Annotated in this window: 43 protein-coding genes and 1 pseudogene; 29 read left to right on the forward strand and 15 right to left on the reverse strand. The window is 67.6% G+C overall.

All coding sequences use genetic code 11. The features are described 5' to 3' along the window. Positions 1-209 (reverse strand): annotated as a pseudogene (locus G401_RS50920) (hypothetical protein); the annotation flags it as partial. Then, the gene (locus tag G401_RS0136500) at positions 206-2476 is read right to left on the reverse strand and encodes a P-loop domain-containing protein (RefSeq protein WP_169734292.1); all 2271 of its coding nucleotides are present in this window, start codon (positions 2474-2476) and stop codon (positions 206-208) included. The pseudogene G401_RS50920 and the gene G401_RS0136500, both read right to left, overlap by 4 nt. Positions 2477-2536: 60 nt before the next feature. On the opposite strand from G401_RS0136500, the gene G401_RS56925 reads away from it, so the two are divergent. The 3 genes from G401_RS56925 (at position 2537) to G401_RS0136510 (ending at position 5367) form a co-directional block, all read left to right on the forward strand. Next, complete coding sequence (locus G401_RS56925) at positions 2537-2695, forward strand: hypothetical protein (protein WP_169734293.1); 159 nt, start codon at positions 2537-2539, stop codon at positions 2693-2695. A gap of 422 nt (positions 2696-3117) precedes the next feature. Continuing rightward, positions 3118-3675 (forward strand): HNH endonuclease, encoded by a 558-nt coding sequence (locus G401_RS53795; RefSeq protein ID WP_051367748.1) that lies wholly within the window; start codon positions 3118-3120, stop codon positions 3673-3675. Positions 3676-3747: 72 nt separating this feature from the next. Next, on the forward strand, positions 3748-5367 hold the full coding sequence (locus tag G401_RS0136510; protein ID WP_027346379.1) for a hypothetical protein: 1620 nt from the start codon (positions 3748-3750) through the stop codon (positions 5365-5367). Between the two features lie 218 nt (positions 5368-5585). Here G401_RS0136510 and G401_RS56930 read toward each other — a convergent pair whose 3' ends face one another. Further along, positions 5586-7049 (reverse strand): ApeA N-terminal domain 1-containing protein, encoded by a 1464-nt coding sequence (locus tag G401_RS56930; RefSeq protein WP_169734294.1) that lies wholly within the window; start codon positions 7047-7049, stop codon positions 5586-5588. 215 nt (positions 7050-7264) lie between these two features. Between G401_RS56930 and G401_RS56430 the strand changes: the two genes are divergently transcribed. The 3 genes from G401_RS56430 to G401_RS0136525 all read left to right on the forward strand — a co-directional run bounded on the left by G401_RS56430 (position 7265) and on the right by G401_RS0136525 (position 11155). Continuing rightward, positions 7265-7420 (forward strand): hypothetical protein, encoded by a 156-nt coding sequence (locus tag G401_RS56430; protein ID WP_157546727.1) that lies wholly within the window; start codon positions 7265-7267, stop codon positions 7418-7420. Positions 7421-7723: 303 nt separating this feature from the next. Beyond that, entirely contained in the window at positions 7724-10297 is a 2574-nt protein-coding gene (locus G401_RS0136520; RefSeq protein ID WP_027346380.1) for a DEAD/DEAH box helicase, read from the forward strand. Between the two features lie 141 nt (positions 10298-10438). Next, positions 10439-11155 (forward strand): SOS response-associated peptidase, encoded by a 717-nt coding sequence (locus G401_RS0136525; RefSeq protein WP_027346381.1) that lies wholly within the window; start codon positions 10439-10441, stop codon positions 11153-11155. 196 nt (positions 11156-11351) lie between these two features. On the opposite strand, the gene G401_RS0136530 is transcribed toward G401_RS0136525, so the two are convergent. Beyond that, positions 11352-12689: an IS701 family transposase gene (locus G401_RS0136530; protein WP_034594205.1), complete on the reverse strand. Its 1338-nt coding sequence runs from the start codon at positions 12687-12689 to the stop codon at positions 11352-11354. 1061 nt (positions 12690-13750) lie between these two features. Between G401_RS0136530 and G401_RS56435 the strand changes: the two genes are divergently transcribed. From G401_RS56435 to G401_RS50935, 5 genes are all read left to right on the forward strand, one after another. Further along, a complete protein-coding gene (locus G401_RS56435; protein WP_157546728.1) occupies positions 13751-14533 on the forward strand; it encodes an ATP-binding cassette domain-containing protein in 783 nt (260 codons plus the stop codon). 314 nt (positions 14534-14847) lie between these two features. Then, entirely contained in the window at positions 14848-15666 is an 819-nt protein-coding gene (locus G401_RS50930) for a hypothetical protein (RefSeq protein ID WP_157546729.1), read from the forward strand. 9 nt (positions 15667-15675) lie between these two features. Next, positions 15676-19002, forward strand: coding sequence for an error-prone DNA polymerase (locus G401_RS0136540; protein ID WP_027346383.1), 3327 nt, complete (start codon positions 15676-15678; stop codon positions 19000-19002). 124 nt (positions 19003-19126) lie between these two features. Beyond that, entirely contained in the window at positions 19127-19351 is a 225-nt protein-coding gene (locus G401_RS0136545) for a hypothetical protein (RefSeq protein ID WP_027346384.1), read from the forward strand. Between the two features lie 61 nt (positions 19352-19412). Then, complete coding sequence (locus G401_RS50935; protein WP_027346385.1) at positions 19413-19811, forward strand: hypothetical protein; 399 nt, start codon at positions 19413-19415, stop codon at positions 19809-19811. Positions 19812-19962: 151 nt separating this feature from the next. Here the strand turns inward: G401_RS50935 and G401_RS0136555 are convergent, their stop codons facing one another. The 8 genes from G401_RS0136555 to G401_RS55315 all read right to left on the reverse strand — a co-directional run bounded on the left by G401_RS0136555 (position 19963) and on the right by G401_RS55315 (position 30285). Next, on the reverse strand, positions 19963-21087 hold the full coding sequence (locus tag G401_RS0136555; RefSeq protein ID WP_027346386.1) for a hypothetical protein: 1125 nt from the start codon (positions 21085-21087) through the stop codon (positions 19963-19965). Positions 21088-21089: 2 nt separating this feature from the next. After that, positions 21090-22046, reverse strand: coding sequence for a thiopeptide-type bacteriocin biosynthesis protein (locus tag G401_RS0136560; protein ID WP_027346387.1), 957 nt, complete (start codon positions 22044-22046; stop codon positions 21090-21092). Beyond that, positions 22028-23203, reverse strand: coding sequence for a lanthionine synthetase C family protein (locus tag G401_RS0136565; protein WP_051367751.1), 1176 nt, complete (start codon positions 23201-23203; stop codon positions 22028-22030). Before G401_RS0136565 ends, G401_RS0136560 begins: the two co-directional genes overlap by 19 nt. Beyond that, positions 23200-26280 carry a lantibiotic dehydratase gene (locus tag G401_RS0136570; protein WP_027346389.1) on the reverse strand — a complete coding sequence of 1027 codons (3081 nt, stop codon included), beginning with the start codon at positions 26278-26280 and terminating at the stop codon, positions 23200-23202. Before G401_RS0136570 ends, G401_RS0136565 begins: the two co-directional genes overlap by 4 nt. Before the next feature lie 108 nt (positions 26281-26388). Next, positions 26389-26670, reverse strand: a complete 282-nt coding sequence (locus G401_RS58070) for an FxLD family lanthipeptide (protein WP_084558019.1) — start codon at positions 26668-26670, stop codon at positions 26389-26391. A gap of 56 nt (positions 26671-26726) precedes the next feature. Continuing rightward, positions 26727-27995, reverse strand: coding sequence for a methyltransferase, FxLD system (gene fxlM, locus G401_RS0136580; protein WP_245602035.1), 1269 nt, complete (start codon positions 27993-27995; stop codon positions 26727-26729). A 383-nt stretch (positions 27996-28378) separates the two neighbouring features. Further along, the gene (locus G401_RS0136585; RefSeq protein WP_027346392.1) at positions 28379-29101 is read right to left on the reverse strand and encodes a creatininase family protein; all 723 of its coding nucleotides are present in this window, start codon (positions 29099-29101) and stop codon (positions 28379-28381) included. Positions 29102-29106: 5 nt separating this feature from the next. Further along, on the reverse strand, positions 29107-30285 hold the full coding sequence (locus G401_RS55315; protein ID WP_084558021.1) for a helix-turn-helix domain-containing protein: 1179 nt from the start codon (positions 30283-30285) through the stop codon (positions 29107-29109). Between the two features lie 539 nt (positions 30286-30824). Between G401_RS55315 and G401_RS50940 the strand changes: the two genes are divergently transcribed. The 17 genes from G401_RS50940 to G401_RS0136690 all read left to right on the forward strand — a co-directional run bounded on the left by G401_RS50940 (position 30825) and on the right by G401_RS0136690 (position 45575). Beyond that, positions 30825-32204 carry an APC family permease gene (locus tag G401_RS50940; RefSeq protein ID WP_169734295.1) on the forward strand — a complete coding sequence of 460 codons (1380 nt, stop codon included), beginning with the start codon at positions 30825-30827 and terminating at the stop codon, positions 32202-32204. Continuing rightward, positions 32204-33058: a hypothetical protein gene (locus tag G401_RS0136605; protein ID WP_027346394.1), complete on the forward strand. Its 855-nt coding sequence runs from the start codon at positions 32204-32206 to the stop codon at positions 33056-33058. Before G401_RS50940 ends, G401_RS0136605 begins: the two co-directional genes overlap by 1 nt. Next, the gene (locus G401_RS50945) at positions 33055-34266 is read left to right on the forward strand and encodes a pyridoxal-dependent decarboxylase (protein ID WP_084558023.1); all 1212 of its coding nucleotides are present in this window, start codon (positions 33055-33057) and stop codon (positions 34264-34266) included. Before G401_RS0136605 ends, G401_RS50945 begins: the two co-directional genes overlap by 4 nt. 226 nt (positions 34267-34492) lie before the next feature. Then, positions 34493-34858 carry a hypothetical protein gene (locus tag G401_RS0136615; protein WP_027346395.1) on the forward strand — a complete coding sequence of 122 codons (366 nt, stop codon included), beginning with the start codon at positions 34493-34495 and terminating at the stop codon, positions 34856-34858. Next, entirely contained in the window at positions 34855-35013 is a 159-nt protein-coding gene (locus G401_RS56445) for a hypothetical protein (protein ID WP_157546730.1), read from the forward strand. The genes G401_RS0136615 and G401_RS56445 overlap by 4 nt, the downstream gene beginning before the upstream one ends. Next, a complete protein-coding gene (locus tag G401_RS50950) occupies positions 35010-35738 on the forward strand; it encodes an ATP-binding cassette domain-containing protein (RefSeq protein WP_051367759.1) in 729 nt (242 codons plus the stop codon). Before G401_RS56445 ends, G401_RS50950 begins: the two co-directional genes overlap by 4 nt. After that, complete coding sequence (locus G401_RS56450; protein WP_157546731.1) at positions 35735-35902, forward strand: hypothetical protein; 168 nt, start codon at positions 35735-35737, stop codon at positions 35900-35902. The genes G401_RS50950 and G401_RS56450 overlap by 4 nt, the downstream gene beginning before the upstream one ends. After that, the gene (locus G401_RS0136635; protein ID WP_027346396.1) at positions 35899-36963 is read left to right on the forward strand and encodes a hypothetical protein; all 1065 of its coding nucleotides are present in this window, start codon (positions 35899-35901) and stop codon (positions 36961-36963) included. Before G401_RS56450 ends, G401_RS0136635 begins: the two co-directional genes overlap by 4 nt. 22 nt (positions 36964-36985) lie before the next feature. Further along, positions 36986-38590 carry a hypothetical protein gene (locus tag G401_RS0136640; protein WP_027346397.1) on the forward strand — a complete coding sequence of 535 codons (1605 nt, stop codon included), beginning with the start codon at positions 36986-36988 and terminating at the stop codon, positions 38588-38590. Next, a complete protein-coding gene (locus G401_RS53800) occupies positions 38587-39612 on the forward strand; it encodes a hypothetical protein (RefSeq protein WP_051367762.1) in 1026 nt (341 codons plus the stop codon). The genes G401_RS0136640 and G401_RS53800 overlap by 4 nt, the downstream gene beginning before the upstream one ends. Next, positions 39609-40574: a hypothetical protein gene (locus G401_RS0136650; protein WP_027346398.1), complete on the forward strand. Its 966-nt coding sequence runs from the start codon at positions 39609-39611 to the stop codon at positions 40572-40574. Before G401_RS53800 ends, G401_RS0136650 begins: the two co-directional genes overlap by 4 nt. Next, positions 40571-41014: a hypothetical protein gene (locus tag G401_RS0136655; RefSeq protein WP_027346399.1), complete on the forward strand. Its 444-nt coding sequence runs from the start codon at positions 40571-40573 to the stop codon at positions 41012-41014. Before G401_RS0136650 ends, G401_RS0136655 begins: the two co-directional genes overlap by 4 nt. Beyond that, on the forward strand, positions 41014-41868 hold the full coding sequence (locus tag G401_RS0136660) for a hypothetical protein (RefSeq protein ID WP_027346400.1): 855 nt from the start codon (positions 41014-41016) through the stop codon (positions 41866-41868). Before G401_RS0136655 ends, G401_RS0136660 begins: the two co-directional genes overlap by 1 nt. A 71-nt stretch (positions 41869-41939) precedes the next feature. Then, positions 41940-42206, forward strand: a complete 267-nt coding sequence (locus G401_RS0136665; protein ID WP_157546732.1) for a hypothetical protein — start codon at positions 41940-41942, stop codon at positions 42204-42206. A 164-nt stretch (positions 42207-42370) separates the two neighbouring features. Further along, the gene (locus G401_RS56935; protein WP_027346402.1) at positions 42371-43234 is read left to right on the forward strand and encodes a hypothetical protein; all 864 of its coding nucleotides are present in this window, start codon (positions 42371-42373) and stop codon (positions 43232-43234) included. A 245-nt stretch (positions 43235-43479) separates the two neighbouring features. After that, on the forward strand, positions 43480-44373 hold the full coding sequence (locus G401_RS56940) for an alpha/beta fold hydrolase (RefSeq protein ID WP_051367763.1): 894 nt from the start codon (positions 43480-43482) through the stop codon (positions 44371-44373). A 650-nt stretch (positions 44374-45023) separates the two neighbouring features. Beyond that, entirely contained in the window at positions 45024-45575 is a 552-nt protein-coding gene (locus tag G401_RS0136690; protein ID WP_157546733.1) for a hypothetical protein, read from the forward strand. 450 nt (positions 45576-46025) lie between these two features. Here the strand turns inward: G401_RS0136690 and G401_RS0136695 are convergent, their stop codons facing one another. Genes G401_RS0136695 through G401_RS50965 form a run of 3 tightly spaced genes read right to left on the reverse strand, consistent with a single transcriptional unit; the run spans position 46026 to position 49641 of the window. Beyond that, on the reverse strand, positions 46026-47183 hold the full coding sequence (locus G401_RS0136695; protein ID WP_027346404.1) for a zinc ribbon domain-containing protein: 1158 nt from the start codon (positions 47181-47183) through the stop codon (positions 46026-46028). Then, positions 47180-48622 (reverse strand): type IV secretory system conjugative DNA transfer family protein, encoded by a 1443-nt coding sequence (locus tag G401_RS0136700; protein WP_064741946.1) that lies wholly within the window; start codon positions 48620-48622, stop codon positions 47180-47182. The genes G401_RS0136695 and G401_RS0136700 overlap by 4 nt, the downstream gene beginning before the upstream one ends. Beyond that, positions 48619-49641 (reverse strand): M48 family metalloprotease, encoded by a 1023-nt coding sequence (locus G401_RS50965; RefSeq protein WP_169734296.1) that lies wholly within the window; start codon positions 49639-49641, stop codon positions 48619-48621. The genes G401_RS0136700 and G401_RS50965 overlap by 4 nt, the downstream gene beginning before the upstream one ends. Positions 49642-50235: 594 nt before the next feature. Between G401_RS50965 and G401_RS0136710 the strand changes: the two genes are divergently transcribed. Further along, positions 50236-50910, forward strand: a complete 675-nt coding sequence (locus G401_RS0136710) for a hypothetical protein (RefSeq protein WP_027346406.1) — start codon at positions 50236-50238, stop codon at positions 50908-50910. The last annotated feature ends 91 nt before the right edge of the window (positions 50911-51001 follow it).

Here is a 51001-nt window from a genome sequence, read left to right on the forward strand (position 1 = left end):
TCGGTGTGGCCGGTCAGCGGTGTGCCGATGGGCTGTCCGGTGGCCAGGTCCCAGAGCCGCACCGTGCGGTCCCAGCTGCCGATAACGACGATCGGCCGGCCTCCGAGAGTGGTGCAGGCGACCGCGTTCACGGCGTAGATGTGGCCGGTGAGGGTCGCGCGTAGGGCTGAAGTGAGCTGACTGCCGGTCGCCCAGATGGGTTCGATCATGGTCGTGGCTCGGCCGGTGAGACACGCGTTGCCGCGCCGCTCGTGTAGCGCAGGTAGGTGAGGTGGATCAGGCGACGACGTTGCTCCGGGTCGGCTTTGAGGAGGTGGTACGCGGAGCGGTAGACGGCGGCACCCAGACGGGCCTTGTCGCTACGGGCCAAATCCAGGAACTGGAGCAGCGGGTTCGTGTGGGCGAAGGTGAGGTACTCGTAGTCTTCGAGCAGAGGATCGGCGAGATCGGCGTCTGCGGCGTGTTCGATCGCGTGGCGGTGCAGGTACGGCGGGGCATGTTGCCAACTACGGCGGCCATCTCCGCGATCTCGTGTGGCGAGCAGGGCGGTGGTGACCGGTGCAGTGAGGTCATGCTCCTCGTCCGCGGTGATGGGATGTTCGCGTAGATAGTCGGCGAGCCCTTGGTGGTAGAGGCGCAGCAAGCTGACGCCGGAGTCTTCGCTGGCTGCTCGTATGTAGAGCCGTAGGTCGTCGCTGGTGAACAGGTCAGGGTCGGCGGGGCCGACGGCCGGGGTGATCGCACGCAGGAGTTCGACCGGCATGCCAGTGCCCTTGGCGTAGGCCAATGCGGTCAGCGCCGCACGGAGGTGGTGTGGCCGGGGGTGTTCGGCGAGCTCCATCTCCAGGATCTGCGGCAACGTTACCGGCACTTGCCCGATCAGTCGCTCGACGTCGCCGTTGTCGGCTGGCGGGTTGTCCAGGACGTACGTGGCGTAGCGGGCCGCGACCAGGAAATGACCCCACTTCTTCGCAGCGGGGTCGCCCCGATGCTCTTCGTGGTGGTCGGCCAAGACCGTGGCGATGCCGTTGGCCAGCCGCTCACCCGCCGGCATCTGATGAAACTGATCGAGCAGGAACCGCCGCAAGTCCCGATACAACTCCGGACGCGTCGTCTGATCGAGATCGCTCAACCGTCCGCTCTGGGTGGCCCGATCGAGCAGTAGGTGGAACTCCGGCCAGGGCCGGGTTCCGACCAGCAGCCGCACGGCCGACCGGTCGTCGCTGCGGCGGGCGACAGCCAGCGGCATCAGCAGCACCGCCTGCACGGCGGCCGCTTGCGGGCATTCATCCAGCGCGTCGACCACGATCACCGGCGGCTCCGGCAGCCCAGCGATCGCCGTGATGAGATCCGCAGCATCCCAGCCTTTGTCCGGCACAGTGAGGCCGAGCTGGCGGCCGACCGAGTCGATGATCTCGGTCAGGCTCCGCTGCCGGGCATGCACAGCAACCATGCCCTCGATCACCTCAGGCTGCTCGTCCATCCGCCGCCGCACCGACCCCGCCAAATCCTCCAACGCCGGATGCGCCGCACACACCAACGCACCCAACAACGCCGACTTCCCCGACCCGGCCGCACCAGTCACCACCCACAGCCCACCGGTTCCCGTTCCACTCAACCACGGCACCAGCTGACCGAGAACACTGTGCCGGCCGGTAAACCACGCCCCAGCCCGGCCGTGGAAATGACCGAGGTCGGCCACCACGTCGGCCACGATCGGCTGCATCGACGGCTCCAAGGCCGCAACCCGATCGGCCCATGGATCGGGTGTATACAGCGGATTCGGCAGGATCCCCGGCGTTGACCAATGAGAATCGATTTTCGTCGACCGCAAAGTCTGCTTCTGCGGCGGCTTCGACATGCGATCTTGCACCCGGCGCCCGAACTCCGCGAGATCGACATACGGGCGGCGGCGTTCAGCGCCCAAACCGTCGCGCCCGCATTCGCGCAACACCCTGGTCACCGCACGCGTGAAAACACCATCGAACGCCCGCTCATCAGCGCGAGACGCAGCCAGCACCCATGTCTTCAGGTCCCCTTCCTGCGGCTCCACCAGGAAGTCCAGATCAGCGGCCTTACCCGCTCCGCACAAGTCGACCAGGAACAGCGTCGGCACACCACTATCGTGCGCGGCCGAAACCCACTCCCAGACGTTGTTGGTACCCGCGAGAGTGCACTGCCCCACAACCTCGACCCGCCGCTGCTGAGCGCTCAAGCGGCCATGCGAGATCACATGGACCACGCGAGCGTCGACCGTCCCATCATCAAGCAAGCCCATCCAGGCATCCTGGATCTGCTGCCGGCCCGGATTCTCCAGCAGCTGCACCTCGAAACCCGCGAGCTGGTAGTCCCTCAACGCTGACGCCAACTGCCCGGCGTACTCCACCGAGAACGGCAAACTCCAAAACCCGGCCGACGCGATCTTGAATTTGCCCACCCCGATCACCAGCGCTCGGCGCCGTACTGAACTGCTCACGCCCACAGGCCACCCACCATGCCCCGTCCTTCGCCGAGCAGCACTTCCAAACCAGACACAATGACAACAGCCATCAATGATCACAACCACAATGGCGGCAAAGAGACAACAGCGGCCACCCAGGACATGGCAACGGCCGCCAAGGCCCCGATTTCGCAGCTCGTGGCGATCGCCGACCGGGACAAGCGCGCGGGACATGTCGAGCGGCAAACACCGTGATCACATAGGCATCCCGCACGTGCATGACGACGGCCGCATTGACGAACTGGACCGCTCCTGGCTGCACACCGGCAGCCGCGATCTTGCCACTACCAGGAGCGTCGCACCTAGGTCAGTGACCTTGTCGGCCAAGTTGGCCCCGACTTGCCCACCGGGAGTCGCGACGGCCGCGGGCCTGGAATACCGCTCTTTTGAATACACGGCCTACCCCAGTAAAGTAGGCATCGTTCGCGGCGGGGGCGACCAGATTCTGTTGTGCCGCAGCGGCTTCGCGTCTCATGGACAGTGAATGACCTCATGGTACGAGTCATAGCTGCAACAATGTTGCGCCTGACGCAACATGATCCAGATCGCGTCCGGGCGTCTGCAGCATCACCCAACCTGGCGTGCGATGATCTCGCGAAGTCAATTAGGATTCTTGGATGCCAAGCAAGCGCCCCGCCATCCCCGCTGACGTACAGCTGGCTGTTCGGGCCGAGGCGGGCTACGCCTGCGCAGTGCCAGGATGCCGCCAAACCCCCATTGAGATCGCCCACATCATGCCCTGGGCCGTCAGCCAGGACCACAGCTATGCGAATCTCGTTGCGCTGTGCCCGACTTGCCACACCCGATTCGACGGAGGCGAGATCTCCGTCGACGCGATGCGTCTCTATAAGGCCAAGGTAGGTGCCGACGGACGCATCGTCGTCGGATTGGCTCTGAAGGCCCGGATACGAGCACGTGTCAAGGAGATCGTAGATGGAGCGGACTTGGAGGGACTCCTCGCGATGGGATGTCCATCCAACGAATATGATCCGGAAGTAGACGATCTCGTCGAGTTGTTGATCTCAGGAGAGATCAACTTGTCGTCGGTCGGCGCCTTATGGCGACGTTGGTTCGGCCGGAAGTCGTTCGAACTTGATGTACAGCTTGCCTCGTTAGCCCGTGATCTTAAAGACGCTTGGCCGCTGCCGGCGGAGCGGGCTCAGACGCTGGCGTAACTGTCAAGATCGACCAATCCAACCGATCTGCCCGCTCGGCCCGGTGTGCCGTTCCTGATAGGAAATCCCGCCATGACACGCCACCGCGTTGATTGGACCGACCCGCGCTTGAGCGCCGGCCTCTATGAGGACATGATCGCGGTCCTAATCAGCCGCATTCATCCAAGCGCCCGGCGCGTCGATGGCAGCGGTGGAGATGGAGGCCGCGATGTACAGGTCACCCTCGCTTCCGGATTGGAGATCTTCGAGCTCAAGAGTTTCACCGGACGAGTCGACGGCGGACGGCGGACGCAGGTAAGGAACTCGCTGCGGCGCGCGGCCCAGCACCTTCCAGCCGGATGGCAGCTCGTTGTGCCCATCGACCCCACGCCGGCCGAAGAGGCGTGGTTCGCCAGGCTGACCCAGTCATACACGTTCCCGTGCGAGTGGCTGGGGAAGACCTGGCTCGACGACAAGATGGCCGCGCATCAAGACATCCCACGCTACTTCCTGGAAGGTAGCAAGGACGAAGTCGTTGAGCTGCTGCGCGAACTCAACCGAGAACAGGCGGGGCTGGCCAGCGGGGTTCCCGATCTGACCGATCGCCTGCGCGTTCTGCGGGACCGGCTTAACGAACTAGATCCGTACTACACGTTCGCCTTCTCAGTTGACCACGCCGGCGCTTCCACCATTACCATGCTGCCTCGCTACAACGGTGCCGAGGAGGACCGCCCAGTCACCGTCGGCGGAAGCTTTACCTTCCCCGAAACCGAGGAGGGTCGGCGAGCGCGTGAGGCGCTGCGGGCGACCATGGACTACGGCCGCCCCAGCACAATCCCCAGCCAGTACGTCAAGGAGTTGCACATCGATGCGCCTGCCGGCTTCGGCGGCAGCTTCGACGGCGGTCAGCTAACCTTTGGCCCCACGACCAACTCCGATGCCTCCAACCTGCACGGCCAGTTACGCATCGTCGACCCGACAGGACGACCTCTGGCCCAGCTACCGCTGTTCGGCAAGGAGAGGTCCGCTGGGCTCCGAGGCGGCGAGGTCTCTTTCATCAGCATCGGCGGCGCCATCCAGGTTGTGCTTCGCCTTGATGCAGTGACCACACGGATGAATGTGCACTACAAGTACGTCCACCCTGAACGAGCCCTTCCGGCGGCGATCCTCGCGGCCGTGCGATTTCTCGCCGAGGCTCACGTTGGGCGGCAACTCGAAACGTACTTTATGGATCGCCTCGTCGGACCGCCGATCGAATTGACCAACCAGTCCGACCAACAATTTGCCAAATACGCCAACCTGGTCGCCGACCTTGATGAGATTCAGCGTATCAGCGGCATCTACTTCTCCGTACCTGAGCAGTTTTCTGAGCGCGAACTCCACGAGATCAGGCAGGCACACCGTCTACTCAGCGGCAACTCAATCGCCACTCAGTGGGAGGAATTGTCCATTACTATGACAGCTGAAGGAGTCAGGTCGTTCCAAGACCAGCGTCAACTTAACGCTGAATTCGCAAACATGGTCACCCAAACTGACCTCACGATCACACTTAACGGCGCCCAGTTGCCGGTCGGACGGAAACAGCGCCTTTACGCAACAGCCCGCCTAAAGGACATCCCCGACATCGGGCCGGATACACCGCCCGACACAGAATATGTGCTGACCTTCGTTCCCGGCGCAGACCCGGGCCTGACGATCTCGCTCGTCCGATAGCCCCTGGTTCGCATGGCCGTGGCACCGCACTAACCAGCATCTGCGCAGCGAGACACCCGTGGAAAGGAATATCGGTCCTCCGAATACATGACCTGCCCCAGTAAAACGCCACGAGTTGCATTAGAGCCATCATGCAATTCATCGTCGTAGCGCGACTTCGTAAGTTGAGCTACGGGCGCGGTCATCCGATGCGCTGTCAAGCACCATTTGCGCAGATGCTAATCGCGGGGCTGTAGCACGGCGCGTAGTGCCGCATCATCACATCCGAGCAGCCTAAGTAGGTGAGCACGAGCCACTCTGTGCAGAACAATCACGACTTCGTTGACCTCCCTCGCGTCGTAATTCTTACTTCCATGGGAAAGGTCATTACGGATCAGTCGTAGAGCGTGGCCAACGTCTGTCGGCCTCCGTGCATCGCCAAACATTGCTTGAATGAGTGGAAGTGCTTTTAGCTCGTCGGTTGGATTATTTGGCAAGTCAGCGAAAATCTGGCGAAGGCGTGCGTCGAGGCTTCCAGGTGGCGTTTTCATAAGATATTTGTCAAGGAACCTTCTACCCTCTTTGTAAAGCGATAGGCGGATCGCGCCCAATACCAACGCGCGCTTCTGGGCATGATGTTCGCGCCGAAGTTCTTCCTCGGCACTGTTTTGGTAACCATGCAGCCCTTCGAATGCCTGAATCAAGAGTAGGTACCGCGACCGCGGATGCAGGTCCGGAACAATCAATGCCGAGCCGAAAGTCTCCATAAAGGGGTGTTGTTGCAACTCCAGATTGCGCCATTCCTGGACCAGGCTAAGTAGTGGAATTCCGTCGATCTTGACGCGAAATGCAGGGTCGGCGCGCGCAATATCTTCGTATCTTGAAGCGTAAGGCTCTTGATAGATTCCGTTGCCATAGACCTGCACTCGTCTCGCTCGCTTATCGTCACCCTCCTGGCCGGCTATGCCTAGAAGCAGATAGGTTAGACGCTCGGAATGTCCGGATGCGAGGCTAATCACGCGATGGAGTGGTGTTACCCAATCGCGTATGCATTCATCAAAGGTCGCCGGCGACGCCAACTCAACGACTGCAACAGGGCTAAAGGCCATGCGGTGGCGGTAGGGGTCTCCGATCGTGGCAGAGCCGTCGTATTCGAGACGAAATTTTGCCGTCTCGTCATCCCACTCTTGCGAGCTGTCGGGATTCCCCTCAACCGTCCATGTTCCTTCAAGGTGGCGCAGATTAGCTCCTGATGGGAATGTAATAGACTTAAGAGGGGCAACGCCAGCTACGACATCCTGAGCAGTAACCTGAACCTTGATCCAGTCGAATACCAAGTCTTCAAGCTTTCCGATGCCCATGCCTACAAGCGCTGCTCGCGGTATTAATATCGCCTGGTCGTGAGTCCAGATTTCAACCTCGACGGAGAGCAGAATAACGTCCAGTCCACTGACTAATTTGCCGCGAAGCCGCTCATAGAACTTGCGCTGCGGGAAGCCAGCAGACGACCCGCCGTCGCCAACCTTCCATTCGACAGGGACTTCGCTTCCATACATGCGACCAAGCGGGTAGCCGTTGCCGCGCAATTCAAGATCCCCTGTCACGGCAACTTCGGGCCTGCCGTCGTCAGGTAGGTACCAGGTTACCCGGTACTCGCCTGGGTCCAGCTTTACCTTCAGCGGAATGTCGTTCCCAGAGGCCATTCGTATAGCATACGTTGCCCTCTTAGCTTCGTCCGTACACCCCGCTAGCTTCGGAAATGGGCATATAGGAGATCTCGCATTCCGGCCCGAAGGCATGACCTTGACAACAGGGGTCGGCGCCCAGCAACACACCACCCCAGCGAGTGTTCGACCGCCGCGGGCCAGCGTGGAATCGGACCGGACGAAGCTACGTGAGATGCGGTGGGGGTCCGGGGATGCATTCACGCCAGCGGCCGGCCGAGCCGACGGCCCAGCCAAGCTGGCTGCCCGCGCCCGGCGGAGACATCCGCCCGATCTTGAGGATGTACACCCGTGGCGACGACGTGCTCAACGGCACCTACCGACTCCTCGCGATCCAGCGGCTGACCTGAGCCGTCGAGCTGGAGCCCTCGCGGCGGCAGACCGCCCCAATTCAGCGAGGAATAGCGGCCGTTCGAATACAGGTACTGCCCCAGTAAACCGCCGCGAGTTGCACTAGATGCAACAGAGAACAGGACCGATTGTGGCCTGCAGCAGCGAGGGGATCAGGCCGCAGCTGGACGCCGCCGCCAGGCATCCCGATGATCGGCAGGTATGCGCGGACTCGCGTCCGCGGGGTGGGTATGCTCGGAGAGCCCGGTCTCGCCCGTGTTGAACTCGCGTGTCCGGTTTGGCGTCGCAGCAGGAGGGCGGGCATGCCGTTCAAGGGGGGCGCGAAAGCGCGCGTTGTCGCTGCCAACCCGGAAGCCCACTACCGGGACTTGCCGAGACGACCCGGCGCCGTTTCGGGTCTGTGGGCGCACCAGGGCGATCTGCTGCGTACCTACGCCGGTTCGCACCTGGATGACTCGGACCTGGCCCTGGAGCTGCCCACTGGTACTGGCAAGACGCTTCCGGGCCTGGTGATCGCCGATTGGGTACGCCGCAACCGGTCAGGCCGCGTCGCGTACACGTGCCCGACGAAGCAGCTGGCGCAGCAGGTCGCGAAGGTCGCCGCCCGCGAGGGTGTGCCTGTCGTCTTGCTGTCGGGTAAACACGCCAGCTGGAGCACGCAGAACAAGGCCGACTATGAGGGCGCCGCGGCCGTCGCCATCACCACCTACAGCACAATCTTCAACAGCAGCCCGAAGCTCGCCATACCGGATCTGCTGCTGTTCGACGACGCACACGCTGGCGAGCAGTACGTCGGCGAGCAGTACGCCATCAGAATCAGCCGGTACGACAACGAGGCGCTCTACCTGAGCGTCCTGGAGGTACTCGCGCCGGCGATTGACGGCATGCCGTTGCAGCGCCTGCGCGACACCGTCCCCGATCCGGGCATCTACCGCACTGCGCGGCTGGTCGTGCCGCTTAACCATACCGGTATGGTCGGCCGGCTGGATGGTGTGTTGTCGCAGCTTGCGGCACCGTGGTCGTTCCGGTACTCGATGATCCGGGGTGTGCTCCAGGCGTGCCTGGTCTATGTCTCCTACGGTTCCATCCTGATCCGGCCGGTCATCCCGCCGACGGCGGACAACATCGTCTTCTCCGGGGCACGGCAGCGCATCTACCTGTCGGCGACGCTCGGCAGCGGCGGTGAACTCGAACGGGCCTTCGGCCGGGCGCCGATCAGGCGTCTGCCCCTACCGGCGACGACGCCGACGCCCAGATCCGGGCGGCGGTTCTTCGTGTTCCCCGATGTGGTCACCGACGTGGACCCGATGGAGGTCGCGACCGCCATCGTCAAGGAGGCCGGGAAGGCTCTGGTCCTGGCTCCCGATCGGAACACGGCCGTGGCTACGGCAGCCGAATTGGCCCAGCCCGGCTGGCCGGTGTTGACCATCGACGAACTCGGCGACGGCATGGAGCCGTTCGTCGCCGCTGATCACGCGACATGCGGGCTGGCCGCACGCTACGACGGACTGGACCTTCCCGGAGACAGCTGCCGCGTCGTCGTCCTGCATGGCAAACCCGACGCCGACAACCTTCAGGAGCGGTTCCTGTCCGAGAACGTCCGCGCCGGAACGGCGCTGGCTGAACGCCTGCGTACACGGGTCGTGCAGGGCGCCGGAAGATGTACCCGCGGCCCAAATGACTGGGCCGTCGTCGTGATCCTCGGCTCGGACCTCACGACTTACCTCTTCCGTCCCGAGACACGACAGAGCCTCGATCCCGAACTTCAGGCGGAGATCAGTTTCGGGATCGAGAACAGTCGCGATGCCACCGCCGAAGACATGCTCGCCAACGTTCGCACCTTCCTCGCCCAAGCAGACGAGTGGCGAGACGACGCCGAACCGAGACTCACTGAGGAACGCAACGCCGCGACGGTCACGCTGCCAGCCGGCACCGATGCGTTGACCAAGTCCGTACCCGATGAGATCGCGGCGTGTGCCCTCGCCGGAGCCGGACAATGGCGCGAAGCCAGCGCACGCGCCGCGGCGGCCGCCCTGACCCTGGGCGGGGCCGAGGAGCTACGCGGGTACCGCTCGTTTTGGCTCTACCTCGCCGGAGTCTGGGCCGACCAGGCAGGCGTCAACGGCAACGACCCGGCCCAACGTCAGCACGCGCGTGCCCTCATCGCAAATGCGGAGGCAGCGGCGAAGCCAGCCACCTGGATTCGGGACCTGCCACCGCTGCCCGACATGCCGCGCCCGCCGCTCACCTCAGCTGCTGCTGCGGCGGTCGCGACCGTAGCTGCACGCCTGTCGGCCACCACGGCACCGAAGGCCGAGGCCGCAGTGACGAAGATGCTCGCCGGATTGCAGCAACGGACACCGTCACAGTACGAGCCGGAGCTGACCCAGCTCGGCCACCTGCTCGGCGCCGCCGCCGGGAAACCGGCCGGATCGGGACGATGCGATTCCACGTGGTGCTGGAACAACGACCTGTGGATGGCGCTGGACGCCAAGAGCGATCACGAGCCCAAGGGAATGGTGCCACTCAAGGATGTGCGGCAAGCCAACGACCAGTTGCGCATGTTGGCCGCCGACCGCAACACCACGGTCATCCCACCCGACAGCATCGCCGTGATCCTCTCGCCCAAGCCGGCCGTCGACCCGGATGCAGTCATCTCCGCGGAAGCGCACGTGTACCTCGCGCATCCCGATGTGGTGCACGAGCTCGCCGCGACGGCAGGCCGCGCCTGGCACGACCTGTTGGCCGACCGTGCCGGACGGACTGAACAGCAACTACGCGACCTGGTCGCGGACCGGTTCAGCCAAGATGGCCTGCTGCCCGAACAAGTCCGTGACCGGCTCAGCGCATCGGCAGTTAGAACCGCCAGCCCATAGCGCGCCGACCGACCGTCGAGGCCCTCCCACGGCTGGTCTGCCGGAACAGCTCAAACGCTGTGTCCCACTGGGATAGGCATCCGCGGTCCGACCGGCTGGGTACGACGGAAGAATGTCGGTGGTCCATGGCACATTGGGTTGATGTGCGGTCGTTATGCCACCAGCCGGACCAAAGTTCAGTTGACTGAAGCGTTCCACGTTGCCTCCGACCAGGCGGACGAGGTACCTCGGGCGGACTTCAACGTGTCGCCGACGAAGCGGGTGCCGATCGTCTTGACGTCGTCGGCGCCGGACTCTGAAGCGGAAGCGGCTGTACGCCAGTTGCGGTTGGCAACGTGGGGCATTACTCCGGTATGGATGGCCAAGGCCGGCAAGAAGGGCAGGCCGCTGACGAACGCGCGGGCCGAGACGATCGACGAGAAGCCGACCTTCCGCCGCCCGTTCGAGCAGCGGCGGTGCTTGGTGCCAGCCGACGGGTTCTATGAGTGGTTCGCCGAGGCCGGCGGTAAGCAGCCGTACTTCTTCCGGCCGGTGGACGGCGCGGTACTGGCGATGGCGGGCATCGTCGAGTGGTGGCACGACCCGGAGAACAAGACGCTGTGGTTCCCGACGTTCTCGGTCATCACCACGAAGGCGACCGACGACGCCGGGAAGGTCCACGACCGGATGCCGATGACGGTCCAGCCGGACCGGTGGGATGCCTGGCTGGACCCGGGCCTGACCGACGCGGCGAAGGTACGCAGGCTGATGGCAGCCCCGGCGAAGGGCAGCCTTGACATCTTCCCGGTGTCGAAGGCGGTCAACGTCTCCAAGAACAACGGACCGGGGCTCGTCGAGCCGGCCGAGATTGGCTCGTAGCGGGCCCATCGCGGCCTGGCGCGCTATTTCTCCGTGTGCTACCTGCCGCCCGGCGGCTCCCGGCCCCGCCACCCCCAGCGGGATCTCCGTACGGTCGCCGGTGGTGCGTGCGCGCCACGCCGCAGCAAAGTAGGTGCTGCATAGCCGTCTGGCGAAAGTTGGCACCAATTTTCGCCTCTAGTACGGCAGTTACGGATCACCGGCTGAGCTGCCCGTTCTCGATCGCTTCCCGTCGTTTGTAGTGGCTGGCCTTGGCTCGTGCTTGATGTCGTCGTCGCCAGGCGGACCAGACCAGGACGGTGTCGGGTCGGATGGGTCTGGTCAGGGTGGCGTTGATCAGGCGGCGGATCTCGGGCACGGTGAGCGCGATCAGTTCCTCGGTCGCCGGATACGAGATGCGAACTCGTGAGGGCCTGTGCGTGGTGGCGATCGTGATGACCAGGATGGCCAGAGCTAGCATGGCCAGCACGGTGTAGCGGTGCCATTGGGTCCAGCCGCGGCACTGGTACTGGTCCAGGCCGACCTGGCCCTTGGCGATCTGGAAGTTCTCCTCCACCGCCCACCGGGTGCCGGCGACGCGGATCAGCGTCGACAACGCAACCGGGTGGGCGCTCCAGCACAGGTAGAACGCCAGTTCTCCGGCCCGGTTGCGGCGGATCAGGAGGCTGTGGCAGCCGGGTGTGTCGTGGTGGATGCTGATCCAGGCCCAGTCGTAGAACCGGTCGCCTTTGCTGCCGGGTCCGGCTGAGCGACGCTGCCACGCCTGGGCGGACAGCCAGGACTCGGTGACGTCGGCGCGTTCACGGGTGGCGGTGGTGATCTGCGTGTACTGGTTGCGGGCCACGGCCAGGACGTAGCCGACGCCGTGCTCCTGCAACACGGCGCGCAGCCGCGGATCGCGGCCGTAGCATTCGTCGCCGGTGACGAACCCGACCGTGATCCCGGCGGCCAATGCTGCGGTGATCATCTGCGCGGCCAGCGACGGCTTGGTCGCGAACTGCAGGTCATCGGGGACGCCGGCGATCTGGCAGCGGTCGCGGTCATCGATCCAGGACTGCGGCAGATAGATCCGCCGGTCGATCAACGCCCGCCCGTGGGGTGACGCGTACGCCAGGAAAACCGCGACCTGGCAGTTCTCGATCCGCCCGGCGGTCCCGCTGTACTGGCGCTGCACGCCGACCGAACCGGTGCCCTTCTTGAGGAAGCCGGTCTCGTCGACGATCAGGATCGCGTCGGGGTGGCCCAGATGCTCCACGACCAGGTCTCGTAGCTGATCGCGGACGGTCTCGGCATCCCACACCACATCACGTAGCAGCCGCTGCATCCGCGCCGGGCCGCGATGCCCGGCGTGCTCGGCCAGCCACCAGCAGTTCTTACGTGCCAACGGGGCCAGCAGCCCGAGCAGGAAGTCACGCACGGTCAACCGCGGCTCGACCCGGCCGAAGCAGGCCGAGATCCGGTCCACGGCTTGGTCGAACACCCGCCGCCAGCCGGCCACGGCTACGCTGTGGGCGGCAGCCGCCGCCCACCTCATTGATTTGTCCACAACAGACAATGATCGGGCGGCGGCTGTCTTCACGCATCCCAGCAGCTCAGACGAGCTGGCCCGACGTCATCGTCGACTTTGTGGACGCCAGCCCCTATCCTGACGACATGCCGACCGAGGCTTGTCGAGGCTAGCGGGGTGATCCGCTACACGCGTTGCGGCGCGTAGACCTAGGCACCGCCTACCCAAAAATCGCCACCAAGGTCGACATCGGCGCAGAATAGAACCTCCCCGCCACCTGAAGTCAAGGCTTCATCGAGGTCGACATCGACAGCCAGCCGATCGAACCGCAACCCTGGTCAGGCTCTCACTTCTCACCCTCGGCCAGATCATCGTCGGCATCCTCGGCAACACCGCCTACGACCTACTGAAAATGCTCTTGGGCCTCAACTGAGAAGCCGACGTCCTCCATGCCGAGCATCTACGCAGCTCAACGGCCGAACCATAACTGCCGTACTAGGAGGCACTGGAACGGTATTTCGACGCTAGTTGGCGCAGTCCGCTTCGGCGGCGTTCACTATCAGCGGCAGATGGTGGGCGCGACCTGATGATCATAATTTCGCCTTATCATTCGAGACGACACATCCCGTGATGCGGAGAGGGCAACGATGGGCATCCGAGCCGACTTCACAGCAGCCACGCGCCGAATCATTGCGGAGAGGGCGGGATATCAGTGTTCGGTGCTCAAGTGTGGCCTATTGACTATCGGACCCGGAATGCGCCCTCGGCAAACGGTACGCAACGGCATCGCTGCACACATATATGCGGCATCACCAAATGGGCCTCGCGGCACTGGCGGCTTGTCAGACAAAGAGCGGAGCGAGCCCGAGAATGGAATCTGGTGCTGTGCCGCACATGGGACGTCTATCGATTCGGACGATGGGCGAATTTTCTCAGCCGCCCAACTGAAAGCTTGGAAAAGACTTCACGAAGCCCGCAAAGCTGCGGAGGTCAACGGCGGAGCTCTAAATCATGTCGGTCTAGTCGACTCGATTTCCGTTAACTCCGCTCCCGCTGCGGCCCTAGTTGGGAAGACTTTCAATTTAGGGATGCGCAACATCTTTAGTGGGCCGAACGCAAGCGGTAAGTCGGTCTTAACGCGTCTGATTGCAAGCGTCTCCTACCCAGATCATGTGGCCGAGATGTCGCGCCATAGAGATGTCGACATGGAGGTACGCTGGTTTGATCCGATTACGCACGATGTTACCACTAAAGGTAGATCGGGATCAGTGACACATGTGCTGGACGGAAATCCTGTGCCCTACGTTGCCCGGCCTTACAAGACCATTCTGCTGCACTTGCGCCGAGGCATTCAGATTGACAATATTGCTGCACTCTCGCAGGTCTTTGACCTGAGCGCCTCCGCAATGAGGTCGACGCTGAGTCTTCTACCTTCTGAAAGTAGCCTAATTAAAGATGTCCGAATTGACGGAATGCGAGTAGATTTCACGCTCGATGTAGATGGGCGAACGTGGAGATATTCCGAGTACGGAGGGCTACCTTCGGCGTACGAGGGTCTAATCGTCACGGAAATCGCCGGGCTCCATGCGCGTCATCATGCACGCGTCGAACCGACAGTTCTGCTCCTTGACGAGTTCCTCGACAATTACGTTACATCTTGGCAAGTTGAAGCCATTGAGCGGCTTCAGGGGACTGCGGAGCACGCGCAGGTGGCGATCGTCACACACTCCCCACAACTTCTGATCGAAGCCTCGCGAGACTGGTCAATCACGATGCTCGAAGGGGGCACGGCGAACCGCCGGGACAGCTCATTGGACTACGAGGTCGAGACCAGGCAGCATCCCGAAGCGGCGAGCAAAGAAACCGACTAGGTGGTCGTGAACGCAGCTAATCAAAGGTGCCCGCGAAGCTTACCGATCGGCGACATGGGCAACTCTTGTCGTTGCTGAAGTAGTGCTCATGAGACCGTGGAGTGTCGTTTCGACGGCCTGCGCCGGCCCTTTCCCAAGCGGTCAGGGTCGGCGGCGGTGCCAACAAGCGCTGAAATGTGCCAACTACGGCCGAAAGTCGCAGATCGCCGATCTCGCACTCGGCCGACGGCGTACCTGCTAGCATCAGAACACACGTACGAATCGTGCGTCGCTTCCCCGCGGTACCGCGAAGACTGCCATGGGAGGTGGGTGCATTGTCGGCGTTGCCCGCTCGTGACGATGCCCGGATCTCCGGACCCGGCGATGTCGCACGGGCGCTGTCGGTGGTGCGTGAGCGCGCCGCCCAGCGTGGCGTGACAGCGGATCTGCGTCAACCGGTCGGCCTGGCGGTCGACGAGACCGTCCGGGAGACGGTCGCTGTCTCCGAACGCGTCGGTCGGTTGCTGCCCGGTGGTTTGCCAGCGGGGGCGACGGTCGCGATCGGCGCCGGGCAGGGGGCGACGTCGCTGCTGGTCGCCGTGCTCGGCCAGGCAACCAGCGCGGGGAAATGGGTTGGGGTGGTCGGCGTGCCACAACTGGGGCTGGAAGCGGTCGCCGAGGCGGGCGCGGATCTAGAGCGCTTGGCGCTGGTCCCGAATCCGGGCGTGCTGTGGGCCGACGTCGTCGCGGCCCTGTGCGATGGGCTGGCGCTGGTCGTCGTCGCCGCTCCGGTGGGAGCGGCGGAGCGTACGCTGCGCGCCTTGTCGGCCCGCGCCCGCAAGAGCGGCTGCGTGCTGCTGCCGTTCGGCGGCTCGTGGCCGGGTGCCGACCTCGTCTTGGAGCCGGCCGGGCGGCGGTGGCATATGCCGGCCCGGCGCCGGTTGCCGTGCTGCTTCGACCTCGACGTGACCGTGCGCGGCCGGGGCGCGGCGGCACGGCCGCGGACTGAGACCGTGCACCTGCCCGAGTCCGTACCGGTCGGCGAATGCCCGGCCGCCACCATGGCGGCGCGACCGCGGCCGGCATTGCGGCTCGCCGACGCGGCTGATCTTCCTCTTGACCCGGCAGACGATCTTCGTACACTAGTTCGATGAGCTGGGACGATGAGTAAGTGGGAGGGTGCGGCCGACCTGCCGTGGAGCAAGCTCCACGAGCGGCTGGCCGGGATCGGAACCGTCGTTGACCCCCTCGCTGAGTTCGACGGCGGCGACGCGCCCGGGTTCTCCCGCCACCGGCCCGTGTATGAGGCGCCGCCGATCGAACGCCCGGCCACCGTCGTCCCGTACGCCGAACTGCACGCGCACAGCAACTTCTCGTTCCTGGACGGCGCATCGGATCCCGAAGCCCTGGTGCAGGAAGCGGTCCGGCTCGGCCTGTCCGCATTGGCGATCACCGACCACGACGGGTTCTACGGCGTCGTCCGGTTCGCCGAAGCCGCCCGCGAGCACGACCTGGCGACGGTGTTCGGGGTGGAGCTGTCCCTCGACGGCGGCGGGCGTACCGGGATGCCCGACCCGCCCGGCGGGCATCTGCTGCTGCTCGCTGAGGGTCAAGACGGCTACCACGCCCTGGCCGGGATGCTCGGTGACGCCCACCTGGCCGGCGGCGAGAAGGGCCGCCCGGCCTACGATCTGCCCGCGTACGCCGACCGGCTGCGCGGCAACGTGGTGGCGTTGACCGGCTGCCGCAAGGGGTCGGTGCGCCAAGCGCTGCGTACAGGCGGCGCCGACGCGGCGGGCCGAGCGCTGGCAGAGCTGGTCGACATGTTTGGCCGTGATCATGTCGCGGTCGAGCTGACCGATCACGCCAACCCTGGAGACGTACGCCGCAACGATCGCCTCGCCGATCTCGCCGACGCGGCCGGGCTGCCCGTCCTGGCCACCAACGCGGTCCATTTCGACCGGCCCGGCCGCCGCCGGCTGGCGCAGGTGATAGCCGCCGTCCGCGCGACATCCAATGTGGACGAGATGGAGCCGTGGTCGCATACCGCCGCCGCGTATCTGCGCTCCGGTGAGGAGATGGCCGCGCGGATGGCCGATTACCCGTCCGCGGTCGCGTACTCGGTCGAACTCGCGGCCCGGTGTGCTTTCGACCTGAAACTCATCGCCCCGGACCTGCCTCCGTATGACGTCCCGCCGGGCCATGACGAGAATTCGTGGCTGCGCCGTCTCGCGTACGAGGGCGCCGCGGAACGGTACGGGCCGCCGTCGGCGCATCCGGAGGCGTATGCGCAGATCGACCGCGAGTTGAAGATCATCGCCGAGTTGAACTTTCCCGGCTACTTCCTGGTCGTCTACGACATCGTCCAGTTCTGCCGCAGCCATCGGATCTACTGCCAAGGGCGGGGCTCAGCCGCCAACAGCGTGGTCTGCTATGCGCTGCGGATCACCAACGCCGACCCGCTGTATCACCGGCTGCTGTTCGAGCGGTTCCTCGCCCCGGAACGCGACGGGCCACCGGACATCGACGTCGACATCGAGTCTGACCGGCGCGAGGAAGTCATCCAGCACGTCTATACGAAGTACGGCCGCCGGCACACCGCGCAGGTCGCCAACGTGATCTCCTACCGGCCCCGGTCGGCGATCCGTGATGTCGCCCGCGCGTTCGGGTACTCACCGGGCCAGCAAGACGCGTGGAGTAAGGGCCTGGACCGGTGGCACAGCATCGACGCCCAGCAGGCCGACGGGATCCCGGCGCAGGTCGTCGCGTACGCGACCGACCTGCTGGGCGCCCCGCGCCACCTCGGGATTCACTCCGGCGGCATGGTCATCTGCGACCGGCCGGTCACCGAGGTCTGCCCGGTCGAGTGGGCCCGCATGCCCGGCCGCAGCGTCCTGCAATGGGACAAGGACGACTGCGCCGCCGCCGGCCTGGTCAAGTTCGACCTGCTCGGCCTCGGCATGCTGTCCGCGCTGCGGTACGCCTACGAGTTCCTCGGCGACGACCTCGACCTCGGCGAGTTGCACTGCGACGACCCCGAGGTCTACGACATGCTCTGCCGCGCCGACAGCGTCGGGGTGTTCCAGGTCGAGTCCCGCGCCCAGATGTCGACGCTGCCGCGGCTGAAACCCCGCGAGTTCTACGACCTGGTGGTGGAGGTCGCGCTGATCCGGCCCGGCCCGATCCAGGGCGGCTCCGTGCACCCCTACATCCGCCGCCGCAGCGGCCTGGAGCAACCCGTCTACGGCCACCCGCTGATGCGCAACGCCCTGGAGAAAACCCTTGGCGTGCCGCTGTTTCAGGAGCAGATGATGCAACTGGCGATCGACGTCGCCGGGTTCAGCCCGGCCGACGCCGACCAGCTGCGCCGCGCGATGGGCTCCAAACGCTCGATCGAGAAGATGGCGAAGATCAAAGACCGGCTGTATGCGGGGATGGCCGCCAACGGCATCGCCGACGACGTCGCCGACGACATCTACCTCAAACTCGAAGCGTTCTCCTCCTACGGTTTCCCCGAGTCACACGCCATCTCCTTCGCGTTCCTCGTGTACGCCTCAGCGTGGCTCAAGCGCTACCACCCGGCCGCGTTCCTGGCCGCGCTCCTCGGCGCGCAGCCGATGGGCTTCTACTCACCACAGTCCCTCGTCGACGACGCCCGCCGCCACGGCGTCGAGGTACGCCGGCCCGACATCAACGCCAGCGGGGTTAAAGCCACCCTCGAACATGACGCGCGTACCCGGTGGGGCTCCGCGGCCGGCGAGCCACCGTCACGGTGGGGCTTGGGCGGGCCGATCGTGCGTCTCGGCCTGGACCAGATCCGGGCGCTGGGCGAAGACACCGCGCAGCGGATCGTCGACCAGCGCGACATCAGCGGTCCCTACACCGACATGGCCGACCTCGCCCGACGTGCCCGGCTGACCCGAGCGCACCTGGAAGCCCTCGCCACCGCCGACGCGTTCGCGGCGTTCGGCCTGGACCGGCGGGCCGCGCTCTGGGGAGCGGGCGCTGCCGCTCTCGACACACCCGACAAGCTGCCACGCACCATCGCCGGTGTCGACGCACCGACTCTGCCTGGCATGGACGACGCCGACAAGCTCATCGCCGACGTGTGGGCCACCGGACTCTCACCCGACAGCCACCCGATCCGCCTCGTCCGCCACCGCCTCGACGCCGCCGGAGCCCTGCCCGTCGACCGGCTCCGCTCGGTCCCGCACGCGACCCGCATCCTCGTCGGCGGCCTGGTCACGCACCGCCAGCGACCCGGCACCGCCGGCGGCGTCACCTTCCTCAACCTCGAAGACGAGACCGGCATGCTCAATGTCGTCTGCTCACCCGGCATGTACGCCCGCTACCGCCGGGTCCTCACCCGGCACAACAGCCTGGTCATCCGCGGCAGTCTGGAATCCGCCTCCGGCGTACTGAACCTCGTCGCGGACAAGGTCGAACCGCTGGCTATCGTGACCAGCCCCGCCAGCCGTGACTTCCGTTGACGTCGACCATCCGGTGTGGACCGGTTCGGCGCGATGCAAGCTCCTGTTGCTGTTGACGCGCCAACAGGGTATGTGTTGGCATGTCAACAGCATCGTTGTACACGACCGGCGAGGAGGGGTGGTCATGGCGCGGTTCAGCACTCGGCAGGAAGTCATCGAGCAGGAGATCCTGCCGTCGTTGGACGAGGGCGACTTCGACGTCGATGGCATCTTCGCGAAGGCGTACCAGTGGGCGGTCGACACCGACGCCGACGGCAACGAACTGCTCAACACCCGTGGCTTCGAGCTGGCCGTCAGCGAGGAGGAGTATTGGCGGATCGTGGCCGAACACGATCGTGAACTGGCCTGAAGGAGTCTGGTTGGCTCACTGTCCTCGGTGGACTGATTGCGTGAGGCGAGGGAGGAGCAGCGTGCGAAGGAGCGAGCTGGAAGCGTGGCTCGGCCCGGCTCTCGACGAACTGACCAGAGCGCAGATCACGGCGCTACAGCGCGAGGCGAGAATCGTCGCGCAGCGGTTCCCCGATGTCGACGACGCGGATCTGGCCGAAGCAGCGCTGTCGGCCGCCGTCCAGTACATCCTTGGGGAGACCACCCTGGAGTCGGCCGGGCATGCCCGCAACCTGGCCAAGCGCGCCGAGCAGCGCGCGTACGCCGCACTCCAGCAAGTCGTGATCATGGAGCAGCGGCGTACTGGCATCTCCGACGTCGCAGCCAGCAAAGCGTCCGGCGCGGACAGAGGCACCATCCGGAAGATGACCGGCAAGGTACGCGCCGACCGACGCCCCGACCTGGGAACCAGCACGCGATAGAGAGCATGCCCATAACTCGGTAGCCGCGTCGAAGGTGGCAGTAGGCGCTGCCTTCCGATCTGCTCCCACTGGCAAACGACCGCGGTTGCCGTGTGGAGTGCCGAGGACACGAGGTTCGTCAAGTCACCATTCCGCCGCAGGGTTGGCCAGTTCATTGTCCGTTCTGCTCCGCCAGTCCAACCGCGGCAGCAAGTGCAAGTTCTGCGATCGCTACAGCGTCGGTCAGCACAGACGAAGCGTCGCCGAGTAACGATCCTTCGCCGAGCGCTGCCCGTTTCACGATGGCATCCAATGCTGCCTGTTGCACCGGGTCCAGCTGAAGGGTTGTGCGATAGCCGTAGACTTCGCGGGCCGCGTAGCCGTCCGCGGCGTCCAGGGCCTCGGTTGCTACTTGGTACAGGAGGTCTTGCGCGGTGGCCGGGTGACTCGCTGCGGCGAGGGTGACGGTGGTGAGTCCCCAACGGATGCGGTAGACGGCGTACCCCTCGATGGACTCATACGGTGCCCGAAACCGGTCGATCATGGCGTCGAGCGTCGAGACGCGGGCCGATGGTTGGGAGCACATCGCAGCCAGGCACGAGGCCACTTGCTGCTCCCATGCTTCCGTGATGGTGCTGCCGTGCAGGACCGTGCGGGCTTGGTCGGGGTCGTCGTCGAGTAGGTGGGCGACGATGTCCGCCTGGCGGCCTTCCATGAGGTGCAGCCCGATGCCGCGGAGGCTGCTGGCGTGGCGTACTGCTTCGGGCCATCGCCCGGCCAGCGTGTGGATACGGATTCCTTCGGTGACGTATTGCATCCAGGCCCATTGGTGCAGTCGTCGGAGTTCGTCCTGCGGGCCGGTCAGGTTGGCCATCGGCAGCCGTTGTCCGTCAACGGTGAGGTCATGGTTGGCGGTGACGGCCTGGTACATGGCGCGCAGCAGGTCCAGGGTGGGCTGGCCATCGCCGGCTCGGATCTGGAGCCGGGCGAGGTTGAGGACGGGTTCGAGCAGGTAGCTTGCGTGCAGGATGGTGAGGGCGTCGAGGCGTCGGTAGACGTTGATGTGCCGCCAGCACCATCGCCGGGCCAGATCCGGCATGCCGCAGTCGCTGGCGATCAGCGCGGCCAGGTTCAGCGCGTGGGCTGCCTTGGCCATCATGTCTTCTGGGCCTGCGGCGGCCTGGGCGGCGATCGCCGCCACGTCCGTGACGCGTTCGGCCAGGGAAGGACACGCTGGTCGTGGCCGGCCGGTGAGCGGGAATCGACGTACGGCGGCCGCGATGGTGGTGGGGTCCATGGTCAGCTCCGGGGGAGGATTGCTTCACGTGCCGCGTGGGCGAGAGCGGCCTGGGTCGTCGCGGGCAGGCCGAGCCGGTTCCAGTGGAAGATCACGATGTGGCTGGCGATGCGCCTTAGCCCGCGGTGGAGTTGTCCGGCGTGGGCAGCCGCGGCGAGTTCGCGTCCGGTGTCTGCGTACGCGCGGTGCCAGGGTGCGGCACCGGGTGCTGTACCGTCGGGGCCGAACAGCGAGTTGTCGGGGTCGCTGCCGACGGCGAGCAGGCCGCGTACGTTGCCGATGAGGACGTCCAGACGCGGTGGATCGATCGCTGGAGCGGGGCGCATCGCGGCGACTTGGGCGAACACGTCGCCGCGCTCGAAGTGGTCCAGTTCGGCGGCGTCGAGGAAGGCGCCGATCAGCAGCAGCGACAGTTCCCGCCGGCCGTAGGTGGGCGCCGGTTGGCGCAGGTGTTGCAGGACGCCGCGGCTGTCGGCGCAGAACAGACCGTGGACCGCCTGTATCGCGGCCGGGCCGCCGAACGCGTAGGTTTCCGGTTCGTAGATCGTCGGCCACCACCGCGAGCTTGCGTCGGTCGCGGTGAATTCGTCCAGAGCGCGATTCACGGCCTCGATGTCGGGGTCGGCGAAACGCAGGCGCCAGCACGGGTATTTGCGCAGGAACCACCAGCCGCTGATCGCACCGTCGTGCTGGAGCTGGTCGAGCGTTGGCCCCAGGCGGTCGGCCGCAAGGTGTTCGGCCCGGTGCCAGTCGGAGAATTGGACGCGTACGTCATACCACTGGCCCTCGGCGCGGTGGTGCAGCGCTGCGAGTCCGGCGGAGTGATAGGCGTCGGCGGCGTCGGTCAGCTCGGCCGCGTCCACCCGGGTCGCCGCAGCGACGGTCGTCAGGACCGCACCGGCGAGTATCTGCTGGACGGCGGCCGCGAGTGACGTGGGGGTCAGACGATCAGCAGACATACATCCCATCCACTATGGACGTACCCGTTGGTGGCGGTCTCAGCGGCGAGGAGGATTCCGGCGGAACCGTTCAACAGTCCGGGTTCGGCGACGGCCGGCCCGGCTGCGGCAGTCGTGTGCAGGCCGGCGGCCAGCGCAGGCAGTCGCCCGGCCAGCGCGCTGCGGGGGGCGTCCTCGGCTGCGCGGTAGACGGTCTGGTAGACGCCGGCAAGGCCATGGCACAGACCAGCGTCGGTGGGCCAGTCGACGTCGTAGCGGGTAAGGCATTGCAGGAGAACCGTTTCCGCATCGGCGCTGCGGGTCGGGTTGCCGGTGGCGGTCGCGGCGAGGTGCAGAGCGCGGGCGATGCCGGGGGTGCCGTAGCACCACGACGCCCGGCCGGGCGTCTGATCGACGCGACCGGTGTGCAGCTCTTCGGCGGTAAGCCATTGCGGCCACCAGGTGCGGCCGTCCGGGGTCTCTTGGCGCCACCGGGCGAACCAGTCGGTGAGCCGTTCGATGGCCTCGGCGTGGTCGTCGACGACGTGGCCGTGGCGCATCGCGAGGGCCAGCAGGGCCAGGATTCCGGCCGCACCATGGGCCATGCCCAGGTTCGCGTGCCCGCCGGGGGTCGGCATCGTCGGGTCCGGGTTCTCGGCCGTCCACCAGCCGGGCCGTGGTACGTCGTCGCGGACGCCCGGACGGGTCAACGCGACGAGGTAGCGCAGTACGTCGGCGAAGGCGTCGCTGCCGGGCAGGCGTCGCAGCATGAGGGCGCCGATGCCGGTCAGCCCGTAGAACAGGTCGAACTCGTGCAGCGGTGCGGGGTCGCCGGACCGTGTGCGTGCGGCCGCGTCGGTGAGCTTGGTCTGGGCGATGCGTAGCACGTGCGGGTCAAGGCGGGCGGCGGCGGGCCGGTAACGCTCGTCGAACGTTGCGGCACAGTGCAGAAGGAACGCCAGGGCCGGCGCGCCGTAGAACAAGCCGGTGTGGGGGCCGCCGTCGATCGGCCCGCTGACGGCGGCCTGAATGTGCTGGTGCGCCAGCAGTCGCGCGGCAGGATCGGCGCAGGCCCGTTCGAGGGACGCGAGCGCGATCCCGGGGGCTCCACTGGCCAGAGATTGACGCAGGGCGTCGGGACCATCGAAGGCCACAGGCGCGGCCGTGGGCGTACTCATCGCAGTACCGATCGGGCCAGGCAGCGCAGCGCGGCGGCCCGCACGAGCCGGTCGGTGGTCTGCTCGAAACCCGGATCGATTCCCAACGCCCGGATGTGGTGGTCACGCAGCAGCGTCGGGAGCACCGTGGCCGGGTCGCGCTGCGCGGCCACGGCGTCGAAGTAACGGCGCAGGACGACGCTTCGGTCCCGCCACGTGTCGAGGACCTTGTCTGTACCGGCCGGCCGCGGCGATGAGCGGGTCTCGGCTGGGCCGATGGTGCTGTCGGCCAGTTGGAGGGTGTGCTCGTGCAGGGCGCGGTCCAGCGGCCCGGTCTGTTGCGGAAGAAGGCGCACGAGGGTCGCGTACCCGGCGGGCGGGTCGGCCGCGAAGCCGGCGGCGATCCAGAGCATCGACACCGCAGCGAGTGCCTGTGCGGGGATGCCGCTGGTGTCGGCGGCGGCGATCTGGGCGATGACGCATGCGGTGTCCGCGGCGAAGACCTCTTCGGCGGCGGTCAATGCCGCGTCGTGGCCGTAGCGGCCGAGCTGGTCGTGGTACGGCACCAGAGTCAACCCGCCGGGCAGGCCCCGCCTGGCCATGGTGTCGGCGAACGCCGCCAGGCCGGCCGCCGCCGTCGCAAAGTGCTCGGGCGAGGACAGCCGCAGCGTCACGGTGAAGTGCTGGTCGGCGTCCAACCGCACCAGATCGCGGCGGCGGCGAATCCACCACCGAGAGACAGCCGGGCCGAGCGACGCGACGAGAGCGGGCAGGTGGGCGATGACGGCGTCGAACCGCGCCGGGTTGCCGGCCAGCCGCGCGTGCACCACATCGGAGTCGCCGGGCAGGTAGCGGCGGCCCGCCGGTGTGATCGGCGGCAGCGGCCGCGGTGCCGGGGCCACGGGGACCATGGGGATCAGCAGTTCCGCCGGACGGCCGATCCAACCTTGGTCCGTAGGCATGGCGTCCTCGCGTAACTCCACCCGATCGGTCTTCGCGAGCCGGCTGCGCAACAAGGCCCGATCCAGACGGCGCGTCAGATCCAGCGGTTGACGCAGTTCGCCGTGACACAGAACCACGTGTTGCGGTGCCCGCCATCGCTGTCGCCACACCGCAAGCGCCTCGTCCCATCCGGAGCTCGCCGGGCCGGGCAAGTCGGCAGCGGACAGCAGCCAGCGGGCGGCGGACAGAACGGTGCGGCCGTAGCGCACACGGGGTAGGTACGGCAGGGTCCGGGCCGCACCTACGTCGAGCGGGCCGACGATCGCGGTGCGGGCGTCGGCGACCTCGGCCAGGAACCGTGCCAGCGGCGGACTCTGGACCATGGTGTCCAGCGCATGCGGGATGTGGGGGATGACGCGGCGGCCGGTGGAGATCTGAACCAGGTACATCTGGTCGGCGTCGGCGGTGACGGCCAGATCGTCGAGGCCCATCGGGTCGCCGGTCGGATGTTCGGCGAGCGCCACGATGTCGGGCAGTAGGCGGCCGGTGCGGGTGACGTTCTCGTTGTGGGGGCGCCGCGGCGGAAACGACAGCTGCACCGCCACCGCTGCACTGTCTTGCATTGGCGCTGTGCAGGCGGCGACCAGACGGGCGCGGTCGGCGTCGTCGAACAGGTACGCGAAGCGCCCGGCCATGCTGGTCGGCAACGGCGGCGAGGCGGCCAGCTGAAGCTGGAAGTCCCTGCGGTCCAGCGCCGCCGACGACGCGGCGTACACGCTCACGCCGATCTCGATGCGCGGCGGTGCGATCACATCCGCGGGGTCGCCTACGGTCAGCGCGGTGACGTCGTCGTCGGTCAGCGCGATCTCGTCCAGCTCATCCAGCGCGGCCCGCTGTACCAGGGCCAGAAAGACCGCGTCGCGTTCGGTGATCGCTCGCCAGCTCGGGTGGGCGCGGGGCGCGCCGAGGTACCCGGTCGGAAGTCCGAGTCCGGAGTCGGCCACCAGCTCGCGGACCGGCACCAGCGCGCCCTGGCCGTAGGTGGCCCGGAACCGAGACCGGTAGTCCTGCCATGCAGTGGACCCGAATGGTTTCGTCGACAGCCGCAACAGCACGTCCGCGGCCCGCACTGCCTCCGTCAGCACGTGCTCCGGGATGCGGGCCGTAGCGTCGAGGCGGGTGTCGACGGCCAGGACCGGCGTACGCCCGGCGAAGATCCTGCGCATGTGCCGGGCCGCCGAGGCGCGCACCGTGTACGCCTGGGCTGGTTCGGTCAGCGTGTTGTGGTCGTCGAGAATGTCGCGCACGGTGTCCAGCTCGCCGAGGAGCGGCGCGACGTCGGCGAGCTGGCGGCCGCCGGCGGCGGTGGCCGCGTCGATCACGTGCCTCAGTGCGTCGACGTCGGTCACCGGTGCGCGCAGGCTGGTGATGAGCGAACCGTTGGCTACCAGCGTGTCGACCACCCCGGCGATCTGTTCCGCGCTGGCGGCGGGAAATCGGGCTGCCAGTTGAGCGGCGAGCGCATCGACCTGGATCGGAGCAGTGGCCAGCGTCAGCGCTGCCGCCACCGGGGCGGTGTAGCGGACCGAGGCTTCCCGCAGCGGCACCGCTGTTCCGGCGTCGATGTCCGCCCGGCGGGCCGTGTGGACGCGTCCGTCGCGTATGACGCTGGTGTTGTCCGCGACGACCATCAGCTGGCGGCGTAGCTGCGGATGCCGCTCCAGCCGGTCGATGATCGCCGCCAGCCACTCGCTGTCGGCGCGGGCGATCGTGCGATGGCGCCGCCCGATCGTGACTTCGGTCGGACCGACCGAGGCCAGGGCGACGCCGGCGAACACCCCGAACGGTGTGGCTCGGCCCTGCCATCGCAGCAGATAGCCGGCGACGGAGGTCACCGCCCGGCGGAGGTCCTTAACCGTTGCAGCGGACCTGGCAAGAAGCCGGTCGACCGAAGCGGCCAGGGTCGAGCTGGCCAGGGTGATGGAGTCGCGAACATCGTCGCGGGCCCAGGTCTTCGCGAGCCACGCCAAGCCCTCGGCCCGGACCGCGGCGTCGTCGGCCAGATCCATGCCGCACGGCACGTCCAGGTCGCCGGGGTCGGTCGAGGCGCGCAGCATGACGATGCCGGTGTGCCGGAAGACGGGCGGTACGGACACGACGAGCGCCTCCTCAACAGCGATGAACGCGCTGTCGGCGCCCTCACCGGGACGCCGACAGCATCGTCACAGACCGACCGGAGCCGGATACGGGTCGATCGAGACGGGTCAGGTCGGGTCGCTGGACTTGGTCGCGCAGGCACTAGTGCTACAGCTACTTCCGCAGCCGTCGCTGGTGCTGCACATCATGACGACCAGCGGCGTGGTCGACTCGACGACTCGCATGTCGAGCGCGAACAGATCGTCGTTGTCGGGTGCGGCGGGGCCGAGGCCCGCCGTGGGGTCATACACCGGGTACGCCAGCGCCCAGTTCGACAGCGGGCTCCGGTCGGCGTGGCTCTCGGGTGTGGTGGAGGCGTCTGCGCGGCCGGGGTGTTCCAGCACAGGCATCGTCGTCACGCTCCTCGCGTTGGATGAAACGAAGGGTGGTACGCCCAGCCCGCCGGCTACGCCGCCGAGGGCCAGGAGATCGTGAGCAGGCCATGCGTCTTCTCCAGCTCGGCCACGACGCCAGAAAGGTCGCCGGGCCCGCCGTCGTTCGGCCAGTACGCAAACGTCGGAGCCAGCCCGCCTCGGGCGTACTGATCCCATGCCTGCATCTGGCCGGTCATCGCTGCGGCAGCGTCGCGTCCGTGCCGGCCGTACGCTCTGGCGCCGAGTTCGTAGCGCGACTCCTCGCCGATCCGGCGTAGCGCGAAGTACGCGAACGAATCTGCGTAGACCACTGCGAACGGCAGCCAGTTCGACTCGGCCTTCAACTCGGTGCCTTCGTCCGTCGCGAGCAGGCAGAAACCCGGGAGGAAGCCGGCCATCCACAGATGCAGGTCGGCGAACGGCTCGCTGCCGCCGACGAACACCCCCGACCAGGCTTCCGAGCGTTCGGTGCCCAGCACACCATCCAAGGCGTGCACGTCGTCCGGTACGCCGACATCGAACCGAAGACTCACCGCGTGCCCCCGGGCATCGGGCAGCCGGAAGATCCGCTCCGGCCGGGCGTCGTCACCCTGGACCGGTACGAACCCAGCGAGCTCCGTCGACGTACTGACCAGGTGGTCGCCGTCGCGGCGGAAAGCGATCGTGCGGGTTACGCCGTTCATACGCAGTGGCACCACGATCACTCCGGCCGGGCTGAGGTGATCGAGCAGCGCGGGCGGGATGTCCCACATCCCGACCGTCACGATGATCGCGTCGAATACGCCCGCATCGGGCACACCGCGCGCCGCGTCGGCCTGCACCACCCGGACCCGGCCGCCGTAACCAGCCGCCTCCAGCAGCTCCGCCGCTCGATCGGTGATGTCCGCGTCGATATCGACGCTGACGACGTCCCCGTCCGGACCGACCACCTCGGCCAACAGTGCCGCGTTGTAACCGCCCGACCCGATCTCCAACACGCGCATGCCCGGCCTGACCTTGGCCTGCTCGATCATCCGCGCCTGAATGTAGGTTGCACTCACCGACGAGAGATGCGCCCCATGCTCATCAGTCTTGGTGATCACCGACCGGTCAACGGCATACACCACATCCAGCGGCGTACCAGCGGGAACGAAAGCATGCCGAGGGACCGTCCGAAACGCCGCCTCCACCTCGGGCGAGACGATCATTCCTTCGGCGACCAGGCGCGCAACCAACTCATCCCGGGCCGACTCTCCTCGCCTGGCGTGGTCGGTGACTTCAGCCGCGTACATCAACTCTGCGCTCCTGTCTCGATGCTTCATGGTCTGACGTAGGACTAACGACTCGCGATCTCTCGACCTGAGCTGCCTTGTTTCGAGGAGTAGGCGCAAGTGACTTTCGCTGCCGCCATGGCGGGAGTTGATCAGGTAATACGCCAACGGGAGTACTGCGGAGGTGGTTGCGTGGCGACCGCGCCCTGCGTTGCCGCCTGACTTTGCTTCATCGGTCGACGCTATTCATTCCGGCACGGGTAGGTAGCGCGGCAATCCCCGCATCACGCATGCACTCTCCTGGAGAAGGCTCTCGGGCCAGTGCCCGACTTCTACCTCAATTTCGCCCGGAAGCATGATCATTATCTATGCCCTGATGAATACAACCCTTACTGTATTCATCGACCAGAAAGTGCCCTGGCTACTTCGGGTGCTCAGGAGGTCGAGTGGCGGAGTGCGCCCAGGTAAGGGGCAAATGATCGAGCAAGGCTTTCTAGGACGAGCCGTCCCTTTTCGGCGGTGGCGAGGGATGGCTGGCCGATGACTCCGCTCTTGGTGTATGCCTTCATGCCATGGGTCAACAGGAGGGCGCGTCGGTCAAGTCCGTCGTGATCTGCGGTGGTATACGACGGCCGCACCAGCTGTGGATCGATATGAAGTAGCAGTGAGGTTTCGATTTCGCCGGCGTGCATGTCATCGTGGGCGTCGGTCGAGAGCCCGGCGGCAACTCGTGATGCGGACCAGTCGTCCCGTCCCGGGTAGAGGGCCGCGCAGGGCCCGCTGATCGTAAGCTCTTGCACGACGTTGCTCAGAACGTAGTTGCCGCCGTGCCCGTTGACGATGGCTAGCCGCTCGATTCCTGAGCTCCGCAGCGAGCTGAAGATGTCCATGATCATGTTGTGGAGTGTGGTTGCACTGATGCTGACGGTTCCAGGCCACCCGGCGTGTTCGTGAGAGCATGCGATCGTGATCGGCGGCAGAAGTAGGACGCCGCTGTAGCGGGCGGCTATTGCCGATGAAATGGAGCAGGCCACCAGCGTGTCGGTGCTCAACGGCAGGTGATCGCCATGCTGCTCGAAGCTGCCGATCGGCAGGATGGCAACATCGGGCTTTGCTGCGGTGACGTCGGACGATGCCGCCACGGTGATGATGTCCATGCGCCTCAGCTTGCCTCGCGGCCCTCGGCTGCGTTCCACCGGGCTCGGAGCTGTTCGTATCCAGTGACGCTGAGTAGACGCTGGTCGGAGATGAGAGGCCCTATCACCCGCTCAGTGCGACGCGACTGAGTCTGGTCGGCGAGGTCGAGTGCGATGCGCCCCTGAGCGATGGCTTGCTCCGGACGCCCGGAATTCAAGTACGCGATGCTGAGGTTCGCCCGAAACAGCCCTTCGTCCAATCGCTGGGGCGAGGGCCACGTCCGAAGGACATCCTCGAAGATGGCGGCCGCCGCGACGGCTTCGCCCAAGGAGAGCAGACATTGCGCCTCGTGAGCCCGGATGTACTCCGGTGTGCAATGCGCGGCGACTGCGCGATCCGTAGGATCCGAGGCGCCCGCTTCGTCGATTAGCGAGGCAGCGGCTCGGAGGTGTCCTAGAGCTGTCGGTCGTTCACCGATAGCAGCGCGGGCCTGGGCCGCTCTGATGAGGAGCAGTGCCCGTACTCTTGGCGGTAGCTTGGACTGTTCGGTGGTATTAACCAGGTTCAACGACACTCTTGGCTGACCAGCCTCAGCCGCACGTTGTGCGCGACGCATCACAACGTATGCGCCGAATGTCGCGTCAGATGCCTTCGCGGCCAGCCGCCCCGCCTTCTGAAGCCAAGCGGCCGCGACCGCCGACTCGTTGGTGTTGTCAGCGATCCAGCTTCCGAACTCCAGCCAGCGTGATTGGGACCGCAGGAAGTCAAGGTGGACTCGCCCCGACGTCTTACCGCCATAGTGGGAGATGACGTTGACTTCTGTGGAAACGATTCGCATTAGGTCATGACCGCCTGCGGCGTTGCGGGAAGAAGCCAACACGCTCAGGAGGTCGTTCCAATGCTGGACGAGCTGCGGGTTGGCAACCTGAGGCCGCCGGGCGGCCCGGCGTTCGACATCGGCTTCGTCCCACAGTTCGATCAAGCGTCCGTCGGCAGCTAGGACCCGATCGAGAGTCTCGGCGATCCGTCGAGTCGGGCGCCGGTCAGCCCGTTCGTATTTGGCAAGTGCATCTGGCGAGGCTGGAAGTTCCGGCGCTAGCTGTGCGAGGGACAGGCCGCGATCTGCGCGAAGATCTCGCAGGGCGGCTCCGAACCGATGCTGGGCGGAGAGCGTGGGATCGAGCGACGCTGGTGCCTGTGGCATGACGCACCATCCTTCGGCTCCTGGTTCATATCGAGGCAAATGATAGCCCTATGAGGCTCCGCCGCGCCATCGCATCACGACCAGGCGTAGGACTGCGTGCCGCTCGTGCTACCAGGAAGAGCCCTAATCGCCGGAAGCCAAAGACGCCGGAGTCTCCGTGTCGCTTTCGCAAGCGCAGCGAATACATCTCGGAATGTATTCATTCAAGGTATCGCCTCGGATGAGCTCAGTAGGCCAAATAGATGCGTGTCCTGACGTCATCAATGGCGAAGCGGGAACACCCGTCCACGATGTCCTGAACTGAGGGAGCCGTCGGTGTCGAAGATTGCAGGCGTGGTCTTGCATTGCAGGCGGTCGCGGACCGCGCTGAAGAAGCGTCGGGTAGGAAGGTCACGGCCGAAACCCATAGGGCGCCCAAACCAGCCCAAATTCAGCCGCCTGGCCTTGAGTATCGAGAGCCCGGTATGACGAGGGTCTTGGCGCTGCGGACCCTGGGGGCCCCCGCGTTGTGGGTGTACGCCGTGGGGGCATCTTCGCCGATGACGGTGCTCGTGGGTGGGTTGCCGACGATGTATGCGTCGAGTGGTGTGGTGGGTGTGCCGGCGGGATTCTTGTTGATCACCCCGATCTTGCTTGCGTTGCTGGTGGGCTATGTGGCGGTGACGCAGCAGGTACCGCATCCTGCGGCGTTCTATGCGGTGGTTGCTCAGGGGATTTCGCCGACGGCGGGGATCGCGGCGGGTTTCGTGGGTCTGCTGGGGTACAACGCGATCGGTATTTCTCTGTACGGCCTGCTGGGCTACAACCTTTCGCAGCTGGCGGGCAGTTGGTGGGTGTGGGCGTCGGCGGCGTTGGCGTTCGTGACGTTGCGGGGGCTGCGTAGCGGCGGCCGCAACGCGAAGATCATGGGCTGTTTCCTCGCCCTGGAGCTGGGTGTGCTGCTGGTCTATGTGCTGGCCGCGTTCGCCAGCCCGGCCCGTGGCCACGTCGAGTTCGCGAGCCTGTCACCGGCGAAGCTGTTGGTGAGCGGGGTCGCGATCGTGCTGGTCTTCATGTTGGCGGCCATGACGGGCACCGAAACACCGGGCGCCCACGGTGAAGAGGCGCAGCCCGGCGCGGCGCGCCGGGCGACGCTCATCGCCGCCGCGGTCATGGGGCCGATGTACGCGTTGTTAGCGTGGGCGATGGCCGTGCACGCAGGCAGCGATCATGTCGTCGACTCCGCCGGCGCATTCCTCGCCGGCCATGGACCCGGACCGCTGGAGCTGCTGGGAGCTGTCTACGGGTCGGCCGTGACGCACATCAGCAATCTGATCTTGGTGACGAGCATCGTGACGGCGATGATCGCGTTCCATTCGACCGGTGCCCGGTACACGTTCGGGATGGCCCGCGAGGGTGTGCTGCCGAAGGGCTGGGCCGCGGTCGGGCGGGGTGAGCGTGACGGTGCTCCGTGGGCGGCGTCGTTGGTCCAGACCGTGATCGCATCGGGGGTGATCGGCGGCTGGGTGGTGCTGGGCTGGTCGCCGATGGTGTTGTTCACGTGGCTGTCGACGATCGGAGCGGTTTCGATCTTGACGTTGCTGGTCGTGTCGTCGGTCGCGGCGTTGAAGTTCTTCAACTCCGGCGCCGGTGGTAACGAGGGCGTTTTCGTGCGCCGGGCCGCGCCGATGGCCGGGTTGGTGTTCGGGTTCCTCGTTCTGGCGATGGCGTTGACCAACGTCAACGCGCTGTTGAGCCTGCCGCCGGACTCACACCTTTCCCTGTTGGTACCTGGCGTGATCGTGGCGGTCGCCGTGATCGGCGCAATGTGGGGGCGGACGCTGCGGCGGGATCGGCCGCAGACGTGGCAGGGCACGGGCGCCACGATCGCTGATCCGGTGACGGCCGATGTGACGCGCCTGCATGAGCTGGAGATGTGATGGCCGACTACACCTCGACTACCTCGCCCTACCTGGCGGCCGCACAAGCCCCGGCCGGGCAGCGGACCGCTTCTGCGGCGACCGACGGGGAACATCAGGCGCACGCCGGTCGTGAGCCGCAGTGGATCGCGGACTTGCGCCGCGCGGCGGTCGATCGGGCGAAGCTCGGCGCGGTCCGGCATGCCCGCAACGTGTGGGAGCTGCGGCACCGGGATCCGTTGTGCCATCACGGTCTGGCGCTGCTGTACACGCAGCCCGAAGTCGACACAGTTCGGGCACGTAACGTCCCGCCCCGCCAGCCGGCGCCGATGCGCACGGCCATCACGTCCGCGTGGCGGTACTGGCTGGCCGGCCCGGAAGTCGAAGACCTGCCCAGCCTGCTGTTCAAGCTTCACCAGGAGATGGCACCGCGCCTGCTGGAACCGGGCTTTGACGTCCGCGACTGGCTGACGTTCAAACCCGACCCGGGCATGCAACCCGATGCCGTGTACGCCGGCATCGCGGCGGTCAGCCTCGACCTGCCAGACCGGCCGTGGCGGGAAGCCAGGCCGACGATCCGCCGGGGGGAGGACATCGCCTCGTACGTGCGCGTCGTGCTCACCGACGGCACGTTGGTCGCGCTGCTGCGTAAGGGATACAACGACTTCAACCATGTCCGGGTGCAGTCGACGCACAACCTCGCCTTCGCCGACGGGGCCGCTCCCTACCCGCTGCGCCGGATGACGGCGTCGGAGATGGTCCCCGATCGCGACGACGACAGCGACCCCTTCAAGTGGCTGATCGCCCTGGGCGACACCTGCGCGCAGGCCGACAACCGGCGCGTGGTCGGCCGCCAGCCGGGCGGCCGGCGATGACCTTTCCCGCAGTCGACCCCCATCTCACCCTCGCGGCGGTGGCTGAGCGCTGGACGGCAGGCCGGCGTACCAACATCGCCTTTCCCGGCGCCTACGATCTCGGCCCCCTGATCGACCAGCATTTTGCGGCCGCAGGGCTGTGGAGCCAACTGGGCAACAACATCGGCTCCCCGTACGACGACGGGCACGGCCACGACCATTCCAAACCACAGGAACGCCAGGTCGTCGACCTGCTCGCCGACATGTTCGGTGCCCCGGCCAGCCGGTGGGGGTACGTGACCAGCGGCTCGACCGAATCCACCCTCCACGCCCTCTACGACGCCAAACAGCAGCTTCCGGGACTGGTCGTCTACACCTCCGCCGACGCCCACTACTCGGTAGTCAAGCTGTGCGTGCTCCTACGCCTGCCGTGGGTGATCGTCGAGGCGACCGACGACGGCCGCATCGACCTGGCCGACCTCGGGCAGGAGATGGGCCGCCGCCGCGACCAACCAGCGATGGTCGTCGCCACGGCGGGAACGACCATCACCGAGGGGTGCGACGACGTGGCCGCGATCGCCGACCTGTGCCACCGGTACGCGCGCGGCCGGTGGCGCCTGCACGTCGACGCGGCCCTGGCCGGCCCGCCACTCGGCCTGCTCCCGGCGTCGGTCCGGCCGGCGTTCGACTTCGCGGCCGGAGCGACCTCCATCGGGATCAGCGGGCACAAGTCGCTGAGCACCTGCGATCCCTGCGGGGTGATCGTGTATGCCGAGCCGCCCTATGCGGCCGCCCGGGCGCAGATCGCCTACACCGGCACCGCCGACGTCACGATGAGCGGATCGCGCAGCGCCCGCACACCGCTGAAACTGTGGCTGGTCCTCAACGCCCTGGGCGCTGACGGACACCGCGAGCGGTTCGACGTCGCGCGGCAGGTCGCCGCGTACGCGCATGACCGGCTGCGCACGATCGGCGTGGCCGCCGAACGCAACCCGCACGCCTTCACCGTCTACTTCCCGCCGCCACCCGCCGGGCTGACCGAACGGTGGGCGATCGCCACCGACCGCCGCTACGGGCACATCATCTGCATGCCCGGCATCGAACCGGCCCAAGTCGACGAGTTCGCCCGCGACTGGGCGAAACTCCTGCCGAAGTCCCGCAGACTGGTCCGCCCCCGCCGACCCGCCGCACACGCTGAGGAGCCGGTCACCGTCGGGGGCACGGCATGAAGATCCTCGACCTCACCCCACGTCGACGACCACGGCGAGCAGACCGCGCCGTGTCCATGAGGCTGCCCCGACAGCGCTACCACCGCGCCGGCGGGGCACCGGTCAGCGCCGCCGATGCCTGCGGCACTGCCCCCGACCGCAGACCGCCGGCCGGCCCCGGCGATCACGCATCGGCGGCGCTGACCCAACGTCGATCCGCGCTCCATTCGCACCTGGACCAGCCGCGATGACGACAACCACGCAACCTCACCTGCCCTCGTCGCTGCTGCAAATACTGACCTGCGCCCAGTGCAAGGAACTGGTCCTGCCGTGGCTCGATCCGACGATCGGCCCCGTGTACGACTGTCAGCCGGTATGTCGCCCGCTGCCGCTCGACGCCCGGGAACTCGAACACCAACTCCACCGCGCACTGGCCGGCATCGTGGCCATGGACCGCGCTGCGCAGGTCCTGGAGCGGATCGTCATCACCGACGCCAGCCCCAGCGGCCTGCACCTCATCTGGAAGGTCAACCTGCCACCGCGGCCACAGCCGCCGGCCACGCCACCGCCGTCTGAGGGGTTCGTGCCTCCCCGGCCCCGGAGCCGACCATGACCGTCGACCTGATCCACGCCCGGCTCGTGTTCCTCCACCTCCGACTGCGCGACCAGCTGCTCGTGCCGGGCCTGATCGTCGTGGTCCTCGGCAGCCCCGCGTCCCTGTTCGCGCCCGTCGCCACGGTGTACGCCCGGCGGGCGGCCTTCGCATGACCGATGCCCTGCTCCAGGTCGACGCCGTCACCTACCGGTACGGCGATCTGGTCGCCGTCGACGACTTCACTCTGGTCGTCCAGCCGGGGGAGCGGCTGGCGCTGCGCGGCGCGAGCGGCGCTGGGAAGTCCACATTGCTCGACCTCATCGACGGTACGGTCACGCCCGCGGCCGGGCGGATTGTGTTCGCCGGCCAGGACATCACCGCATGGTCGGCGGATCGGCGGGCGGCCATGGGGATCGCGCGGGTCTTCCAAAAACCGCAGTCTGCCGAGTGGTTGACCGTCTGCGACAACATCCTGCACGGGGCCCGCCAGCACCGTCGCCAAGGCGTGCACGTAGTCCGGCAGGGTGCCGCCCTAGTCAACGCCCTCAACGCCAACGCCTACGACCTGGCTGCCTGGGCGGGACTGCGAGACCTCGCCGACGTGCTGGCCGGGGAGCTGTCGTACGGCCAACGTCGCCGGCTCGATCTGGCGATGGCCATGGCCGTCGAACCGATGCTGCTGCTGCTCGACGAACCGACCGCCGGACTGTCTTCCGAGGAGGCCGGGTTCGTCGGCGCGCTGTTGCGTAACCTGCCGGTCCAGATCGCCTACCTGCTCGTGGAGAACGACTCGGTGATCGCCGACCGGCGTACCTCGACCGCTGTGCACTTCAACCAGCCGCCGCTGCTGCGGAGGCGCCGCGATGAGCCGGACCGTCCTGCAGGAGGCGAACGATGAACCTGGAGAAGACCACGCCGCCGAGCGGCACCATCGCGACCTGCCGCGGCTGCCCGCGCCCGGTGGTCTGGGACGACGTCCACGGCTGGATGCACACCCATTCCGACCAGCCGCCCGTACTCCGTACGCACCACGTGGCCGACGCCGTCTGGCCGCAGCGATGAACGCAGCCCTGACCCTCCAGCCCGGCGGGTTCCTGCGCGGCCCGCAGCGGCGTACCCCACCAGCCACCCGCGACCCCCGGCCGCCGATCGTGCCGTACCCGGCGGCCGTCACCCGGCCCGGCTGGACGCACCTGCCACAGCGCCTCCGCGACGAGATCGACGAGCGGTCCGGGCAGCCGGTCATCGACGCGACCCCGTCGGCGGCCGGGTTCAGCGCCACGTTCGCCGCGGTCCTCACCCACGCCGACGGCCGCCGGTCCTTCTGCAAGGCCGCACCCGCCGCCAGCCCGACCGGCCAGGCGTACGTCCGTGAAGCCCTGATCGTGGCCCGGCTGCCCGCCGACATCCCCGCAGCCCGGCTGCGCTGGCACCACCACACCGACTGGATCATCGCCGTCTACGACGCCATCGACGGCGCCAGCCCGGCCCGCGGCTGGACGAGCGACCCCACGCCGATCCTCGCCGCCGTCACGAACACGGCCCATGGGCTCACCCACGTCTCCGGGGCGCTGCGCGCCGCGGCCCGGCCGGCAGAACCGCTGCCCGCCGGATGGGCCGACATCGCCGAGGGCGTACGGCCGCTGCCCACCCACGCCGCCGCCCTCGCACCGCTCGCGCCGTCGATGGCCCGCTGGGAAGCCGACTTCCTGACCGCCGTCGCAGACACCCGCGAACTCGCCCACTACGACGTGCGGCCAGACAACCTGATGGCCAACGAGCACGGACGGGTCTGGCTGGTCGACTGGGCCACCCTACGCCCCGGCCCATCCTATGTAGACACGGTGATGCTGGCGATCGGCGCCGCCGACGATGGCGCCGAGCCGCAGCGGTTCTTCGACCAAGCGGCACCGAAGGTTACAGGCGACCAGGTCGACCAGACCCTGGCGTGGCTGTCGGGAGCGTGGCTCGCATACGCCGGCGACCCACCGCGGCCCGACGCCCCGCATCTGCGTCACCACCAGCTGCGCAGCGGCCTGCTCGCCTGGGAGTGGCTCGCCCACCGCCACGGCCTGCCCCACACACCTGCCTTCCCGACCGGCGCCGGGCACACCCCGGCCTAACCCAGAAAGCCTGCCACCTGCCATGTCACGCCTGCGTCTTCTGGCCACCGCGCTGTTCACCGCCGCGACCCTGCCGCTGCTGCTGCTCACCGGCGCGATCGGGTCCGCAGCCCGGCTCGCGTCGATCGCCCTGCCCGTCGCGATCCTCACCGCAGGGACGGTGACCTGGCTGCTGTGCCGACCCCGGCTGCGGCCCGCGGACCGGCTGTCGACGTACGTGGCCGACCTCAGCCCGGCGCTGAGCATCGCCGCGACCGCCGTCGCCTTGGTCTGCTGGACCCTGCTGCAATTCGGCGCGTACGCCGCGGCCGCGTACCTGATCGACGGCGAGAACCTGGGCGCTGCTTACCCGCTGGGCCTGATCGCGCCCGCCATCGGCACGGTCGCCGCGAGTTGGTGGCCCTCGCGACCAACCAGACTACGTCCACAATGGTTTGTCGGCCCGGCGTTGATCGTGTTCGTCCTGGACTGCCTCGACCACATGTCGGCCATCCGGATATGGAGCGGCCTGCTCGGTCCGAACTCATGGCTGTCGGAGGCCGTCGGTGTGCTGCTGCTGATCGCCGCGCTCGCCGGGACGCTGGGCCGTTTGCACGGCGGCGGCAGTATCCGCCGGCGAACGATCGCCGAGAACGCCACCATGGCCGCTGTCGCCGTCCTGGCCGCCTGGTTCGGCTACGACATCGTGTTCGCCGTCGCCGGCCATCTGCCGCCCGCGCCGATCGGCGCCACCGACACAGCGATCACCGGCACCGGCGGCCCGGCCGGGCAGCAGATCGGGGTCGACGCGTTGCACCAGGTGGCCGACAACGTACGCGGTCTGATGTACGTCGTCTGCGACGACGTCGGCGCCTGGCCGATGCTCATCGCGGCCGTCACCGCGGCCGTGCTGTTCGGCCGCATGATGACCGACCAGATCGACACGCTGCGCCGGCTGCGCACCGGGGCCAGCAGCCCGGCACCGGCACCCTCCGCGACGGCCCGGCTGCTGCACCTGTGCGCAGTGTGCGCCGGGCCCCCGCTCGTCCTCGCGTTCGGTCCCGGCCCGGCCGCGTACACGGCGATCGTCGTCGGCGGCCTCGGCCCGACCTTCCTACTGATCTTCGCCGCCGTCGGGTACGCCCGGCAGCGCCACCTCGAATGGGGCCCGCTGTCAGGCATCCCCAGCGGTACGGTCCTGACGCTGATCGCGGTCACCCCGGCGGCCGCCCTGACCGTCGCGCTGCCGCGCATGTTCGCCTGGACCTGGTCCACCCCGGCCAGCTGGTACGCCGCCGTCATCTACCCGGCGACCGCAGCAGCCGCCGGCGCGGCCGGGCTGTGGCTGCGTCGAAGCCGCCCGGCGACCTACGACAAGGCTCAGTACAGCGTGCGCGGCCCGGCCGCGGACCCGTACGCCGACCTGGAAGACATGAGCCACCCCGGCTGGCCTGTCCGCGACGGCCACATCGTCCGGGTCGGGGACCGGATCGTGGTGACGCTCGACGACGGCCGGCCCACCGAAGCCGTCATCGAGGCCGGCGACGACCAGCAACGGCCGGTCATCCGGATCGGCGCCAGTGCACTGCTGGCCGTCGACCCGGCCGCCATCCACGTACCGACCATCACCGCAGCGGTGACCGCATGAGCACGTTCCTGCGTACCGCGGCGGCCGTAGTGGCAGCCGCCGCGTCGCTGACCACGATCGCGCTGGCCCGCGACCCGCACCACGACGTATCGCGTCCGGCCGTCGTGTTCGTCCCGGCGGCCGACCCGATCATCTTCCCGCAACCGACAGTCACATACGTCCACTATCGACAGTGGACGTTTGATCCGCTGCACCCGATCGCCGGTGTCGTCTCCTCGGACGTACGGGTGTGGTGGAACATCGACGGCGCCGCGCTCATCCAGCGGTGCAACGTCACCGAAACCAAAAGCATGCAACCGATCGTCGACCTGGCCGGCCCAAAGCTGTGTCCCGACATGCAGCACCTGCCCGCCGGACGATTCAGCATCCCGGCGGCCCAGCCGCTACCGACCGACGAGCCGGCCATGCGGCGCGTCCTCTCCGTCTACGCCGCCGCAACCAGCGGCCACAGCCTGATCACCGCCACCGCCGCCCTGTACCGCCAGCACATCCTCAACCCCCAGCAGCGAGCCGCCGTCCTGCTCGTCCTCGCCGACATCCCGCAGCTGATGCTGCGCGGCAACATCACCGACCGGGCGGGCCGACCCGGCGAGGCCTACACCCTCGACCGCACCGAGCCCGACGGCGCGACCATCGAGGAACTCCTCGCCATCGACCCGCACAACGGCGACATCCTCGGCTACGACAAGGTGCTCATCAAACCGGGCGTCGGCAGCGAGATGCGACCGAACACCGTCGTGGAATCCGTGACCTACCTCGACACGGCCACCGCGTACGCGATCCCGAGCACCCCGGCGATGTGGTGCAGCGGCGACGACTGCACCAGCATCGATCCCGCCGCACCACCACCATCAGCCACCGCCCGTCCACGTCCGTCCCGCTCCACAGCAGCTTCGGGCGCCCACCCCGACGGCAGCCTGGACGGGGTCGGCCAGACCGGGAGACGGTGGCCTGGGGCGCTGACCGCGACTACGGGCGCGATGATGGCGGCCCGAGCCGGCAGGCAGGCGGATGCCCGATGAGCAGCACCTCCGCAGCCGCAGCACCGATCGCCGACGACGCATACCTGCACGGTCTGCGAGCGGCCAACCAGCGTGACCGTCGACGCCGGCGCCAAGCCGCCATCCTCGCGTACACGCTCGCGTGTACGGTCGCAGCTGCCGCCTTCGGCCTCGCTGTCGTGTTCCCAGCCCCGCTCGGTGAACCGCCGGTAGGCCGACGTCCGCTCGCCGACCAGGCGATTCTCGACTTCGCGGCCAGCATCCACGACGGGCCGTTCGATCACGCCCGCGGCCGCTACCTGTACGTCCAAACGCGCGAGGTCGGGCAGATGCCCACCGGCACGCTCAGTATCGGCATCCGACAGACCTGGCAAGCCGACGACGAATCCGGCGCGAGCAGCGAACGAGAATTCCGGATGCCGATGTCGGCATGGCAGGAATCGACCGTACGCCGGGCCTCGTTCGCCGACGCCGAGCTGTATGGCTTCGAGCTGCCCGGCCACCCGACGATCGTCACACCCCAGCGGGCATGCCCTCCGGGCAGCCTGCTGTTCGCTCCGGACGCAGCGACCCCGATCGACTACACCCGTGCGACTGACGTCGTCTACTTCATCTCCGACGCGCAGTCCACGCTCGGCCCCGACCTCGACTGCCGCCGGGCGATCCTGCGCGCGCTGGCCGTCCTCACCGGCCCGAAGCTGACCGGCCCGGCCGTCGACCCGCTCGGCCGCCCCGGAACCGCCATCACGATCGACACCCCCGCCGAGCACGACGAACTGATCTTCGACCGGGACACCGGGATGCTGCTGTCCATCGCCATGACTGACAAGGGCATCGGGACCGTGCCGCCAGGCCCAGGGCTCCTCCAGGCGTTCGAGCAGATCACCCGCACCGACCAGCGCTGGCCCGCCGACGCCATCAGCTACTACCCACAGCCCCAACCGATCGGCACCGTGGCACCGAACACGCCGGAGCAGCCATGAACGACCACCAGCCCCACCGGCGACCGACGACTCTCCCGACCGCTGCGGCCGCCGCCGATCCGGCCGTCACGCCCACCGGCAGACCAGATGAACCGTTCGACGTACACAAGCTGGCCGACATCGTCGGCGACGGTTGGGTCGTCGAGCTTCTGCGAAGCCACGACCGATCCGCCGGACAGCAACCGCCCCAGGTGAACATGGCCGAGCTGCGGGCCCGCGCCGCCGCCGGGGACTACACGCCGCTTTCGCGGCGGGTACGCCGAAAGGCCTGCCTCACCCTCCTGTACCGGCGCTGGTCCGGACGGCTGCACGCACTCGCCGACCGCTGCCGCCTGCAACTCCCCCTGCCTCTTCATGGCAATCCCGACCGTGACTGCCTTGACCCGGGGCGGCCGTCAGCGCCACGAACGACCCGCACGCCGGCGAACGGAGGCCACTGATGCCTGACAACCCCGACCTGCTCACCGTCGCCGTCGAACGACTGCGCGACATGCAGGTCCACCTCGGCAGCCGGCTGTCCAGCCCCGATCTGCCCGGCTGCGCCGCGTACCCCGCCCAGCATGACGGCCGCCCGGTCGTCGTCACGATCCGGATCCACGAAGGCGAACAGATCGAGGCACGATTCCAGCTCGAACAAGACCTCTACCGGGCCGCCGGTCACGACTGCCCGCTACCGCTGGGCCACCCCATCTACCTCGACGAGATCCTGACCATCGTCGAAGCCGTACCCCTCAGCCGCCGAACTCCCGCGCCGAGCGGTCCCGCGCTGGCACACCTCCTCGACGCGCTCGACTGGCTGCACGCGTGGACCCCGACCGCCACCACGCTGCAACCCGTCGGTGCGGAAGAACTGCCACTCGACGAAGAACTCGGCCTGTTCCAGCAGTTCGACCTCCTCCGGCCGAGCGGCCGATCCGCAATCCGCATGTTCCTAGGCCGAAACCCACGACGCCGCATCGAACTCGGCCACCTCGACCCCAGCCTGATCCGGTTCACCGCCAAGGCCTTCACGGCGCTACGCGGACCGCTTGACGTCGCCTGGCGTCGTGCCGGACACGACTGGGCACACCTGCAACTGCGATGGGGCGCCCGGCACCCATGGCTGGCCAAGGAGCTACAGATCCGGGCCGAGCGAGCCGGCATCGAAGGCACCTATACCTCCGTGCTCTTGCTGGCCGCGTGCCGCCAGTGGATGCGCAACGTCGGCCAACCCGGCCCCGCCCAGCAGGTCCTCCGGGACCAGATCACCGACACGCAACTGCGGCTGCACCTCATCTACGAAGCCGCCCTATGAGCGGCCGCCGTACACACTTGGGCACGCCGGTGCAGTGGCACAACCTGCGCCGGAAGGTAGCCCTCCGGTGGATGCTGCTCAGCGCCACCCTGGCCGCAGTTCCACTGACAGTCATCATGCGGCAAGCAATCCACGGCGACCCGTGGTTCGCCCTGCACCTGCGAAGCGTCCTGGTCGGAGATCTGCCGGCAATGGCGTGGATGGCCAGCGCCGGTCTCGCCGTGGCCGTGTGGTGCAGCCGCGACCCGGCGACGTCGCGACGTCGTGCCGCCTGGCAATACGCGACCTTCGCCGCAGGAGTCGGCATCTATCTGCTGTCGGCCGCGGCCTACGACTAAAGCCGGCGCCCTGCCGCGATCAGCCCACCCGTTGCCCGTGGCGCCGCTGCCGCCTACTCGCTGTCGCCGCGGTTTCTGAACGGTCGCGGTCCTCGCCCAAGCCTCACTACCAGACCGATCCGGCCACTCGGGCCTCGTCGCTCACCCGTTGTTGAAAGGCCGCAATGTCATCCCCCTCTACCGACGCCGACGGACTGCTACTGGCGTACTGGCATACCCTCAACCTGGCCCGGCGTACGTGGAACAGCCACCACGAGATCGGCCTGCAACTCGACGGCCGCCGGGCGATCATGCTTCCGGACGGCCGCAACGTCGAGGTCACACTCGGCCGGATCAGCCCGGTCGCCGAAGAGATCAGCCTGAAGCATCAGCCCGTCCCGTGCAGCGGCCGGCCCGACTTCGCCGCCTACTGCACCGGCTGCGCCCCAGCGTTCGACTACCGCCAGTGCCAGCACGCCGGTTGGCTCCGTTGCTGGCGCCTCTGGGAAGCCTTCGCCATCAACGAATCCGCTCTGCGCCACAGTGGACTCGCCGAGCACGACGCCAGCGCCGACGACCGCCTTAACGTGGCCATCGCGCTGGCCGAACCGATCGGAATCGTCACCCTCAGCATCGACCGCGACGGCACCGTGACCTCACCCAGCGAGTTCTTCTTCCGAGCCGACCTGCTCCGAGCCGAACTGCGCCGCGTCCATCTGCTGCACATCCCGATCGGGCCGGCGGTGGCACCAGCTCCGGCGGTCGGCCCACAGCGGCTGTGCCACGAATGCGTACGCGGGGAGCAACCGGTCCAGTACTACGACCGCTGCGCGTGGCGGCGATTCGCCCGCGCCTGGGCCGGCGCCCCGCGCTGGCTGTGGAACTGTATCGGCCAGCCCTGCCGCGCATGGCCCAAGCTAGCCAAAGTCCGGTACAACCAAGAAATCACGACACCCGTCGCGGCCCTCGGCCGGTACCGCCCGAACATCTCACGCCGAGCCGCCGATCCTGCCCGAGCCCTCACCGAGCCGGCCGGATCCCGAGGGTAGATCATGACCAGACACCAGCCGCCGCGGACCGCAGACCGATCCACCCGCCAGAACCCGAGCCCGCCACGGCGGAGACGGCAACGCCGCCGAGCCGTGCTCACTCTCGCAGCGGGCGTCGTCACCACCGGCACACCGCCGTTCGCTCTCATCTCCGCGAGCAGCCCTCGCGACGGACGTTCTGCCGCGTACGGCGGCCCGATCGCCGCCAATCAACCCGTCCGCATCATGCCGAAGGCGCGGCTCGCATGATCGTCGACGTCGGCGGGCCGATCTCCTACACCGACCACGGCGGCCCGCCTGACGCCCCGATCCTGGTCCTCGTCCACGGCATCGGCGCATGCCAAAGCAACTGGGACGAGGTGGCGCCTCGCCTCACCGGCCACGCCCGCGTGTACGCACTAGACCTGCCGGGATTCGGCCGATCACCTTCCGCCGGCCGTCGGACCACCGTGGCCGCAAACGCAGACGTCCTGGGCCGAGTCATCGGGCTCCTCCTCGCCGAGCACAACGAGCGTGACCTCGTCCTTGTCGGCACCTCGATGGGAGCCATCATCTCGATCCTGCTCGCCGCGGCGCAGCCGCACCTTGTGCGCGGCCTCGTCCTGATCGCCCCACCATGGCCACCAGCCCGCCACGTGCGTATCAACCGTGACGTGGCCAGATCCGCGATCCTCGGCGGCATGCCCGGTCTCGGAGAACTCCTCGTTGCGCGACGCCTTGCCCGTATCCCCGCCGAGTTGCGGGTAGAGCACGCGTTCACACGGGCCAGCCATAACCCGACGAACATCAATGACATCCTGCGACAAGGGGCCATCGCCAACGAGAACCTGGTCACCGACGGCGGCCTGCGGCGAGTACACGACTACCTCAGCGCCGCCCGCTCGATCGTTCGCACCATGGCCCGCGGGAAGGCATATTGGGCTCGTGTGGAGCGGCTGCAAAAACCCACCTTGCTGCTACACGGAGTCCACGATCGGCTGGTCCCGGTCGCGCAAGCGCGGATGGCGGTGCATCGGCTGCGGCTGGGAACCTACCGCGAACTCGATGCCGGACACGTCGCGCACATGGAAGTCCCACACGAGGTCGCCGCGACCATCGTGTCGTGGCTCGCGACCGTTGGCGGGAACGCGAGACACTGAACGTGAACCGATACAGCCAGGGCATGGCGCTGATGAACGTCGTGCCCTGCCTTCTCAGCGTCATCGCCGTATCGGTGAAATACCTCGCGCACTGCCGTGCGCCTCATGTGCGCGTCGGCATGGACGGAGTCTCAACTTGCCAGCCGAAGGTCGTGCGAGTCTGCCAGCGGGCAGGCTGCTCATCAGCATGTCAGCTTGGCTGAGCGGTGGCGGCCGCGCACGACGACGGGCGGCACGGGGGGTGCCGCCCGTACGGACTCCGTGCAACCGGTGACGGTTTCCGGACCGGGAGTCGTCAGTTGACCTGATCGGGATCGCGCTCTTTGCGGCGTCGGGTGAGCAGGAGGGTGGCCGCCAGGCCGGCCGCGGCCACGGCGGCGATGAAGACTTTGGTGCTCACCGAGAGGCTGCGACGAAAGCCGGTGCTCCGGAGGGCTACGGCGAGCGAGTCCGTCGCAGGCTGCAGCGGCTAGGCGAGCAGTTCACAGTCCGTGCCCGTGGTCTGGGCCTGCGCCGCGCTGCCTGACCGGCCATCGGCCATAATCTCTGGCTCGACGCCCCACATCGCCGATTATCACCCAGAAGAGTGTATCGAACGACGCATGTAGCATATGATGCAATGTAGCGTTCGCTACAGCTATAGTGAAGGTGTGAATCAGGATGAAGCCGAGAAGGCTCTTGCTGCTTGGGCGTCCGTGGAGCGGGACGAGCTTGTCCGCGCCGCCCATGCCGCTGGGGTGAGTAAGAACCGTATTCACACGATCACCGGGATCGCCCGCACGACCATCGACAGAATCTTGGAGACCCCCATGCTGCCCGCACAAACGCTGCGCCTGTCCGCCTACCTGGTCCGTTTCGTCGACGGTTGGCCTCGGCAAGGCGGCTCGCCCTGGTACGTCCAGCCGGCCATGGCTTCGGCGTACACCTCCGATCAGATCGCCGAGCAGCTGCTTAGCGACCTGGAGTTCCGGGCCTTGAAGCTCGCGACCTTCCTGAACACCCCGGATGGCCGCATGCTGGCCGCTGCGGTCGAGTCTCTGACTCCGGCGCTGTACGCCCAAGACGTCACGCTGCTGATCGAGGCGCTGACGATCGCCGGACGGATTCAGCAGGAGCAGGTACGCGAGACGGTCGTGAATGGCGTGGTGGTCGGCGCTGGCGTCGCTCTCGTCGCTGCCCTGCTGGCCAACGCCAACAAGTGACCCGTGTCAGCTGGCGTCAAGTACGGCCTCGTCCTCAAGCCCGGGGACGAGGCCGTACTTGTCCAAGCGACGTACTCGGCCTGAGTCGGCAGTACCTTTCGCCGGACAACAGGAGTCCAGGCTGTATAGCTCTCCTTGCCTCGTGCTTCGGCAAGTGCATCAGACTCTCCTCGCGGTGTTCGGCATCGCTTCAGCCGGGCCGGCTGCGATCGGCTCGTACTGTGGCGGTGGAGTAGCTTGGCCATGGCCCCGCGGAGAGTTGCCGCCTACCCGAGAATTGCGGCGCCGTCGTCCAGCCCGTAGATCTACAGGGCGCCTGCGCGCGACGACGATATGCGCCAGCGGCTGCGTCCAGGAGACGGTTGGGTGCGGGCCCGTACACGCGGCCCACAGGCAGGCTGTGGCCGGGAATGAGTCCCAGCGATGTGAGGACGGCGACGTGCGCCCGCTTCAAATGAGGCGACCTGACTTGCCGCCGGTCCATACGAGGTCGCCGTGGTCGATGCGGATATCGCCGTCCACGGCGAATTCGGCAGTTTCGGCGGTGGTCTTCCCTCGGGTACTGAAGGCGGCGTAGGCAACCCGTACGACGCCGGACTTGACGGTGGACAGCGTGGCGATCGGTCCGCTCGGGTACGCGGCGGCGACCGGCGTGAGGGTGATGGCCGGGTAGCGGCGGATGGTCCAGCGGACGCTGTAGACGGTGCCGGTGTAGCTGTCGGTCCGGTCGAACGGGCAGTCCACCAGCGACAGAGATGTCCGGTTGGCGCAGTCGTCGACGCGGGCACGGACGAGCTTGTCGACGGCTGCGATAGCGGTAGGTTTCACCGCCGGGGCCAGGGTGACCATGGTCGGGGGCTGGTCACGCGTGCGGCCAGGGACCACGGTGGTCACGTCCGGGGCGGCGAACAGCGGGTCGTCGGCGTCGCCGCGGATGGTCCATCGGCCAGGCGGCAGCATGATCGTGGCGTCGGCGACGACGCCGTCCGCCGACGGTGCGGTGGAAAGCGTGAGGGGTCCGATCCGCGCGCGGTGCAGGGCGCCGCCGATGACGGTCAGGCTGCCGGTCGCCCCGTCGCCGAGTGCCCAGGTGCGTTCCAGGCCGCGGCCGCCGCGGTTGACCTGGATGGTTTGCTCGATCGTGGCGCCGGTGATCTGGTAGCGGACGGTCACGTAGGCGATCTGGTGGTTGGGCCGCTGCTGGCCGTCGGTGGCCGGCGCGTACGTGCTGCGCACGATCCGCAGGCCGGTCGGCGGTGCGTACCCCGGATCGTTCAGAGCGTTGTCGCGCAGCACCTCCAGGCCCGGCCGGACTGTGGCCGCGGCGGCGGTGTCCCGCGCGGCCAGTGCACGGAACCAGGCCCGCACGGGCGCGTCCGGTGCCCCGTCGGTGCTTTGCCGTACCCAGAGGGTCGCGTTCGTCGCGACGGCGGCGACCAGGAGCACGGCGATCGCGATCCGGCCGACCCACCGCCGTCCGCGACCGCGGGGCGCCGATGCGGGCTCGTCGGTGGGGGAGAGGCGGGCGCCGCACGCGCTGCAGAACGCCGCCGTCGCCCTCGCGGGCGCCCCGCAGGCGGCACACGTGGCCGTGGACAACGTCGTCATGGCGTCGTCGTCTCGGGCTGGGTCATGACGGCGGCGAACCCGTCGATGAGCACTGCCGGTGGCGTGCGGACAAGTACCGGGGGATCCGACCGGTAGAACAGCCAGCCGTACAGTGGCGCCAGTTGCTGGACCGCGCTGGGCGGCAGGATCGGCCGGTACTGGGTACCGATGGAGTGTTCGCGGCTGGTGTCGCGGCGGGTGGTGAGCTCTCCGCTCTGGCCGGTCAGTCGCCAGCCGGAGCGCGCGCCGCCGGAGTACGCCGTCGTCGACGGCTCGCGCCAGTCACCCGCCCAGCTGGACACGTTGTTGAGGTCGTGGTCGATGCTCGCGCCGCCCTGGATGATTTTGGCGGGGGTCGCGGCGAGGATGCCGGCCGCGGCTTCGGTGCCGTACCGGTCGCGGAGAAACGCCAGGCTCTGGGTGGCCCAGATGGTGGTGATGCCGGCGCCGCCGCCCTCGCTGACCAGCGCCGGGAGGCTGCGGATGGGGGTATTAGCGATTTCGTCCAGAACGACGAGCAGCGGGTCGGCCAGAACGCCACCGGAGTGCGCGGCCAGTTCCCGGGCGGCGTCGGTGGTCGACTCGACGATCGCGATCAGCAGCGGGGCGATCGACTCGATCAAGTGCTTCGGGCCGATCACGTACAGGGTGCTCTTGGTCGCCAGGAAATGGTCGACGTCGAAACTGTCGCGGACCGAGTTGCGCAGCACGGTCGGTTCCACGGTGGCGTCGATCGCTACCATCGCCGCGGAGTAGAACGAGGACCGTTCGCGGTCGGCGACGGCGTTGATGCCGTCGAGGTCGTCGGCCCAGCCCTCGGCCGCGCCGAGGGTTTCGCGCAGGATCGCGACCGGCTCGTCGAGTTCCTGGCGAGCCAGCCACGACTGGATCCGGCTCAGGTCATACCCGGCCAGCGCCGCGGCGTGGAACAGACCGCGCAGGATGCGGCTGGCGCCGGTACGCCAATGCGTCTCCCCGGAGAGTCCCTTGGCGGCGAGGGTCGTCAGGGCGGCGGCGCGCCGGTAGGCGATTCCGGCGTTGCGGCAGCCGGCGTGCGGGGCCCAGCCCATCGACGTGACCCCGGGTTCCGACCCGAACGGGTCGTACACGTACACCCTTCCGCCAGGGCGGGCCAGCCGCTGCCGCTGTGCGGCAGTCGCCTGGAAGATGTCGCCTCTCGTGCTGGAGATGACGGCGGGGCCGTCCCACGACAACGCGTTAGGGATGACGACGCCGGCGGTCTTGCCGTAGCCGGGCGGGCCGACGATCGCGAGACTGTCGCGCAGCGTGTTGGTCCACCGCCGCTCGCCGGTCGCGTCGTCGAAACCGACGAACAGCCGGTTGGTCGGATGCAGGACGAAGGGCGGCACGTTCACGTCGACGTCGAGTCGGATCGGATCAGGGTCGGGAGGTTCGTGCAGGTTGACGGTGGTGGTCATGGTTCCCCCATGTGTGACGTGAGCTCGTCGCGGCCGGGTGGGGCGACGAGCGCGAGTTCGTCGTGGACCGGGTAGCGCCGGCCCGGTGCCTCCAGGCGTTCCAGGCGCAGCTCTGTATGCGGGTGCGAGGCGGACATGACGTCGTCCCAGCCGTCGCGGCCGGCCTCCCACCACTGCAAGCGGGCCAGCGCGCGGCGCAGGCCCTCGCCGTGACCGGCGGCGTACGCGGCCGCATCGGCGGCGAACTCGGCCCGCCGGTTCGCGGCGGCCTGGATCGGCCGCACGATTCCCGAGACCGTGACGAGGACCGACCACAGGACGGCGCGCATCAGCCACTGCAACGGCCGGCTGCGGGTCCCGCCGATCAACCTTCGGGCGATCTCATGCAGTACATAAAGCGGCAACGCGATCCCTTTGATCCACGCCGCGGCGATCGGGTCACCGCGGCGCCAGTGCGCGAGCTCATGCGCCAGGACCCCGGCGATCGCGGCCCGGTCGAATTCCAGTTCCCGGATCATGCCGCGCGAGATCACGACGTGGCGGGTGGCCGCGTACGCGCGCGGTACCGCGTCCTCGGTCATCAGTAGCGCCGGCGGCTCCCGGATGTTCATGCTCGCGGCGACGGTGATCAGGAGCTGGCCGAGCCAGCGGTCCTCGCGGCGGCTCAGCCGCCGCGCGCCCGCCCAGTGCAGCAGCGGTCCCTCGAACCCGACGTGCACGACGACTGTCGCCAGACCGAGGAACAGGGCGGTGGCGATCTGGCCGATGCCGACCGCGAACGGCCACACCGGGTCGCCTTCGTAGAGCAGCTGCCACGGCGACGTGAACGCCAGCCAGCCAAGCTTGAGGCCGCCCGAGACGGCGCCCAGGCACCCGCCGATGATCCCGCCGATCTGGATTGCCGCGGTAGGCAGCAGGTCGCGGGGGGTGACCGGCAAGGGGAAGCCCCACGCGAGGAGCTTGCCGAGCCGGTCGAGCATCGCCGGGCCGGCGAACGTCCCGGATACGGTCCCGGCCACGCCGCCGATGATCGCCCCGGCAGCCGCCATCAACAGCGCGAATGGCACGTTGAACCAGGTGCATAGCCCCGCCGCGAGCGAGCCAGGCAGGTGTGTCCCTAGGAACGACAGCCAGGCCCGCGGTGGGGGCAGGCCGTGGCGGAACACCGGCCGGTAACGGGCGGCTGTAGGGCCAGCGGAAGGTGTGCGCTGTCTGGCGTCGGGTGTGGACACCGATGCCACTGCGGTGCCGCAGGAGGGGCAGATGGTGGCGCCGTTCAAACGGGCGCCGCACTGGTCACAGAACATGGCTCGCTTCCCCCGTGGGAATGACACGCGAGCCATGCGTGCGGAATGTTCACCGTAGCCCGAACGTCGGGCTGTTCGCACTGCGATATAGAGCACGTCGGAGTACGACAACCGAGCAGCGGCGGCGGGGCGTGCCGCCTACGCGAAGAAGCAGGTAACCGGCTTGAGCGCTCAAGCGGTCGTTACTTTCGGCTGCGGGCAAATGTCGCGCTGCTGTGCTTTTCGTAGAGAGGGTTCCTGCCTACGATGGCCGCATGGGGGAAGTATGGTGTCTCGGACATTTAGCAGCACAACCGGGGGTGACGTGTGACTGACCGTGCGAGGCGTTCATCCCAACCGAGGCCCGACGGCGCGGGCGCGGCTCAGCCCGCCGGGTCGGACGGTGCTACCGAGTCCGTCGGCTCGCAACGCGGTCGGCGTACACGCCGCAGCGGCACCGCCTACGACGTCGCGCTCAAACACAGCGATCCGACGTCGCTGAATCCGGAATACATCGTCTTCACCGGCGGGCCGGTCGATCAGGAACCCGGCCGCACGTCCCGGCTGACTTGGACGAAAGGCCGCTGGCGGCCGATCACCGACCGCGAAGCGCACGCCGTGTTCTGGCGGCGTAAAGCCGCCCGGCTCAAGAGACTCTATGCCGACCGGGAAAAGAACAAAGCCGCCCTCGACCGGCTGCCCGCCACTCTCGAAGAAGCACTCGCGGAAATACCCGACGAACTTCCGCCCTGGGACGCCACCCGCTCCGTGATCACCGCGATGCTGCCGGAGCGACTGCTGGCATACGCCGCCGCCTACGCCGACATCCAGGAGTGCAGCCTGCCGCAGCTGATAGAGCTGGCGCTCTGGCGGATGGTGAGCAACGGGGTACCTAAACCCAACGACTTCAAGGCCGAATACGTGGCCATGCGGCAGCGGACATATCAGATCGATCGTGAGGAACGACTCCAGGCCACCGCCGACGATGAGGACGACGACTAGACACCTTTCGGGGTGGGGGTCTGGGTCGAGTCCACTTTGAGGCTTTTGGGTGATCGCGTGTGTCGTCGTGGTGGGGTCTGCTGGTGGCATG

Origin of the sequence: Hamadaea tsunoensis DSM 44101 (assembly GCF_000428945.1) — a bacterium.
GTDB classification, from domain to species: Bacteria; Actinomycetota; Actinomycetes; order Mycobacteriales; family Micromonosporaceae; genus Hamadaea; species Hamadaea tsunoensis.

What these genes read in the sequence shown, in the direction of transcription:
- G401_RS56925 (WP_169734293.1), top strand. Translation starts at nt 2,537, where the DNA reads ATGACAACAGCCATCAATGATCACAACCACAATGGCGGCAAAGAGACA.
- G401_RS53795 (WP_051367748.1), top strand. Translation starts at nt 3,118, where the DNA reads ATGCCAAGCAAGCGCCCCGCCATCCCCGCTGACGTACAGCTGGCTGTT.
- G401_RS0136510 (WP_027346379.1), top strand. Translation starts at nt 3,748, where the DNA reads ATGACACGCCACCGCGTTGATTGGACCGACCCGCGCTTGAGCGCCGGC.
- G401_RS56930 (WP_169734294.1), bottom strand. Translation starts at nt 7,049, where the DNA reads ATGGCCTCTGGGAACGACATTCCGCTGAAGGTAAAGCTGGACCCAGGC.
- G401_RS56430 (WP_157546727.1), top strand. Translation starts at nt 7,265, where the DNA reads ATGCATTCACGCCAGCGGCCGGCCGAGCCGACGGCCCAGCCAAGCTGG.
- G401_RS0136520 (WP_027346380.1), top strand. Translation starts at nt 7,724, where the DNA reads ATGCCGTTCAAGGGGGGCGCGAAAGCGCGCGTTGTCGCTGCCAACCCG.
- G401_RS0136525 (WP_027346381.1), top strand. Translation starts at nt 10,439, where the DNA reads ATGTGCGGTCGTTATGCCACCAGCCGGACCAAAGTTCAGTTGACTGAA.
- G401_RS0136530 (WP_034594205.1), bottom strand. Translation starts at nt 12,689, where the DNA reads ATGAGGTGGGCGGCGGCTGCCGCCCACAGCGTAGCCGTGGCCGGCTGG.
- G401_RS56435 (WP_157546728.1), top strand. Translation starts at nt 13,751, where the DNA reads ATGCGCAACATCTTTAGTGGGCCGAACGCAAGCGGTAAGTCGGTCTTA.
- G401_RS0136540 (WP_027346383.1), top strand. Translation starts at nt 15,676, where the DNA reads ATGAGTAAGTGGGAGGGTGCGGCCGACCTGCCGTGGAGCAAGCTCCAC.
- G401_RS0136545 (WP_027346384.1), top strand. Translation starts at nt 19,127, where the DNA reads ATGGCGCGGTTCAGCACTCGGCAGGAAGTCATCGAGCAGGAGATCCTG.
- G401_RS0136555 (WP_027346386.1), bottom strand. Translation starts at nt 21,087, where the DNA reads ATGGACCCCACCACCATCGCGGCCGCCGTACGTCGATTCCCGCTCACC.
- G401_RS0136560 (WP_027346387.1), bottom strand. Translation starts at nt 22,046, where the DNA reads ATGTCTGCTGATCGTCTGACCCCCACGTCACTCGCGGCCGCCGTCCAG.
- G401_RS0136565 (WP_051367751.1), bottom strand. Translation starts at nt 23,203, where the DNA reads ATGAGTACGCCCACGGCCGCGCCTGTGGCCTTCGATGGTCCCGACGCC.
- G401_RS58070 (WP_084558019.1), bottom strand. Translation starts at nt 26,670, where the DNA reads ATGCCTGTGCTGGAACACCCCGGCCGCGCAGACGCCTCCACCACACCC.
- fxlM (WP_245602035.1), bottom strand. Translation starts at nt 27,995, where the DNA reads ATGAAGCATCGAGACAGGAGCGCAGAGTTGATGTACGCGGCTGAAGTC.
- G401_RS0136585 (WP_027346392.1), bottom strand. Translation starts at nt 29,101, where the DNA reads ATGGACATCATCACCGTGGCGGCATCGTCCGACGTCACCGCAGCAAAG.
- G401_RS55315 (WP_084558021.1), bottom strand. Translation starts at nt 30,285, where the DNA reads ATGCCACAGGCACCAGCGTCGCTCGATCCCACGCTCTCCGCCCAGCAT.
- G401_RS50940 (WP_169734295.1), top strand. Translation starts at nt 30,825, where the DNA reads ATGACGGTGCTCGTGGGTGGGTTGCCGACGATGTATGCGTCGAGTGGT.
- G401_RS0136605 (WP_027346394.1), top strand. Translation starts at nt 32,204, where the DNA reads ATGGCCGACTACACCTCGACTACCTCGCCCTACCTGGCGGCCGCACAA.
- G401_RS50945 (WP_084558023.1), top strand. Translation starts at nt 33,055, where the DNA reads ATGACCTTTCCCGCAGTCGACCCCCATCTCACCCTCGCGGCGGTGGCT.
- G401_RS0136615 (WP_027346395.1), top strand. Translation starts at nt 34,493, where the DNA reads ATGACGACAACCACGCAACCTCACCTGCCCTCGTCGCTGCTGCAAATA.
- G401_RS56445 (WP_157546730.1), top strand. Translation starts at nt 34,855, where the DNA reads ATGACCGTCGACCTGATCCACGCCCGGCTCGTGTTCCTCCACCTCCGA.
- G401_RS50950 (WP_051367759.1), top strand. Translation starts at nt 35,010, where the DNA reads ATGACCGATGCCCTGCTCCAGGTCGACGCCGTCACCTACCGGTACGGC.
- G401_RS56450 (WP_157546731.1), top strand. Translation starts at nt 35,735, where the DNA reads ATGAACCTGGAGAAGACCACGCCGCCGAGCGGCACCATCGCGACCTGC.
- G401_RS0136635 (WP_027346396.1), top strand. Translation starts at nt 35,899, where the DNA reads ATGAACGCAGCCCTGACCCTCCAGCCCGGCGGGTTCCTGCGCGGCCCG.
- G401_RS0136640 (WP_027346397.1), top strand. Translation starts at nt 36,986, where the DNA reads ATGTCACGCCTGCGTCTTCTGGCCACCGCGCTGTTCACCGCCGCGACC.
- G401_RS53800 (WP_051367762.1), top strand. Translation starts at nt 38,587, where the DNA reads ATGAGCACGTTCCTGCGTACCGCGGCGGCCGTAGTGGCAGCCGCCGCG.
- G401_RS0136650 (WP_027346398.1), top strand. Translation starts at nt 39,609, where the DNA reads ATGAGCAGCACCTCCGCAGCCGCAGCACCGATCGCCGACGACGCATAC.
- G401_RS0136655 (WP_027346399.1), top strand. Translation starts at nt 40,571, where the DNA reads ATGAACGACCACCAGCCCCACCGGCGACCGACGACTCTCCCGACCGCT.
- G401_RS0136660 (WP_027346400.1), top strand. Translation starts at nt 41,014, where the DNA reads ATGCCTGACAACCCCGACCTGCTCACCGTCGCCGTCGAACGACTGCGC.
- G401_RS0136665 (WP_157546732.1), top strand. Translation starts at nt 41,940, where the DNA reads ATGCTGCTCAGCGCCACCCTGGCCGCAGTTCCACTGACAGTCATCATG.
- G401_RS56935 (WP_027346402.1), top strand. Translation starts at nt 42,371, where the DNA reads ATGTCATCCCCCTCTACCGACGCCGACGGACTGCTACTGGCGTACTGG.
- G401_RS56940 (WP_051367763.1), top strand. Translation starts at nt 43,480, where the DNA reads ATGATCGTCGACGTCGGCGGGCCGATCTCCTACACCGACCACGGCGGC.
- G401_RS0136695 (WP_027346404.1), bottom strand. Translation starts at nt 47,183, where the DNA reads ATGACGACGTTGTCCACGGCCACGTGTGCCGCCTGCGGGGCGCCCGCG.
- G401_RS0136700 (WP_064741946.1), bottom strand. Translation starts at nt 48,622, where the DNA reads ATGACCACCACCGTCAACCTGCACGAACCTCCCGACCCTGATCCGATC.